Origin of the sequence: Rhizohabitans arisaemae (genome assembly GCF_025996515.1) — a bacterium.
Taxonomy (GTDB): Bacteria; Actinomycetota; Actinomycetes; order Streptosporangiales; family Streptosporangiaceae; genus Rhizohabitans; species Rhizohabitans arisaemae.
Map to the genome: position 1 here is coordinate 353295 of NZ_BLRH01000021.1, position 57671 is coordinate 410965.

The following is a 57671-nucleotide window of genomic DNA, read 5'->3' on the forward strand; positions in this document are numbered from 1 at the left end:
TGTGGCCGAGGACCACGACCGGCAGCCCGCCGAACGTGGCACCGCTGACGTTGAGCCGGCCGGGGATGGTGAGCTGGATCTGGTAGAACCGCAGGTCGTTGCGCCACGGCAGGTGCGGGTTCGCGAGCAGCATGCCGGTACCGGCGACCGTGGCGGCCCGGCCGATCGCCCAGGCGTTGCTGCCGGCCGCGGGCGGTTCCACCCGGCGTACCGGGGCGGCCCCGGGTCGGGCGGCGGTCGGCGCGGTACCCTTTGGGCGGGCGGCCGGCCCGGTACCGGGCGGGGCGGCCGTGGCGATCTCCGCCCGAAACGCGCCGACGCCGTTGAGCCCGGCGATCTGGTATGCCCGCCGCCACAGGTCCAGCTCGGTGATGGGCCGCACCCAACCCGCGCCGCGGCAGGTGGGGTCGGGCAGGTGCGCCACCCCCTGCCGGGCGAGGTAGGCGTTGGCACCGGCCGCATAGCCGCGCATCAGCTCCCGCGCCTGCGGCGACGGGCCCAGCGGTTGTGGCCGGGCCAGCAGCGACTCCACCGTCGCGGACTCGTTGACGGCCGTGTGGTGCACGTCGCTGTCCAGGTTGCCGACCCCGTCCGGCGCCGTCGCCTCGGGCCCGAACCACCGCGACCGCTCGCCGGAGACGGTCAGCACGGCATCGGCCAGTGCGCACAGGTTGTCCTGCGCGTAGGCGAAGCCGGCGCCGTAGCCCAGATCCCGGTATGTCGCCGCGAGCACGTGCGGGATGCCGTGCTCGGTCCGGCGCAGGACCACGGTGCCCGCTGTCGGGGCCGAGCCGGCGAAAGCGGGCGCCCCGGTGGTGTCGGCGGCGCCCGCGTCGATTCGGGGGCGGACGGTCGGCGCCGGCGGGTCGGTGCGCACGCCGGCGATTCCCATGGCGGGGCCGGCGGCCACGACTGCTGTTGTGGCGAGCGCAGCGGCGAGAGGTACCGCAGCGAAGGCCCGAATTGATCGTTTCATGGCGCAAGTGTCGCTATGCACGCATCGATGAGTAATCCGGTACATCCCCAAATCGCCCCTGAGCGCGCCCCCTGATTTCGGTCGGCGGTGTCAGGGGGCGCAGCTGTGGCGACGCGAGAAGGGGATCCAGAGATCCCGGCCGAGAATCCAACACGCATAGGTCTGACCTGCGGCTATCTGGATTCGAGACGGGAGTGGATCTTCGCCACTACGGTTTGTGCGGGTTTGGGGACGAGCGTGGGGGTTGGTGGATGTCAACCGAGTTGGTGGTGAACCGACGGCGGTGGTGGCCGGAAACGGTTCTCCGGGGGTTTGTCTTTCGATGGATATGGCAGTTCCGTCAGGAAGTCTGCTGGCATTTATCAGTATTTGTCGCGAGAACCAGGACAGAGCAGGAATCGCAACACCTTGTATCCATCCAGTGGCGATACGTAGTGTCCATGACGTCGTGGATAGATCGACGGCACGCGATCAAGACGTCTATCGCTGAGGAGAGGGCATGCCCGACAATCCGACGAGTCCTGTCGTCCGCAATGCCGCGCCGATTCAGACCTCCGTCATCTGGGGTTCCGACCGCTTCCTGGTCAGCACGCCGGATGTCTGGGTGAACCTTCCCAACGCCACCATCCCCCAGCAGGTGGGGGTGGGTGGGGGAAGTCCGAGCATCGGGGCGTTGTTCGTCGCGATCTTCTCGGCGGAGTCCCTCGTCAAGGTCCAGGGGGACAACGGCATCTGCTGGCTGGACATCACCTTCGGGGGGCAGGACCCCCACCCCGAGAGCGACAACCATCGTTTCGACTCCTCCATCAACCTGGGGACCGAGTGGCGCAGTGTCAGCACGACTCGGATCATGGAGATACCGCCGACCATTCCCCTCGTCAACGCGACCGCTCAGGTCCGGGTGAAGTACTCCGGTGGCACCCTGGTCGAGTGCGGGCTGCAGAACTGGTCGCTGACCCTCTTCCGCTACGCCTGAACCGAACCCTTTGGACTCGACCTGATTCGCAGGGTGGGCGGTCGGCGCCGCAGGTGGGTCTCCGGTCCCGCTTGAGGCGGCCGACGGTGCCGCAGATCCGCGAACCATGGGAGTCGCCGTAGGGTTTCGCCGAACCGGATCCGGCCGGTGCCCAGGATTCAGGGCGCCGGCCGTCCGGGTCCCGGGATCGGCTCGGCACCCGGTTCCCGGATCGGGTCGGCGCACGCCCCGGATCCCGATCGGCGAGACCGGTGGCGCGCCGGACCTGTTCGTCGTGATCTCGGGGAATCACGCCCAACCGAGCACGGTACGGACGACGTCGGTCGGCCGATTCCCGGTGACGGCGGGGTCGTCGCCGATTCGCCCGCCAGGAGGGCGGATTTCGCGGTCGGCGAGGTGCTTCCCCGGGAAATCCGTGCCGTACCGTTCATACGGTGAAGCGGACCTTTTCTAACGATGAATCATTTCCGTGGGTTTTGATTGTCCGAAAACTGCGTCCGAAACGCTGATGGCTCGTTATTGGGCTGGCTGTAACCGCCTTTCAGGGCGAGCCGTTATGTGGGCTTACCAACCAGAGTCATGTTCCGGAGAATGAGACGTGACACTGCCAGATGATCATGCAATACTCTCGCGCAGGGAATGAATAGGAAACTTTCCTATGCTTTTCCTCCCCGCGACTTTCGGTACTCCGGTCCCGAGGATGAGGCACGTCCAAATTCGATCACCTCTGATGATGGAGGTGCGACGGTGGTCGCCCCGCTGGCCATGTCCTCCTCACCGGAGGGCCTGAACGATGCCCCGGTCACCGGGCGCCGAGTGCCGCCGACGGTTCCGGCCGTGCTCGCGACGCGTGCGCGCGTCCAGCCGGATCGGACCGCCTTCAACGTCGGCGGGTCGCGGTCCGCCACGTACCTGGAATGGGACCAGCGGTCCAACGCCATGGCCCATGGCCTGCTGGAACGCGGAGTCCGTCCAGGTGATCGCGTGGCGACGCTGTTCGACGAGCACCACTGGATCGAGTACGCGGTCGCCTACGTCGCGATCCAGAAGGCGGGTGCCGTCGCGGTGCCGATCCCCGCCCGGGTCGCCCCCTCCGACATCGGCTGGATGCTGGATCACTGCGGCGCCCGAGGCGTCGTGCACGACGGCAGGAGCCAGGGGGTTTCGGACACGCCCGTCTGGACGGCGAACGACCTCGAATCGGATGTCACGGTCCCGCCGGACGTCGTCCTCAAGGCCGAGGATCTTGCGCAGATCCTCTACACGTCGGGCACGACGGGACGGCCCAAGGGGGTGGCGGCCAGCCACGGCAACCTCACCTTCGAGGCCGGCATCCGGCGCCGTGGGCGGGCCATGGCGCATTCGGAGTATTTCGCGCACGCCTTTCCCATCGGCACCAACGCCGGGCAGACGATGCTGCTCAACTCGCTTCACGCCCATCCGGCCGCGTTGATCCTGCCGAGGTTCACCCCGGACCGTTTCGCCCGGCTCGTCGCCGAGCACGCGGCGGGGACCGTCTTCGTGGTTCCGGCCATGGCGATGGAGCTCCTCAACGCGCGGGTCCGGGATCGCCATGATCTGTCGGGCGTCCTTCTGCTGGGATCCACGGCGGCGCCGCTTCCGCCCTCGGTGGGCACGGCGCTCGCCCAGGCGTTCCCGAACGCGATGATCGTCAACTACTACACCTCGACCGAGGCGGCCCCGGCCGGGACCACCATGGTTTTCGACCCGGAGCGGTCCGGTTCGCTGGGTCGTGCGTCGGGTGGCAACAGCATCATGATCGCGGACTCCGGCGGGCAGCCGCTGCCCGCGGGCCGGGCCGGGGAGGTCTGGCTGCGCTCCGGTGCCACCGCCCGCGCGTACTACAAGGACCGTCAGGCCACCGACGAGGTGTTCCGGCACGGGTGGATCCGCACCGGCGACCTCGGCTATCTCGATCCCGACGGCTACCTCTACCTGGTGGACCGGGAGAGCGACGTGATCAAGTCGGGCGCCTTCAAGGTGTCGACGATCCACGTCGAGGCGGCCGTTCACCGGCACCCGGACGTCACCGATGCGGCGTGCTTCGGAATCCCCCATCCCGTCCTCGGGAAGGCGGTGGCCGCGGCCGTCGTCACGCGGACGCCGATGTCCGCTGCGGACCTGCGGCGGTTCCTCGCGGATCAACTTGCCCCGCATGAGGTTCCGGCACGCGTGATCTTCCTCGACGCCCTGCCCAGGAACGATGCCGGAAAAGTCATGAAACGAGAACTTCGTCAGCGCGCGGAAGGGGTGTGAGCCTTGCCCCAGGCCTCACTCGCACAGCATGGCATCTGGATCACTGAGCGGGTCGGCGACGTCGGCCCCGCCTACCACATGGCGCTCACCGTTGAGCTCGAGGGGGCGCCCGCCGTATCCGCCTTGGCGGCCGCCTGCGAGGAGGTGATCTCCCGGCACCCGATTCTGAGCAGCGTCGTCGACGAGCGCGAGGGCGAGCCCGACCTCGTACCCGCGGCGACCCGGCCCGCCGTCCGCATCGAATCGGTGCCGGCGAGCCGCCTCGACGAGCGGATCCGCGAGGAGACCCGGCGGGGCTTCGACCTGAGCCGTGGGCCCCTGGCCAGGTTCCTGCTGCTCACACCGGATCCGGAACGGTGCATCCTGCTCTTCACCGGCCACCATCTGGTCTTCGACGGCATCTCCAAGGACATCCTGGTCCGCGATCTGGCCGCCTTCTACACGGCCGGGCTGCGCGGTGAGGACCCCGGCCTGCCACCGCTCGAGGTCTCCTACAGCGAGCACGCGGCCGATGAGCAGGCACACGTAGGCACCGCGCTGGCCGAGGCACGGGCGTTCTGGGCGGCGCGCCGGCACGAGCAGGAGGTCGTGCTGCCCGGTCTGAACCCCGGGCTGCCGTCCGGCGGAGCCCAGGTCGGGTCGGTCGTCGCCGACGACGAGTACAGGGGCCTGGCCGCGACGGCCAAGGAGCTCGGGCTCACCCACTTCGAGTTCCTGCTCGCCGCCCTGCACACGCTGCTGTTCCGGTACGGCACAGCCGAGCCGTTGACCGCCGTCGACCTGAGCACGCGAAGCCCCCGGACACGCGACCACATCGGGTTGTTCGTCAACGAGCTGCCGGTGATCACCCGCCCGGCTCCCGAGATGGGCTTCGCGGACTTCGCCCGGCTGGTCCGGCAGGAGCTCAGACAGCTGTACGGCGTGCGCGCCGTTCCGCTGGCGCACGCCGTACCGGGGCTGACGCCACGGACCGCGCACGCGCCCGTCTCCCTCAGCTATCGCAAACACGACGAGACCCCGGCCTTCCCCGGGTCGGCGGCGGTCGTCGATCGCACCCTGTGGTGCGGCGGCAGCCGCAACGCCCTCAACATCCAGGCGGTGGAAGGCCCGTCCGACCTGGCCCTGCACCTGCAGTACGCCCCGTCGCTCCTCAGCGGGGACGACGTCGAGCGGATCGGCGGCCATCTGCGGACGGTGCTCGCCGCCGTCGTCAAGGACCCGGGCACCCGCTTGGCGGATCTGGAGGTGCTGGGCGCGGAGGAACGCCAGAACCTGATCACCGAGTGGGGCGTGACCCGTGCACCCCACGTCGCCGTGGAGCCGGTGGTCAGCATGATCGACCGGCAGGTCCGGGCGCATCCCGAACGGACCGCCGTGGTCGACGGAGATCGTCGGATCGGCTACGCGGAGCTGGACGCCCTGGCCAACGGGATCGCCGACCGGCTGGGCGACGTGCGCGGGACGCTGTGCGCGGTGCACGCGGGCAATTCGATCGAGATGGTGGCCGCCTGGCTCGGTGTGCTCAAGGCCGGCGGCGACTACCTTCCGCTCGATCCGGCGCTGCCGGTCGGCCGGCTGGAGATGATCCTGGCGGACGCCGCCCCGTCCGTGATCCTGTCGACGGGGGCCGTCCCGGTGGCGTCCACCGCCAGGATGCTGCGGCTCGACGACGCAGGGCCGGCGGCCGCCGCCCCGGACGCTCCGGCGCCCCGGGACGGCGACCTGGCCTACACCATCTACACCTCGGGTTCGACGGGCCGGCCCAAGGGCGTTCAGGTGGAGCATCGCAATCTGGCCAACCTCCTGCTGGCGATGGCCGACCGGCTCGCATCCGGGCCCGGTGACGTGTGGCTGGGGCTGACCTCCCCCTCGTTCGACATCAGCGCCCTGGAGGTCTTCCTCCCGCTGACCACCGGGGGGCGGCTGGTCGTGGTCCCGCCGGGCACGGCGAGAGACGGTGCCGCGGTGCTCCGCCTGATCGGGGACGAGGGCGTCACCCACGTGCAGGCGACCCCGTCCGGGTGGGAGGTGCTGCTGGAGCACGACTTCGACGATCAGACGATCGTCGCGCTCAGCGGAGGGGAGGCCCTGCCGATCGGCCTCGCCCGGGAGCTGCGGGCCCGTACCCGCCGCCTGCTGAACGTCTACGGTCCGACGGAGACCACGATCTGGTCCACGGCCGACGAGGTTCCCCCCGAGCCGGACCGGGTCGGGATCGGCCGGCCGATCGCGAACACCACGGTCCGGGTCCTCGGCCGCGACCTCGACGTCCTGCCGATCGGGGTCCCCGGCGAGCTGTACATCGGTGGCTCCGGTGTGGCACGCGGATATCTGCGCCGACCTGGGCTGACGGCCGAACGGTTCGTGCCCGATCCCTTCGGGCTCCCCGGGTCACGCCTCTACCGCACCGGCGATCGGGTCCGCTGGCGGGCCGACGGGACGCTGGAGTTCCTCGGCCGGGCCGACAACCAGGTCAAGATCCGCGGACATCGGGTGGAGCTGGGCGAGATCGAGGCACGGCTCCTGGAACACCCCGGCGTTCGCCAGGCGGCGGTCGCCTTGCACGGCGAACGCCTGATCGCGTACACGGTTCCCCAGGGGCCGGTCCCGCCGGAGGCGGACCAGCTCAAACACCATCTGGCCCGCACGCTTCCCACCGTCATGGTGCCCGGTGCCTACGTCGTCGTCGAGCGACTCCCGCTGACGCCGAACGGCAAGCTCGACCGGGCCGCCCTCCCGTCGCCCGAGCCCGCGCCGGAGACCGTACCCGCCCGCGCGGAACAGTCCGGCGTGGAGCACCAGGTGAGCGAGATCTGCCGGGAGGCGCTGGGGATCGCGGACATCGGGCCCGACGACGACCTGTTCGCCCTCGGCGTGCACTCGCTCACCATCACCCGGATCATCGCCGCGATCCGGCGTACGACCGGCGTCGAAGTCCCGCTGGACACCGTGTTCGACTACCCGACCGTGGCCGGCATCGCCGACTTCGTGGTCCGGAAGGCCGGCTGATGGACGTCGTACAACGGATTCCGGTCACGTTCGCGGACGCGGGCTCCCGGTCGGGCCCGCTGACGTTCGCCCAGCGAAACGTGCTGCGGTCGATGCGCCATCAGGCCACCGACGGTCACAACTTCACCCTCTGGCAGATCGTCGACGTGCCGGCGGGCGGCGACCTCGACGCCGTCGCAGGCGCGGTGCACGACCTGATCGTCGCCTGCGAGTCGCTCAGAACCCGTTTCGAGGCGGACGAGGACCCCGTACAGCACGTCGTCGGGGAAGGCACGATTCCGCTGGAGGTCTACGAGGCGGGGGACGCCGCGGACGAGTGGGCGGCCGAGCTCGCGGTGCGATGGAGCCGGGACCGGTTCGATCCGGCCGAGGCGCGCCCCCTGCGCGTCGGCGTGATCACACAGGACGGGTCGCCGGTCAAGACGGTCTTCGTGTTCGCGCACCTGGTCGTCGACGCCGCGAGCGTCTGGGCCCTGCGGCACCGGTTCGAGCGCCAGTTGAGCCAGGGCGTCCGTGCCGTTCCTCCGGCCCGCCAGCCGATCGACAAAGCCGTGGAGGAACGTTCCGAAGCCGGGATGCGCCGCGCGGAGGCGGCGCTGAAGTTCTGGCGTGAGCGACTGCGGCGCGGGCCCCAGAGCATGTTCGCGGTGCCGCTCCACGAGCCCGGGCGCTCGGTCTACCGATCCGCCAGGCTGCGGTCCCGCAGCGTCGCGGCGAACGCCGCCCGGATCGCCGCGCGAACCCACACCAGCCCGTCGGCCGTCGTGCTGGCCACCGTCGCGGCGCTGATCGGGCTCCGGGTCGACCGGAGGACGTGTCTGATCACATCGGTGGCCTCGAACCGGTCGGCCGCCGGACTCGCCGACTACGTCGGGCCGCTCGCGCAGGACGCGCTGCTCCTGTTCGAGCTGGAGGTCCCCTCGTTCGACGCGCTCGTGCGCAAGACCTGGTCGACGGCGATCAGCGCCTACCGGAACAGCCAGTTCGACGCGATACGGCTGTGGCAGACCGTCGAGGACGTCGACCAGGTGCGGGGGACGCGCTACGCCCGCGACTGCGTTTTCAACGACCGGAGCGACTACTTGGCCGGCCGCCGGCCGCTCGGGCCGGCGCAGGACTCCCCGCCGAGCCGGGCGGCCGAGCCGGGCGGGACGGAGATCGCCTGGATCCCGGCCGCCTTCCTCCCCGCCCGCCTCGTCTTCTACGTCAACCGACTCGACGACGCGGTCGAGTTCGTCCTGTGGGCGGACACCCGAAGACTCCCCGGTCCGGACATCGAGGCCTTCCTCCGCGGGGTCGACCGGGTGCTGGCGGAAGCGGCGGACGCCGACTTCGACCTCGGCCGGCTGAGCGAGATCGCCGGGGTGGTCCCGGTGGTCCGCGACGATCGCTGGCGCCTGATCGATTCCTGCTGGGTCGACCTGGACGAGGTGCGCGAGCTGCTGCACGAAGCGGTCCAGCCCGAGGCCGGGGAGGTGTTCGCGGAGGGGGAGCGGCTCGTCGCCTACCTGGTCGTCAAGGGCGACCCGCCGACCCTCGCCGCGATCCACGCGGCCTGCCGGGCCGCACTCGAGGAACGGGAGTCGGCGATGACACCGCACCACTACGTGATCTGCGCGCAGGCGCCGACCGTACCGGGAGATCCCGCGGAGTGGGCACGTGCCGCCGTCCTCGCCGAAGGGAGCGGGAGGGAAGCGTGAGCGAGGTGTTCGGTGTGTGGCATGTCGTGAAGGAGGGGTCGTGACGCGTCCGGTCGTCATCGTCGGAGCCGGGCTGTCCGGGTCGCTCATGGCTTTGCTCCTCGCCCGGCGTGGCCACGACGTCGAGGTCTACGAGCGACGGCCGGACCCCCGGCTCGGGCCCGGCGACAGCGGCGGCCGTTCGTTCAACCTGGGCATGTCCGCCAGAGGGCTTCGCGCGCTCGAGCGGGCCGGCCTGTCCGGCGAGCTGAGCGGCAGGACCGTGCCGATGCGCGGCCGGATGATCCACAGGCCCGATCGCCCGCCCCTGTTCCAGCCGTACGGTGTCAACGAGCGGGAAATCCTGCACTCGGTACGGCGGAGCGACCTCAACCGCCTGCTCATCGAGCGCGCCGAGGCCTATCCGGGCGTGCGCTTTTTCTTCGGGGCGCAGTGCACGGCCCTGGACCGCGAGAGCGCCGCGCTCACGTTCAGCGACCAGGACCGGGAATGGCAGGTCAAGGCCGACTTCGTCATCGGCGCCGACGGCGCGTTCTCCAAGGTCCGCAGAGGCATGCAGGCCGGCCGGATGGCCGACTACCGCCAAGAGTTCCTGCCCTGGGGATACAAGGAGCTGACCATTCCCCCCGCGCCCGGCGGCGGCCCGCGTACCGAGCTCGAGGCATTGCACCTGTGGCCGGCGGAGGGAGCGCTCATCGTCGCGCATCCCAACTACGACAACTCTCTGACCTGCGCCCTTTTCCTGCCGCATGACGAATTCGACGGCCTCACCACCCCGGAGGCCATCACCGGGTTCTTCGGCACCCGCTTCCCGGACACCCTGGAGCTCATCCCCGACCTCGTCACCGAGTTCACCGCTCACCCCGTCGGCCAACTCGTGACGATCCGCACAGCACCCTGGCACCACGACGACACGTGCGTGCTCATCGGCGACGCGTGCCACGCCGTCTACCCCTTCTACGGGCAGGGGATGAACTCGGCGTTCGAAGACTGCCTCGTCCTGGACGAGAGCCTGCGCCGCCATGAGGGCGACCGGGCCGCCGCCTTCCGGGAGTACGAGCGTCTTCGCCGGCCGCACACCGACGTGCTCGCCGACCTGTCCGTCCAGAACTTCGTCGAACTGCGCGATCGGGTCCGCTCGCCGGTCCACCTCGCCCGCAGGCGGGCCGACCTGCTGCTCAACCGGCTCTTCCCGCGCAGCTGGGTGCCGCTGTACACCATGATCTCCCACACCACGACGCCGTACGCCGAGGCCTTGCGTCGCGCAAAGCAGCAGGACGACCTGCTGCGCCTTCTCGGCTGGGGCCTGGCTGCGGGAGCCGTCTTCGCAGCCGGTGCCGCTTTTCGTCGCATCTCCGGGGCAAGGAAACGCTGACCATTGATTACTCATACGATCGACCGCGACCTCCGCTTGCTGGAAGTCTCCGACATCGAGCCGTCGCATCAACGGGTTCCGCGTGAACTCCTGCAATGGGCCCGGGAATACCTCTGCCGGCCCCACGCGGACCTCGGCCGCCGAGGGTCCGTGTGCCCCTATACGCAGGCCTCCATCGACAAGGGGCTTTTCTACATCTCCGTCCGGAACGACGTGCCGGAGACGGCGGCCGAGATGGCCGCGTCGCTGGAGCCGTACCGCGACTGGTTCGAGCAGCTCGCCCCTCGGGAGGCTCCCCGTTCGCTCTTCACCACCATTCTCGTCGCCTTCCCCGGGCTGGCACGGGAGAACTTCGGCGTGATCGACGAGGCCCAGCGCATCCTCAAACAGTCCTACCTCTGGCGCGGCCTGATGATCGGCGAGTTCCACGACGGCCCGCCGGACACGCCGGGGTTGTGGAGCCCCGATTTCCGCCCGTTCCGCTGCCCGATACCGTTGCTGGGGATTCGGCACATGGTCAACACCGACCTGCCGTTCGTGCGCGACGACCCGGAGGCCGTCGCGGCGTATCTGCGGCTTTTCGCCGACTCCGTCCCCTCTCACCTCCGCGACATGCTGGCGGCGCAACAATGATCCCGCTGACTCCGGCTCAGCACCGGCTGTGGTTCCTGGAACAGGCCGGTGCAGGCGGAGCCGCCTACCTGCTGTGGGACACCTTCCGCCTCATCGGCCCACTGGACACCGCGGCCCTGAATCGGAGCCTCGCGACGGTCGTCGCCCGGCATGACGGCCTGCGGACCGGGGTGGCGGACAGAGAAGGCCATCCGGCGCAGATCGTGCACGACCCCGGTGAGCTGAGCGTCTCGCTGGAGGTCCACGACGCCGCCGGCGACCCGGAACGGGCACGCGAGATCGTGGGAGCGGCCGTGTCCGATCCGCTCCCGCTGGACCGGGCCCCACTCGCGAGATTCGTCCTCATCCGCCTCGACTCCGGTGACCACGTGCTCGTGGTCTGCGTCCACCACATCGTCTGCGACGGGGTTTCCCTGGCGGCGGTCGTCGAGGAGCTGTTCACCTGCTACGAGGCGTTGTCACAGGCACGGGAACCGGAGCTGCCCGCCCCCGGCCCGCCGTTCGCCGTGTACGCCGCCGGGCTGACCGCGGACACCGAGGACGACGACCGGGAGTACTGGCGGGAACATCTCGCCGGCGCGCCCGAGCTGGTGGGGCTCCCCGCCGACCGTCCCCGTTCCGCCAAGCCGGAGGCGCGCGGGGCGGACCTCAAGGTACGGCTGACGCCCGAACTGACGCAGGCCGTACACGCACTCGCCCGCAGGGAACGCTGCACCCTGTTCATGGTGCTCCTGACCGCGGTGAAGATTCTCCTGGCCCGGGAAAGCGGCCGGCAGGACGTCGTGGTCGGGTCGCCGGTGGCCGCCCGCCCCGACGGCTTCGAGCGCACGGTCGGCATGTTCGTCAACACCCTGGCCCTGCGCACCGACCTGACCGGCGATCCGACCGTTCGCGAGACGCTCCGGCGGGTCCGCCGTACCGTCATCGGAGGCCTCGGTCGCCGCATGTTCCCCTTCGACCAGGTCGTGGAGCTGGTGTCGCCGCAGCGCGGCCTGGGCGTCAACCCGGTGTTCCAGGTGATGGTGGTCGTGGAGTCGGGCGGGCGGGACCCGGGCGGACTCACCCCGGAGCTGACCGTGGAGCCGTTCGTCGCGGACCCGCAACCGGCCAGGTTCGATCTGACCGTGCTGGCCGTCGACGGACCCGAGCTCGGCATCCAGCTCCACTACGCCGCCGACCTGTTCGACGAGGCGAGCGTGGCCCGGTTCACCGATCACCTGACCCGGATCCTCACCGCCATGGCGGAGGACGCGGAAACCCGGCTGTGGGCCATCCCCTTGCTGAACGACGAGGAACGGCGGGCCGTCGTCGGACCGGTCGTCGCCGAACCGGGACCACTCGTGCACGAGCTGGTCGCCGCCGCAAGCGCCGGGAGTCCCACCGCCCCGGCGATCGTCACCGAATCCGGCACGCTGAGCTACGGCGAGCTCGACCGGCGTTCCAACCACCTCGCGCACCGGCTGCGCGCGCTGGACCTTCCGCCCGAGGCCCCGGTCGCCGTCCTGTTCCCGACCTCGGCGGACGCCGTGATCGCCCTGCTGGGCGTGCTCAAGGCCGGATGCGCCTACGTCCCCCTGGACCCGGCGCATCCGCCGGAGCGGCTGGCGATGATGCTGCGGGAGGCCGCGCCGCACGCCATGGTCACGTTCGAGGCGGCCGACCCCGGGGACTATCCGGGGCACGTCCTCACCCTGGGCGAGGAGGAGGCCCCGCACCCGCCCCACGTGGACGTCGCACCGGACCACCTGGCCTACATCGTCTTCACCTCCGGGTCGACGGGCCGGCCCAAGGGGGTCATGGTCCCCCACGCGGCGCTCGCCAAGCTGACCGCGGCCTTCCGCTCGGCGCACGGGTGCTTCGCGCCGGGTGAGCGGGTGTTCATGCTGCCGCCGCTGACCTTCGACGCCTCGGTGGGCGACGTCTTCCCCGCCCTGACCGGCGGGGCGGCGCTTGTCCTGCACCCGGAGCCGGCGTCGCTGACCGGGCCGTCGGCCGTCGCCTTCTGCGCCCGGTACGGCGTCACCGCCGTCGACGTGCCCGTCGCCCTGTGGCAGCACTGGACGGCCGGTCTCGCCGGTCGGGGCGTCCCCGCGGACTGGCCGGTGCGCGAGGTGATGGTCGGCGGGGAAAGCGTGCCGCTGACCGCCCTGCGTGACTGGGCCGAGGTCAGCGGCGGGCGGATCCCGCTGTACAACCATTACGGTCCGACGGAGGCGACCGTGTGCGCCACCGTCCAGCGCACGGTCGACGGCTCGGAGTTCGGCGACGGCCTCCACCTCCCGATCGGGCGTCCCCTCCGGCACGTACGGGCGTACGTGGTGGACGTTTGCGGCGAGCTCGCCCCGATCGGTGTTCCCGGCGAGCTGTACCTGGGCGGCGGTGGCGTGGCACGCGGCTACCTCCACGATCCCGCGCAGACCGCCGAACGCTTCCCGCCGGACCCCTTCGCCGGTGAACCGGGCGCGCGCATGTACCGCACCGGGGATCGGGCTCGCTATCGCGCGGACGGCACGCTGGAGTTCCTCGGCCGGACCGACCGGCAGGTGAAGATCAGAGGCCACCGGATCGAGCTCGGCGAGATCGAGGCGGCCGTCGCCCGGCATCCGGCGGCACACGAGGCCGCGGTCGTGGTCCAGGGAGATCGCCTGGTCTGCTACGTGGTCGCCCCGGACGGACTCCCCGACGACCTGCGTCCCTTCCTCCGGCGGCGGCTTCCCGAGCACATGATCCCCGCCGGATTCGCCGTCCTCGACCGGTTGCCGCTGACCGCCCACGGAAAGGTGGACCATCGCGCGCTCCCGGCCCTGGCGGACGACGGCCCACGGCCCTTCACCGCGCCGATCGGCGCCGTCGAGTCGGCGCTCGCCGAGATCTGGGCAGAGGCCCTTGACCTGAAGCGCGTCGGACGGCACGACAACTTCTTCGACCTGGGCGGACACTCACTCATCGCGGCACCCGTGCTGGCCCGGACGGCCCAGCGGCTCGGCGTGTCGCTGCCGGTGCGCACGCTCTTCGAGACCGCCGACCTGGCGGAGCTGGCGGCCTTGGCGACCTCCGGACGACCGGCGCCCGTGGCGGCGGACATCCGCGCGGACGCCGTTCTGCCCCCCGCGTTCGCGGTCTCCGGTGAGCATGAGCCGTGGAAGATCACGGATGCGTCCGTGCTGCTGACCGGGGCCACCGGGTTCCTGGGCGCACACCTGCTCGCCGAACTGCTGAACCTCGGCGCGGAGCGGGTCGCCTGCCTGATCCGCGCGTCCGACGCGGAAGCCGGGGAAAAGCGGCTGCGGGAGGGCCTTGAGCGGTACGGGCTCTGGAAGGAGGGGTTCGCCGGGAGGATCGTCGGGCTCCCCGGCGACCTGTCGGCCCCGCGATTCGGCTTGCCGTCCGACGGCTTCGACGCGCTGCGGCCCGACGTCATCTGCCACAACGGGGGGCTGGTCGACTTCCTCAAGCCCTACGACCGGCTGCGTCCCGTCAACGTGGGCGGCACCCTGGAGGTCCTCAAGCTGGCCGCCCGCGGGAGGCCGACCCCCGTGCACGTCGTCTCCACGCTCGGCGTCTACCTGGGCGCGGCCTATCCAGGCCGTACGGTCACGGAGGCCGACCCCCCTGACGACCCGGACGGCCTCGACGGTGGCTACGACCAGAGCAAATGGGTCGCGGACCGGCTGGCCCGGCTGGCGCGTGAGCGCGGCCTTCCCGTATCGATCCATCGTCCGGCGCGTATCAGCGGGGACAGCCGGACCGGCCGCGGCAACCCCGACGACTACTTCAGCCGGCTTCTGGTCACCTTCAGGCAGGTGGGCATGGTGCCCGACCTGCCATTCCAGGAGGATCTCTACCCGATCGACCACATCTCCACGGCGATCGGGCGGCTGGTTTCCGATCCAGGGGTCGTCGGCGGGGACTTCCACTACTTCAACAACGCCACGGTGTCCTACGCGCAGATCGCGGCCTCCATGTCGGCCCATGGCATGGACGTCGAGCTGGTTCCCTGGCCGAAATATCGGGCGGCCGTCCTGCGACGGTCGGCCGACGTGGCCATCGCCCCGTTCGTCGCGCAGCTTCCCGAAGAGACTCCGCAGTGGGTCCGGCCGCACTTCGACTGCGGCCTGACCGCCGGCACCCTCGCTGAGGCGGGTATCGGCCCGCCGCCGTCCGCTCAGGTTCTGCTCGACCGCTATCTGGAGCAGCTGACATGAAAGTCTCGCCGGATGTTTTGAGGTTCGGGGGGATCTGGCTCGGGGAACTCGTGTCCGGAGTCGGTTCCAGCCTGACCGGCTTCGTGCTCGGTATCTGGGTTTACCAGCTCACCGGCTCGGAGACCCAGTTCGCGCTGACGATGTTCAGCGCCCTCCTGCCCGGTCTGCTGGTCGCGCCGTTCGCCGGTGCGTTGGCCGACCGGCTCGACCGCCGGAAGATACTGATCGCCGCCGACTGCGCCGCCGCGGTCCCCACGGGCGTCCTCGCCCTGCTGATCTACACGGACGGTCTCCAGGTCTGGCATATCTACCTGGGCGCGGCAATCGGCTCCGCCGCCGGTTCGTTCCAGCTCATCGCCTTTCAGGCAATGACGCCGTTGCTCATTCCCAAGCGGCATCTGGGCAGGGCGAACGGACTCATGCAGGCGGCATGGGGAGCGCAGATCGCCGCTCCGCTCGCCGCCGGAGTGCTGCTGGAGACGATCGGGCTCGGTGGTGTCCTCGCCCTCGACCTGCTCTCCTTCGCCGTGGCCGTCACGGCCCTACTACTGATCAAACTGCCGGTCGAGGTGACCAGGCCCGGGGGGAAGGAGAAGGCCGGACGGGGCTCCTTCGCCGGCGACCTGTCCTTCGGTTTCCGGTACCTGCGCGGCCGGACGGGCCTCTTCGCGCTCGTCGCCGTGTTCGCCGTCTACAACCTGCTGTTCGCCATGGCCGGCAGCCTGGTCCAGCCGCTCGTTCTGTCCTTCTCCACACCCACCACGCTGGGGGTGCTGATGTTCCTGGGTGGAAGCGGCGTATTCGTCGGCAGCCTGGTCATGGGCGCCTGGGGTGGTCCCCAACAGAAGATCACCGGCGTATACCTCTTCATGCTGCTCGGCGGTGTGGCACTGATTCTGCACGGCCCGTGGCCCTCGGCCGTGGTGATCGGGGTGGCCGCGCCCGCCTTCCTGTTCACGCTTCCCGTGGTCAGCGGATGCGTCATGACGATCCTGCAGACGAAGATCGAACCCACGTCGCAGGGACGCGTGCTCGCCGCGGTGAGGCTGGTGGGTCAATCGGCCATGCCGCTGGCGTACCTGGCAGGCGGACCGCTCGCCGAGCACGTCGTCAACCCCCTGCTGCAGCCGGGCGGAGCACTCGCCGCGAGCGTCGGCGCCGTGATCGGAGTCGGCCCCGGCCGCGGCATCGCGCTGATCTTCCTGGTGGACGGCGCACTGCTTATCGGCCTGGCCCTGGTGGTGTACCTGCTGCCGCGTCTGCGCAAGCTGGAGACCGAGCTACCCGACGCCGTCCCGGATGAGACGAGGAGTACCCATGCCGATCAACCTGCCTCCTGACGAGGCCCGCTTTTACTTCTCGCCCGACAGAGCGGCGTCCCCGATTCTCGATGTGGTCGGCGCGATGGCCCTCCGCATCGCCGTCGCAGGGCTGCGTCTGGGGATCTTCGACGCCCTCGCCGCCGGCCCGCGAACCGCGAAGGATCTCGCCGCCGATCTCTCAGCCGACCCGAACGCCCTTGAGCTCCTCCTGGACGCGCTGGACGGCGTCGGCTACCTCGAGCGCACCGGTACGGCGTACGCCAACGGCCCGGCGGCCCAGTCGCTGCGCGGCGACTACGGCAAGATCCTGCTGTTCTGGGATGTGCTGATCGGCCGGCTGTGGGGCAACCTGGAGGAGTCGATCCGCACCGGCAGGCCCGGTGTCGACTTCTACGACTGGATGGCCGATCATCCGGACACCCTTGCCCGGTTCCAGGACTTGCAGCGGGCCAATGTGGACCAGCTGGCCCGCGACGCCGTCGACGCCGTGCCGCTGCCAGGCGACGCCACCCGGCTGCTCGACCTGGGCGGCGGGCACGGGGAGTTCAGTGTCGCCTACTGTCGCGCGTACGACCGGCTGTCGGCCACCATGGTGGACCGTCCCGAGACGCTCGCCCTCGCCGGCGAGAGCCTGGCCGCCGAAGGCATGTCGCATCGAATCACCCTGCACGCGGCGGATCTGTTCGACCGGATGGAGTTCCACGATCAGGACGTCGTGCTGCTCTTCCGCATACTGCACACCTTCCCGCCCGCGCAGGCTCAGGCCCTGATCCGCGCGGCGGTGAACACCCTGCGTCCCGGCGGGAAGCTGCTGGTGCTGGAGAACTACCCCGTCCCCGGCGCGGGGGTCGCCGACAACGCGTTCTTCCGCTCCTTCGCGCTCAACCTCCACCACACCCAGGGCGGGCGGCTCCACTCGCCCGATGAGTTGACCGCGTGGATCGTCGAGGCGGGATGCTCGCCGCCGGACAGAGTCGCCCTGAGCGGTTCCCCCTGCGATTTTCTTCTTGTCGCGTCCCGGCAGACCACGGACCACGGCCGGGACGGCACGGCCCGCTGAGGCACTACGTTTCAGGAGAGATGAGATGACCACCGACGACGACATCCGACGGCACGTCGTTGTGATCAACGATGAGGAGCAGTACTCCGTCTGGCCGGAGGGCAGGGAGATTCCGCCCGGCTGGTACCCGCGCGGCGAGTACGTCGGCAAGAAGGAGTGCCTGGACCTCATCGAGGAGGCGTGGACCGACATGCGGCCACGCGGTCTGCGCGAGGGGTCGCGTTGACGACGATCGAGTCCGACCTGCGGCGCAGGCTGGCCGAGCTGGTGTCGGCCGCCTCGGACGGGGAGGTCGCCGTCGACGAGATCCTGAACGCACCGGACTCGCTGGCCGCGCTCGGCGTCACGTCGCTGGCCCTGATCCGGTTCCTCGACGCCGTCGAAGCGGAGTTCGCGGTGTACGTGGACCTTGAGGAGAGTCCGGCGCTGATGGACAGCATCGACGGACTCGCCGCCTTCATCGCCGAGTCGAGTCCGCCTTCCGGTCACTGAGGTGGAACCCGGGATGTCGTCTCGCCGCTCAGGCTGCTCTGACGGCCGGCCCGGCCTCCGCCGGGCAGCCGCCTATGAGGCGGCCACACCCCCGGATGTGCCGTAGGCCGAGCCGGACGAGGTGTCCGGGGCGGCGAGGGCGACGCCGGAGAGTCGGCGGCGTCGCAGGAGGGATCAGATCCCTTCGACCGGATTGAGGTCGGGCGCGCAGGGCGTCCGCATTTCTTGCCCGTCCGGAACACGGTGGGTATACGGAAAATATACGCGACGGCCATAACCTCTGATTCGGTCGGTCGAATACATCGAGGCTGCAATAGGTCCGTTGTAGGGCTTTTGCCTATTGCCCAGAGAAAATCTTGATGTATAGCTTGGGTGGGATTCCCTGGTTGATCGGGATATCGAAACGATCGATCGATCAACTCGATTGGTCTGGTCTCTGCCGAACTGCACAGGCGTCATTCTCGGGAAATGTGAGATAGATGATTTTTCCGTCATGGAGCCGTAATCTCACCCGCTTGGGCGTCGTGTCGACCCTCGCGCTTTCCCTTGCCGCGGTGAGCGCGAGCCTTGCCTCGGCGGCGGATCTGCCACCCCAGGCCGGGCCCAAGCCCGCGCCCGAAGGGGACTCCGGCTACATCTCGAACATCGACCGGGTGCGGGCCGCCGCGCAGGCGCCGCTGGTCCGGGCCGCCGAGCAGATCCACGGGGTGGTCGAGGCCGGGAACGACGCCGGGTTCGCCGGGATCGAGCTCGGCCAGGATCGGGTCCTGGTCTGGTGGAAGGGGGTGCCCGCGAAAGCCGTACAGGACGCGGTCGGCAACGCCCGCCGGACCGCCGTGATCGAGGTCGGGGAGGCCGCCCACTCGCGTAAGGAGTTGGAGGCGGCCGCCGGCAGGCTCTGGGCGGCGGCCGGGGTGACCGCGGGCGGGCCGGTGCACGGGGTACGCATCCCCTTCGACGGCAGCGGCCTCGCCGCCGCCGTCGAGGAGGGGAACAAGGCCGCCGTGACCCAAGCCGAATCCAGGATCCCCGGCGACCTCGGCGTTCCGGTGAAGGTCTTCGGGCGCGACCCGCTCAAGCGCACCGGCCGCTGCGACGATCGGGCTCCCTGGTACGGCGGGGCCGCGATCCGCAACACCTCGTTCGGCTTCGCCAACCACTGCGGCGGGACGTGGAGCCGGGGATACACCTGCACCGCGGGCTTCGCCGTCCGGCTGCGCGGCCTCGACTACCTCCTCACCGCGGGACACTGCGGCCGTCCCCGCAGCGTGATCGGCGACTCCACCGGGGAGGCCATCGGGAACATGACGCACGAGCACGTGGGGCACGACCTGGCGCTCATCCGCGCCGACGGCGGGTCCGCGGGACGCATCTGGGACGGAAAGCCCGGGGTCGGCGACTTCACCAAGCCGGTGATCGGCTGGCTGAGGGCATCCGGCGGCCAGTGGCTGTGCATGTCGGGGAGCACCACCGGCGCCCAGTGCGGCTACCAGGTGGACGGCCGGTACTCCACCCTCTGCGACCGGGACGTCGACGGCACCTATGAGTGCTACTACGGCCTGCTTTCGGCGCGGAGCCACTACGGTGTCCCCTCCCGAAACGGAGACAGCGGGGGTCCCGTGTTCCAGCTGGACGTCAACGCCGACCAGGTCTTCGCCGTCGGAACAGTGGTCGGCTACGGCGGCGACCGGCTGGTCTTCCAGGATTTCGCCACCGCTCGTTACGACTGGCCGGGTCTCACCCTCCGGGCCCCGTAGGAGGCCAGGTGGCAGGGGTACGGGCTGCGCCGGGACCCGGTCCCGGCGCAGCCCGTACCGGCCGATCTTCGAGGATCAGGACAAGGGGTCTATCGCTTGTAACCCCATTGGGGTTATGGTTATATGTGTAACCCCTTGGTAACCCCAATCTAGAGGTGATCTCGTGCCGAAGATCAATGTCTATCTGCCCGATGAACTGGCGGAGGCGGTCAAGAAGGCCGGTGTGCCGGTGTCGGCGGTCTGCCAGCGGGCGCTGGAGCAGGCGGTGCGCCGGGTGACCGCGATCCGGCAGACCGCGCTCGGCGAACTCGGCGACGACGACCTGAGTGAGCGGCTGCCGCTGTTCACCCCGCGGGCCCGTGCCGTGATCAAGCTCGCCATAGACCTGGCGGGGGCGGACGGGGCACCGGTCGTCGGCACCGGGCACCTGCTCGCCGGAATGGTGGACGAGGGCACCAACCTGGCCTTGCACGTCCTGCGCGCGGTGGACATCGACCCCGCCCGGGTCCGGAGCGAGCTGGCCCGGCTCGCGGAGCCTGAGCCGGGCGGTGGCGAGGACTCCGCACGGCACTTCAGCGTGCCCGCGGCCGGGGCGCTCGAACTGGCGGTGACCGAGGCGACCTCGCTCGGCCACAACTACGTGGGCTGCGAACACCTGCTCCTGGGCCTGGTCACCGAACCCGACGGGATCGCCGGGCGCGTGCTGCAGGCGCTGGGCGGCGAACCCCGGCTGATGCGGCGGGCCGTGACGGCGGCTCTCGCCGGATACGTCCACCTCCGGGCCCAGACCTCCGCCGCGAAGGCGCCCGACCCGGCGAGCATCCTCGCCGCCGCGCTGGACCAGCGGCTCCAGCCGCTCCTCCAGCGGATCGACCGGCTGGAGCGGCACCTCGGCCCCGGCAGCCGGTGACCGGCACGGGCGACGACGCGCGCCCGGTCGCCGGGCGGAGCGTCCGCCGGAGCGGGCTCATCGTGGTCCGGGCCGCGGTCGTGGCGGTCTTCTGGCTGCTGCTTCTGCTCCCGCTGCTGTTCGAGACGGGATAGCACGCCGGGGTCGGCCTACCCGGGAGCCCGGCACGATTCCCTGTGCTCGGGCCACGGCAGGTGCCGCATCGTCAGGTTCGCGGCCCGATGCCCCGCAGCACGGTGGCGACAAGGTCGTCGACGAAGCCGTCGGGCACCGTGATCCGGCCGGGGCCGGCCCCGGTGTAGAGGTGGGGCAGGACCAGCTCGTGGCAGGCGCCGATGAGCATGGTGGCCGGGCTGTCCGTGTCGGCCTCCGCCGCGATCCGGCCAAGCCGCCGCTCGGCGCGGAGGTAATCGGCGAGCCGATCCCGGAGCCCGAGGCCTCCGGCGGGGGTACCGGGCTGATCGAAGAACCGGGCGAGCACCTTCGGCTCGCCGAGCAGGCCCGCGAAGACCGGGAGGATCGCCACGTGCAGGGCGATGGCCTGCGTCATGAAGCCGGTGAGGTTCTCCTCGACCGTGCGCTCACCCGGCCGGGCCGGTGAGTCTCCGAGCGAGGCCATGACCGAGCGCACGTAGGAGCGTAAGGCCAGGGCGAGGAGCTCCTCCCGGTCGGCGAAGTGGTTGTAGAGGACGCCGGCCGCCACCCCCGCCTCCTTGGCGATCCCCCGGACGGTCAGTCCGCCGGCGCCGCGCCGGGCGATCACCTGGGCGGTCGATTCGATCAGGTGGTCGCGGAGGCTCGTTCCGGTGCCGGAGAGCACGGCCGGCCTTCTCGGCGTCATCAGGTCCGGACCGCGGTGACCAGCCAGGCCGCGCCGCGCAGCCGTACCGCGTCCCCGTCCTGGTGGCGCCCCAGCGCCGCCGCGAGGGATTCCATCGCCCGGGAACGGGTGTCCTGATCGGCGCCGGTGAGGAGGAAACGGATCGGCCCCCAACCGCCCACGAACTCGGCGGCGTCGGCGGCGTCCCGCCCCATGACCTGCGGCGCGTCGACCGGGGTCGTCGTGATGCGGGTGAACCCCGCCTTGCCGAGCACGGTACGGACGACGTCGGGATCGGCCAGCGATTCCGGTCCCCGCCTGTCGGCGGGTGCGGGGTCCGGCGCGGGCAGGTACGGCGCCATCGCGGCGAGCACCGCGCCGAGGTCGTGCTCGGCGAGGCTCCGCATGCTGAGGAAGGCGAGCCGGCCCCCGGGACGCAGCGCCCGGCCGATGTTCCCGAACGCCGTGACCGGGCCGGCGAAGAACATGATGCCGAACCGGCTCATCGCGACGTCGAATCCGGCGTCCGGGAACGGGTGCACCTGGGCGTCGCCCTGCTCGAACGACACGTTGCCGAGCCCTTCCCCGGCCGTGAGGGCTCTCGCCCGGTCCAGCATCGGCGCGGACAGGTCGAGGCCGGTCACCGGGCCGCCGGCCGCCCGCAGCGCGGCGAGCCGGGTGGTCTGCCCGGTCCCGCAGCCGATGTCGAGCACCCGATCACCGGCCCGGATCGCCGCGGCTTCCAGCAGCGGTTCGTTGAATCCGCTGTTGACCGCGTTGTAGCGCTCGTAGTGGTCGGCCCAGTGTGTCCCCTCGTACCCGTTCCATGCCTCGGCCTGCTCGACGTTGACCACCTGACCCATAGCCCCTCCTGAGTGAACACACGTTCATGAACGCATGTTCACGATGGCACGCCTCTCCTTGTCGCGTCAAATCCGCATCCCGCTCCATGCCACGGACAGGGAGGAGGGCTGATAGTGATACTTCGTGAAATGGCGCGTCGGCACTATCCGGAAGGTGGCAGAATCCCCCGGTCTACGGATCTTGTTGACCAGCGGCACGCTCATCGGCTCGAAGGAGTGCATCGTGCGAGGCGCAATCCGGATCGTCATCGGCCTCGCCCTGGCCGCCACCGTGACGCACTACGTGGCCGGTGTAGCCGGCGGTGGAACCCCCTCCTTACCCGGAGTCCTCTTCACCGTGATCACCCTCGCCGCAGGCGGATGGCTGGCCACGGCGGCGGAGACGCGGCGGATCGGGCTGGTCTTCGTCGGCAGCGGAGTGCTGGGCTCGATCGAGCCGGTGCTCCGGCTCTGGACGAAGATCGGGTTCTCGATCCCCGACCTCGGCAACGACATCAGGTTCGACACCTGGCTGACTCACTGGCTACGGGTGCCCCAAGCCCTGCTGGTGGTGCTGATCGCCCTGGCCCTGTACCCGGATGGCCGGGTACGCCTGCGGGTCGCCCTCTGGTTTTCGGTGGCCGCGACGGGCGCGACGTCGGTGGCCGTGGCGACGCACAACTGGCCGCGCGGCGACGGCGGTGCGGGCGCGAATCCGCTGGCGCTGCCCTGGGACGTCGCCTGGCTCGTCCAGCTCGGCGCGTACGTGCTCGCGGCCGTCGCCTTGCTGATCGTGCTCACCTCGGTCGGCCTTCGCCGGCGAACGGAGGACCGGAGCACCAGGTGGGTTCTGCTCATCCCGTTCGCCGCGTCGGTCGTGGTGCTTGTCTGGCTGCTGTCGCACGACGCTCTGCCGTACGAAGCCCGTGATTCCGAGTGGATCCTCATCGCGCTGGTCTGTGCGTGGACCGTCGGCCTGACGGCAATCCGGCGGAGGGTGGCGAGGGGGCGGAGTCCGGCAGCGACCGTTTCGGCTGACGGTGAGTGACAAAGGTCCGTGTCTGGACACGGAGGAAACCGGTGTGCCGGGTTTGACACACCGGCCGGTACGGGCGAAGCGCGGCCGGTCGGCTAAGCCGTACCAGATCGGCGGAACGGTTCAGGGGGTGGGCGTCGTGCGCGGGGTGACGCCCTCCAGGAGGGCGGGGGCGAGCTCGGCCCAGGTGGTCCGCGGGATCTCGGTCCAGTCCGCGGTGACGACCTGAATGCACACGTGGTCGGCTCCGGCGTCGATGTGCTCCTGGGCCCGGGCCACGATCGCGTCGACGTCACCCCAGGCCACCAGCCTGTCGAGGAGCCGGTCACTGCCGCCGTCGGCGAAATCCCCCTCGGTGAACCCGCTGCGGAGCAGGTTGCGCGTGTAGTTGGGCAGCCCCAGATACACCGCCAGGTGCGGACCGGCCGTCGCGCGGACCCGGGCCCGGTCGGTGTCGAGGACGACCTTCAGCTCGGGGGCGAGGAGGGGGTCGGGCCCAAGGACCTGGCGGGCGGTGTGGGTATGGGTGGAGTCGACCAGATAGGGGTGGACTCCGGCTGAGCGTTCCCCGGCGAGTGCCAAGGCCTTCGGGCCGAGCGCGGCCAGGACCCGGTGTTCCGCCGGGACCGGCGAGGGGGCGGCGTCCAGCGCGTCGAGGTATTCGCGGAGCGCGGTCAGCGGCTTGTCGTATGTCCGGCCGACGGCCTCGATCCTGGAGGCGTGGCTGCTGCCGAGGCCCAGCAGGAGCCGGCCGGGATGCCGGGCGTTCGCATCGGCGTACCAGGCCGCCGTCTCCGCGGCGTCGTGCATCCAGATGTTGAGCACCCCGGTGGCGATCACCGCCCGGGAACTCGCCGCCAGCATGGCGTCCACGTCGCCGAAGAGATCGCCGCCGGTGCCGCCGGGCGTCCACAGGGTGCCGTAGCCGAGTTCGTCGAGGAATGCGGTGACGTCGCGGATCCGGTCGCGGTCCGGGCCGCGCAGGAGGGCGGACCACACGCCGATCGTGCCGAGGTCGGGTTTCTGGGCCAAGGTGAATCCTTCCGGGGATCACGCTGTTTCGGGCAGTTTAGGTGCTTTGGGTGGCGCTGCCACCCCATTCTCAGCGCGCGATCGGGCCGGTCTCCGCCTCGTTCGACCAGGTCCACTCCGTTCAGGTTCGCGGCGTGGGTGACGGTCGACGATCAAGGGACGTAAGAACTTCAACAGGGCGATTTCCCGTGCGGGTGGGATTTCTGCGATACACCAATGTGTATGGCGTTGCCCCCATCGGTGAGAGCCGCGGTCGACGGCTGGGAACCCGTGAACGACATGGTTGAGGCCCTGCCTCGTCGGCTCGGCTCCGGGTAGCCGGGGATGGCGGTGGACACGCGGCGGATCGTGGATGTCGCCGGGCGTACCCGCGACGGCGGGACGTCCTTCGGGTCCGGGTGCCTGATCGGCTCGGGGCTGGTGCTGACCGCCCGGCATGTGGTCGCCGACCGGCAAGGCCGTCCGCTTGACGGGCTGACGGTCCGCATGCCGGAGGACGGCAGGCCATGGCCGTGTGAGGTGGCGTGGACCGGCCCGGCGGATACGGACGTGGCGGTGCTCCGCGTCACCGAGCCCGGGTCGCCGTCCTGGGAGCCGGTGCGGTGGGGTGAGCTGGTGGCCGTCGGGACCGGGGTCGCCTGCGAAGCGGTGGGATTCCCCCTCGCGATGCGGCAGGCCGGCGGGCTGCGGGACACCGAGCATCTGAGCGGGACGATCAACACCGGGACCGGGCTGCTCGGCGGGCGGATCCACGTGACCGCCGATTCAGCGCCCCCGCGGGACGGGGAGTGGGCGGGGATGTCGGGGGCGGCGCTGTTCTGCGGTCCGCTCCTGATCGGCGTGATCGTGGAGGATCCGCCGTCGTACGGGTCCCGGCGCCTGGTCGCCGAGCCGGTGGCACGGTTGTGGACCATGCCCGGTTTCCCCGAGGTGGCGGGCCAAGGCCGGACCTTGGAGGCGGTCGGCCTGACCGGCCGGCGCCCCCCGGCAGGGGCTCCGTCCCCGGCGTACCTGCTGCGGGCCGACGCCCAGGTGGTGCGGTTCCGTTCCCGGGGCGAGGAGCTGGCCAGGCTGGCGACCTGGTGCGCGGGCCTGGGTTTCGGTATCCGGCTGATCACAGGCCCCGGCGGGCAGGGCAAGACCCGCCTGGCCTGCGAGCTGGGGAACCGGCTGCGGAGCACACCGGGCTCGCCCTGGCTGGTGACCTGGTGGGAATCGGGCGACCCGGTCCCGGCACTCGACGGGCTCACCCGGCCGACACTGGTCGTGGTCGACTACGCGGAGACCCGCCCGGTCACCGCGCTGCTTGACCTGGTACGGGCTGCGACGGCCCAGGCGCCCCGCGCCCCGGCCCGGCTGCTCCTGCTGGCCCGCGGCGCCGGAGACTGGTGGCAGCGCCTGATCGACGAGGACGCCCGGGTGGAGGCGGTGTTGCGCGGCGCGGCGACGGAGGAGCTGGCCGCGCTGGAGGAGGACCTGGCTGGACGCGAGGCGGCGTACACCGAGGCGTTGACCGATCTGGCGGACGGGCTCACCGCGATGGGATGGCCGCACACCCCGGCCGAGCAGGTCCCGGTGCCGGATCTGACAAAGGCGCGCTTCACCCGGGGCGGGGCGGCCCTCACCCAGCATATGACCGCGCTCGCCGGGCTGCTGGGTGACCGGAGCGGCACCGAACGGCCGGTGGAGGAGGTCATCCTCACCCACGAACGACGCTACTGGCGGAAGACCGCCGAGGAACACCGGGTGGGTCTCTCCGATCAGAGCCTGCGACGGGCGGTCGCCGCCGCCGCGCTCTGCGGAGCGGGATCGGAACCCGAGGCTCTGGCTCTCCTTACCCGGGTGCCGGGGCTACGGGATCCCGACGAGGACCGGCGGATCCGGGTGTACCGGTGGCTGCGTGATCTCTACCCGCCCCCTGCGGACGGGTCTCGTCGTACCGGCGCGGCGGCCCCGGGCGGGGTCTGGGGGACACTGCAACCCGACCGCCTGGCCGAACACCTCATCGCATCAGTGATCGATGAGCTGCCGTCCTTTCCCGGCGAGCTCCTGGTGGGCGCCTCGGCGGGGCAGCACCATCAGGCGCTGACGGTGCTGTCCCGGGTTGCGGCGGCCGACCACTCGATCGCAGGGCTGCTTCTCAGCCTGCTGACCGAGGAGCCCGCGCTGGCGGTGCCTGCGGTCCGGGCGGCGGTCCAGAGTGAGAATCCGGTCCCGCTGGTGACCGCGCTTCTCGGTCTTGCCGACTCCGGTGGGCTCTCCTTCGACCAGCTCGCCGAGGTAGCCGAGGCGATTCCGGTGCGGACGCAGGCCCTGGCCTGGTTCGCCGCCACGATCCAGTATCGGCTGACCGAGCTGTGCGGTGCGATGGCGAGAGAAGACCCCGATGTCGGTCTTCCGGAGTTCGCCGGTTCGCTGAACCGTCTGTCAGGCCGCCTTCAGGGGCTGGGGCGTTACGGGGAGGCGCTGCAGGCCGTCGAGCGATCCGTCGACATCTGGGAACGCCTGGCCGCGAGGAATTCCGCAGCGTATCTTCCGAATCTCGCGGATGCGGTAATCAATCGCTCGACCCTGCTCTGGGAGGAGCGGCGCTGGGACGAAAGCCTGGAGGCGGTCCGGCGAGCGGCCGGGATGTATGCGCGGCTGGTGGTGGGAGGCGATTCCGCTGCATATCGCTGGCGTCTGGCCACGGCTTTGAACAATATGGCGAACCTGCTGGGGGAGTTGCGGAGGAACGACGAGGCGCTGGAACTCGCCGGACAAGCCGTTGACATGTATGAGCAGCTGGCTCTAGGCGACGCAGCCGTCTATTCGGGGGAACTCGCCATGGCGTTGAACAATCAGGCGATACTGCTGGGGGCGTGCCGGCGTACGGAGGAGGGCTTGGCGACGGCCGGGCGGGCGGTGGGGATCTATGAGTGGCTGGCCGAAACCGACCCTGATGCCTATCGTCCTGAACTGGCGATGTCCCTGCACAACCTGGCCAATGGATTGGCGGAGGCGAGGCGTTGGGACGAGGGTTTGAATGCTGTCGTTCGCGCGGTGGAGATCCGTGAGCGGCTGGCCGAGGCCAATCCCGACGTCTACCTTCCGGACTTGGCGTCGTCGTGGAACACCATGGCGAACCTGCTGGGAAGGGTGGAGCGGAAACAGGACGGCTTGGCGACGGCCAGGCGGGCGGTGGGGGCGTATGAGCGGTTGGCCGAGGTCAGCCCCGACGTCTACCGTCCTGATCTGGCGATGTCCCTCAACAATCTCGCCACTCGGCTGGCGAAGCTAGAGCGTTGGGAAGAGGCATTGAGCGTCGCGAGGAGAGCGGTGGAGATTCGTGAGCGGCTGGCTGAGGCCGATCCCGCGGTACATCGTCCGCCCCTCGCCGACTCCCTTTTCAACCTGGCGAAGCTGTTCGAAGACATGGGGCGGTCGGAGGATTGGCTGGGGGCGACGACTCGCCTTATCGCCGTACAGGAGCGATTGGCAGTGGATGATCCAGGCGCTTATCTGCCGGAGCTGGCCGATTCCCTGTACGACTATTCGATAAAGCTCGGTGAATTGGGGCGTGCGAAGGAAGCTCTCCCGGCGGCCCGACGCGCCGTTGAGATACGTGAACGGCTGGTCGAAACAGCCCCTGATATCGATGTGTCCGATCTGGTACGGAGCTGTCTGCTCAACGCCAGACTGCTGATCGCGTCGGAGATGCCGGACGAGGCCGTCGCGCTGATACTCCGCGGAAACGGCCTCGCCTGGATGAGACGGCTCAACGAGCTCGTTCATTTCGGAACGTCGCTCCTCCACGAGGCGTATCGGCGATGGCCCTCGCAGACCTTGGCCGCCTGGCGGCGGGCCACTCCCCAGGAGCCTCCGGCCTGGATGACGCCTTGACCCTCGGCTCCGCGGGTATCACAGCGTTCCACGGCGCGGTCAGGCACCTGGTTACGGCGACCCGTAGGGCGACCTGAAGAAAACCGTAAGGGCCGTTCGGCAGGCTGATGGTCGTCAGGGAGGCGGCACGGTGCCGCCGGGACACAGCACAGGGAGTGCACACCATGCGCAAGCTCATCGAGTCGACCTTCGTATCGCTGGACGGCGTCATCGACGACACCCGGCCGTCCACGGCCTCCCGGGCGCAGCCGCACTACTGGGGCCGTCCGTACTGGGACGAGCAGCACAACGGCTACGCCGCGAAACTCTTGACTTCGGCGGACGCCCTGCTCCTGGGCCGGGTGACCTACGAGGGGATGGCACCGGCGTGGTCGTCGCGGACCGGGGACCCGGGTTCGGACATGATCAACGCCATGCCCAAGTACGTGGCCTCGCGGACCCTGACCGAGCTCGACGCCGGCTGGAACGCCACCCTTATCCGGGGCGACGTGGCCGAGGAGGTCGCCAAGCTGAAGGAGCGGCCGGGCGGGGACATCGTGAAGTGGGGCACCGGCGAGCTGGACCGCACGCTGGTGGAGCACGGACTGGTGGACGAGTTCCACTTCTGGTACTTCCCGGTCATCGTCGGGGCGGGGAAGCACCTGTTCGAGGGCGCCGGGTTCGACACCACCCACCTGAAGCTGGCCGACGTGGACCGCTTCGACTCCGGGATCGTCGTCCACGTCTACGTGCCCAAGTAGGCCGCGGGGGCATCAGGCCCGGTCCTCGTCCAGCAGGGACCGGGCCTGCTCGGGAGTGAGCCCCGCACCGCGGGCGAACAGGACGGCGAACTCGGGTTCGGTCGCTTGGACCTCTGCCGTGATCCGTACGAGCTCGTCACGATCCGAATCGGACAGCGCCTGTTCACCCTGGCTGCGTGCGGTCTCGGCCGCGCCGAGCAGCTGTGCGGCCACGCCGGACCGCCCGGCCGGCACCAGAGCGGCGGCCATCCCGGTCAACGCCCACGCCATGCCCGGCCCCGAGCGCTGGTCCCGGAAGACGTCGAAGCCCTCCCGGTGCCAGGCCAGCGCCGCAGCCGGATCACACTGCTGTCCGGCCAGCAGCCCCAGCTCGACCAGGACCATCGACAGGTACGGCGGGTGGCCGCCCCCGGCTTCGGCCTGCTGGTCCCGGGCGGCGGAGACCAGCCACGTCAGGTGCTCCTCGGCCACGTCGAGTTTGCCCGCCCGGCGGGCGGCGAACGCCAGGCCGATGGTGGCGAACACCTCCCGGACCCGCTGTCCCTGCTCGGCGGTGAGCCTCTTGGCCTGCTCCGCGTACTCGTAGGCGCGTGGGTAGTCCCCGACCTCGACCGAGATCCAGGCCAGCCAGGCCAACCGGGCGGCCACGTCCGACCACAGCCCCAGCTCCTCGGCGGTTCGCAGGTCGGCCTGGCTCAGCCGGGCCGCCTCCGCCTGGTCGCCGGTGAGGTCGGCCAGGCCGATCAGCCAGTCGGTGGCCTGGAGCACCCCCCAGTCGTCGCCCAGTTCGCCGAAGAGTTTGGCGCTGCGCCGGGCGTCGTGCTCCAGTGCGGCCGGGTCGGCCCGGAGGTGCGCGAGCATGGCCCGGGTGCTCAGCACCAGCGCCTCGCCCCACCGGTCCCCGGCCGCCTGGAACCTGTGCAACGCGCGGTCCAGTATCTCCCCGGTGGTCGTCTCGTCCCCGAACTCGATGACGGCCGTGGCCAGAAACCACTCGGCCCGGGCCAGCCCGACGGGGTCCGCCGCCTTCTCGTACTCCCTTAGCACCTCCGCCACCCGCTCAGGACCGGCCTGCCCCTGCCGGATCGCCAGGCCGGTGTACCAGGCCTCGGCCTCCGCGCGGAGCCCCGACGGCGCCTCGCCCGGCACGGCCAGCGCCGCCGCCAGCGACCGGCCCGCTTCGGTGAGGCGGCCGCGCAGGAGCCGGTACCACACCAGTGCCCCCGCCAGCCGGAGCGCCGGTTCGGCCGCCCCCTCACGCCGGAAGGTGTCCAGGGCCGCCCGGAGGTTGGCGGCCTCGGCGTCCAGCCGGCGCAGCCATTCCCGCTGACCGGACCCGCGCAGCCGCGACTCGGCCTGCTCGGCGAGGGCCAGGTAGTGGTCGGCGTGCCGCCGCCGGAGCGCAGGCTCCTCACCGGCCTCGCCCAGCCGGTCCAGGCAGTAGGCGGAGACCGACTCCAGCAATCGGAACCGGGGCCCGTCGGCCCGCGTCACCAGCGAGCGATCCACCAGGCCTGCCAGCAGGTCCAGGACCTCGCCGCCGGAAACCCCGTCCCCGGCGCAGACCGCCTCGGCCGCGGCCAGCGTGCATCCACCCGGGTGAACGGCGAGCCTGCGCAGCACCGCCCGCTCCGGTTCGGTCAGCAGCCGCCAGCTCCAGTCGATCACCGCGGCCAGGGTGCGCTGCCGGGCCGGGGCGTCACGGGGTCCGGTGCCCAGCAGCCCGAATCGATCCCGGGTCACGCTCAGCCGGGCGGCCAGCTCGGGGACGCCCAGCGCGGGCACCCGGGTGGCGGCCAGCTCCAGCGCCAGGGGGATGCCGTCCAGGCGCCGGCACACCTCCGCGACGTCCGCGGTGGTCTCCGGCGCCGGGGTCAACCCGGCACGGGCGAGGAACAGCCGTACGGCGGAAGACCGGGCCAGCCGGTCCGGGTCGTCGGTGTCGGGCACCTCCAGCGGCGGCAGGTCCCAGCGCGTCTCTCCGCGCAGGCGCAGCGGTTCCCGGCTGGTGGCCAGCACGCGCAGGCCGGACGCGACCGCCAGCAGGGTTCCGACCAGTTCGGCGACCGGCTCCACGACGTGCTCGCAGTTGTCCAGCACCAGCAGTGTCCGCCGGTCCCGCAGGGTCGCCGCCAGCCGCTCGCCCGGCGACCCGGCGCCGCCGGGCGAATCCGGGATGGACAACGCGGTCAGGAGCGGCTCCGCCGCGTCACCCTGCCCGTCCCACGTGGTGAGGTCGATCAGCCAGACCCCCTCCGGATACATTCCGGCCACGGCCCGGGCCACCGCGACGGCCAGACTGGTCTTGCCCACCCCGCCCGGGCCGGTGAGCGTGACCAGGCGACCGGTCGTCAGCAGCTCCCGTACCCGCTGCAGCGCGTGGTCCCGGCCGATCAACTCGGTCACCGGCGCCGGCAGGTTCGAGGTGGGCTTGACCGGGCGTGGAGCAGGATCCGGCGCGTCCTCGGACGGGTCGCCGGTCAGGACGGCCTGGTGCAGCGCGGTCAGCTCGGGGCCCGGGTCCAGGCCCAGCTCTTCGGCGAGCCGGTGCCGGAACTCGGCGAAGCCGGTCAGGGCCTCGCCCGTCCGCCCGGCCCGGTGCAGGGCACGCAGGTGAGCCGCCCGGAGACGTTCCCGGTACGGGTGCCCGGCCACCTGCTCGCCGAGCTCGCCGATCAGCACGTGGTGCTCGCCCAGCTCCAGCCGGGCCTCGGCCCAGGCTTCGACGGCGGCCAGCCGCTGCTCCTCCCACCGGGCCACGGCCGCCCGGGCGAACTCCTCGTCGGCGAAGTCGGCCAAAGCCGGACCCCGCCACAGACCCAGCGCCTCGGTCAGCAGCCCGGCGCGGATCCGCGGATCGCCCGCCTCCCGCGCCTGCTCGATCAAGGTCGTGAACCGCGCCGCGTCCACCGCCCCGGGCTCGGCCCGCAGCGCGTATCCGGGAGCCTGGGAGGCCACCAGCTCCCGGCCACCCGGCTCGGCACCGGCCAGGGCCCGGCGCAACTGCGAGACCCGGACGTGCAGCGCGGCCGTCGGGTCGGCCGGGGCCGCCTCGTCCCACAGGTCCTCGACCAGCCGGTCCACCGACGCCGGGTGACCCTGACGAACCAGAAGGTCGGCCAGGAGCGCCCGCACCTTGCGCCCGGGGATCACGACCGGCTCGCCGTGGTCGGTCCACACGGCGAGCGGGCCCAGCACTCCGAATCGCATCGTCCCAGCCTATGGAAGCCGACCGACACTTCGTACAGCCAGGCGCACCGCCGTCTCCTGCCCCGCTGCGACCCCGTCCACCTGGACTCTCTCCCCCCGAGAGCGCCGGCAACCCGCGACGAGCATGATGAAACAGGCCGTAACGGGGCCGGGGAATCCGTCATGCCGACCGGAGGGTGACGGTGCAGAGCCGTTTGGTGGCCCGGGTGAGGGCGACGTACAGGTCGCGTTCGCCGCAGGGGCGGGCTGCGACGATCTCCGGCGGGTCGATGAGGACCACGGCGTCGAATTCCAGGCCGCGAACCTGGGAGACAGGCACGACACGGGCCCACCGGTCGATCCCGGCGGCCGCCAGTTCGGCTGCTCTGGAGTCCGCGCAGATCACCGCGAGAAGATCGCCCGGGTGTGCCGTGGCCTGGGCTCGGAGTTCCGGTGCCAGGACGGTGACGACCGCATCCCGGTGGGTGGTGAGCTCGCGGGGGATCGGGCCGTGGCGGAGCGCGGGGGTCGGCGCTTGGTCGGGAGCGATCCTGGCGAGCAGGTCACGGGTGGCGGACAGGATCTCGTGGGTGCTGCGGTAGCTGACGGTCAAGGTGTGCAGGGCGTATCGGGTGCTCAGGTGTGGTTCCAACGCTTCGGCCCAGCTGCGTGCCGTCGCCGTGGGGCCGGCTTGGGCGAAGTCCCCGACCAGGGTCATCGACCGGGAAGGGCAGCGGCGCAGCACCATGCGCCACTGCATGGCGGTCAGTTCCTGAGCCTCGTCGACCACGACATGTCCGAAGGTGCGTTCGGGAAGGCCCTCGACCAAGGCCGTGGCCTCGTCCAGCAGCACCGCGTCGGCATCCGTCCAGCCGGCGTCCGGAGCGCGCAGCAGCCGCGTCCGTTCCCCGTCGGTCAGCGAGGGCAGGTGGAGGGCCATCGCTTCGGCGTCCGCCAGGACGGCGTGGACGACGGTATCGGGGGTCAGCCGCGGCCACAGGGTTTCCACGGCGTGGTCGAACCGGGGATCGTCGAGCAGGGCGCCGCGCACGGCGTCCGCGTCGAACTCCGCCTCCGGTGCCGCGGTCGGTGCGCCGTCGAGGCCGAGGGCGCGCAGGTCGGCCTCCACGGCCTGGTCGAGGTCGAGGCCGGTGCTCTCCAGGGCCTCGGTGTCGATGGCTTCCAGGGTGGTGATCACGGCCAGTTCCAGGGCGTCGACGACCAGGTCGGCGAGGTACCGCTTGAACAGTGCCCGGGCCGGATTGTGCGCCAAGCCGCTTGTGGTGGCGGCTTTCCCCGCCCTGGCCACATCTTCGCCGGGAAGGCGGATCAGATCCCGTCCCACCTGCACGGCGAAGCGGTGGTGTGCGACTTGGCGGGAGCGGACCAGGGCCGCGAGGGCGTCGGCCAGCTCGGCCCGGCCCTTGAGTCGGGCCGTCGCGGCGGGCTCGGCGCCGGAAGGCGTCACCGGTGCGAGGCCGGCGCACGTCGCCAGGACCGCGCCGTTCTCCCCGAGGGAGGGAAGGACCTGGGAGATGTAGTCGAGGAAGCGCGTGTTCGGGCCGAGGATCAGCACGCCCTGCTCGGCGACCCGTGGGAACGCATACAGCACGTAGGCGGCCCGGTGCAGCGCGACCACCGTCTTGCCCGTACCGGGGCCGCCCTGCACCACCGTGACCCCGCGGTGTGCGGAGCGCACGATCGCGTCCTGCTCGGTCTGCAGCGTCGCCACCGCGGCCCGCATCCGCCCCGTCCGTCCGGCCTCCAGCACCTGGGTCAGCGGGCCGTCGCCCACGACATCGCCGCAGGCCGGCGGCGAGCCGTCCAGGAGCTCGTCACTCACCGCACACACCCGGCGGCTTTCGACGCGCAGGTGACGCCGCCGCCGCAACCCCAGCGGACGCAATGACGTCGCCTCGTAGAACGGTCGCGCCGCCTCCGCCCGCCAGTCCACCACCAACGGCGTCTCGTGTTCGTCCGTCCGCAGGCCGATGCGCCCAAGGTGCAGCACCGTCCCGTCCACCGCGTCGATCCGGCCGAAGACCAGCCCCTCCTCCGCCCCCTCCAGTTGCCGTACCCGGCCGGCCAGATGCCCGGCGGCGGCCTCCCGCGCGTACACCTCGCCCGGACCGGCCGCCCCCGTCCGCAGTGTGTCCGCCAGCCGCGCCCGCACGTCCGCGAGCCGCTCATCCAGGAGGCGGTACGCGGCGGTCACGTGAAGTTGCTCCGCCTCCGCCTCCGCCTCCGCCTCCGCCTGGCGCACAGCGCCATCGTCGTCGAACCGCACCGGTGGTCAACCTCTCCCTCGTCAAGGCCCTCCACTATGCGACCAAGTTCCCCTAAAAGTAAGGCTTGACTTACCTATGCACGGCAGCCGCCCGACCACTCTTTCACTGCGGACCCGGCCCCGGCCGACATCTGTCCGTACAACGGCCGCCCCCTGCGGGCGGTGAACCGCGTCGCCTGGAATCCGTGCGGAGCGCCGAGAACGGCTGGGTTCAGGCGTGCGACGTGTGGTCGAGGATGATCTCGCCGATCCGGCGGGGCAGCCCGGGGGAGAGGAAGCTGTGCCCCATGCCGGGTACGGCCGTCAGCCGTGCGTGCGGGATCTGCGCGGCGAGGGCCTCGCCGTGCGGCAGCGGACGCAGCGGATCCTCGGTGCCGTGGACGACCAGCGTGGGTGCGGCGATCGAGGAGAGCGGGACGAGCCGGTCGTCGGTCATCGTCCTTCCGGCCGGATCGTGGTTGGCGGCGGCGGCGTGATCGCTCGCCAGGTCGTACGCGGTCTCGGCGAGCCGTCGTGCGGCCGGCTCGTCGAAGGGCAGGACATCGCCGTTGAGCACGCGCCAGGTTTCCACGTTGCGCGCGATGTGTCCCGCGCGACCGGCCGGGGCCACGGTCGCCGACCCCGCGAGGTGCCGCAGGAACCGCGGCGTGGGCGGCGGAAGGTCGTGGGGATCCGGTTCCAGCCCGGCCAGGGCCCGGGCGAAGGCGGGTCCCGCGCTGTGGCCCATCGGGCCGGTCATGATCGCGGTAAGGCTGAGCACGCGTTCGGGCCGATGCACCGCGAGCCACTGCCCGATCGCGCCGCCGAGGGACGCCCCGGCGATGTGCGCGGCGACGATCCCGTACCCGTCCAGCACGGCGATCGCGTCGGCGGCCATGTCCGCCATCGTGTACGGGGTCGCGGTGAAGTCGACGCAGTCGGACCTTCCGGTGTCCCGGTGGTCGAAGCGGATCACCTGTCGCCCGCCGGCGGCGAGTGCCTCCACCAGTTCGTCCGGCCAGCCCGCCCCCGGAGTGGAGGTACCCATGACGAGCAGGATCGGCGGGTCCGCCGGATCGCCGCACTGCTCCGTCCATAGCCGAAGATTTCCAGCTATTACGAACTTGCCGTGAATTGCGTTCATTGGCGGAAATCTAGCAAGTATTCGGACTGGATTCCAATGTGTCATCAAATATGATATTTGGCGAATTCATGATATAATCAAGCCAATTGGGGCGAGATTATGGGATTTCCTGGTATCGGCGATCCGCCGCAAGGGCCGGGGAGATGTGGGCGTTCGTCGGTGTCTTTCTCTCCGATCCGCTGTGGAAAGGACTCGGAGAACGCCTGCGAAAGTCGGCGAATCCTGCTCCGGTCTCCGCCACGGACGCCGTCGGCGGGTCTTCCCGCTCGCCTTTCCTCACGGTGGCCGATGGGTCCGTACGGCCGATATGGCGGGGCCGTGCGTCGTGAGCCTCATCGAGGCACCGAGGGGAACGGCCGGACGGTCGGCCACGGCGGCAGGGGGAGTGCCGCATCCCCTTCAGCTCTCCGAACGCTTCAGGTGCGCGGCGACGCAGGTGCCGTCGTCGCTCAGCCAGCCCTTGCGCCGGGCGTAGCCGAGCATCGCGTCGAACCGCTCGTCCCAGTCGTCGGACCGGGCGCCCGTGCGGGCCCGCTCGCGGAGCGCCCGCACGTCCAGCCACATCCGGCCGGCTCCGGCCGGTCGGCCCATCCCGTCGGTGCGAAGCGCTTCGCCGACGGTCTCGTCGTCCAAGCCGTCCGCGTGGATGTGCAGGCGGCTGCAGTCGTCGGCGTCCTCCACTTCGAGCCGGGGCGTCTCTCCGGTTGCGGTGATCGTCACATGCATCGTCGGTCCTCCGCCGTCATCGGGGGTGGATGCCTGCCTCGCCGCCGCGGCCGGTACTCGGCCTCGGTCGCGAGGGGCCGTGGCATGGAGCCCGCCCGCCTCCTCGGGCACCGCGTCGATGGTCGCACGGATGCGGATCAGGGGCATGGGGGAGACGTGCTCACTTTCCGGAGCGGGGCCGCAAGCGGTGGACACGGTGACGGCACTGCGGTGCGGACCTTGGTTCCCCCTCCTGCCGAGAGGGCAACACCGCACAAATGGCTCGGTGTTTTCTGTAGAGCTTTTGTCTTTCCGCTCGTCCGGTCAATATCAATTAGGTTTCGTTTCCATTGGGTGTTCGCCGATGAAGATCAGAGGATCTCTGGACATCGGCGTCGACGGGCTAGGTGATCGATATGAGTTTTGATCCAGCGGTGAATGTGTAAAAGTCAACATTCCGGCATGATGTCAATTTTCACCTGTCGTGTAATGCTGGGGACGCACCTTGGCAGGACGAAAGGCGAAAGATCATGTCAGTGGTTGACGACGGCAGAAACGTCGTCGTTGTTCAGGTCGGTGACTCGAAACCCGAGATCCACCGCGACCTGGGTTTGAATGACTGTCGGAACCTGATCGGCAGATTCGATGAGAAGCTCACCGCGAGCCTGAAAAGGACGGAAGACCGGATCGACGCCATCCGGCGAGAGGTCGTCACCGATCCTGATCTGGCGGTCGAATACTATCTGCTGCAGCGGGCGCAGAGCCGGGCCGACGACCTGCTCAGCTGCGATCTCGACGACTTCAGCGCCGAAGAGCACGAGAAGAGGGTCGACCTGTATCACAAGCTCAGCACGGTCGGCTCCGTGCTCCTCTACGAAGACGCCAACTTCAAAGGCAAGCAGAAGTTCTTCACCGCCACCTGGCCCAACTTCAAGTGGTGGCCCTACAAGTTCAACGACAAGGCGTCGTCCGCGAAGGCCTGGGGAGGAAACATTCTCTTCGAGCACACCTGGTACGGCGGCCGGCGGCTTTATCTGGTCGGGCTCCCCTACGTGGCGTTCCCCGACCTCAGCGTGTTCGGCTTCAACGACCTCGCCAGTTCGTATGCGGGAATCCCGTAACCATAGCGCGGAAACCCATTCACGGCGGTGACCCCGCGCGATTCACCACCCCGAATGAGAAGCCGGTGCCCGGATACCTCGGGCACCGGCTTTTCGGGTTGCTTTCGAGTGGAATTCCGAGAGCCGCGGAGCACCCCCGGGGTCACCGGCCTCGCGGATCCGGTACGGGGCGGAGCCCGCGACCTACCCCGACGGGACTGCTCTGCGGCCAGGTGAAGGTGACCGAGTCACCGGGGCCCAGGTCACGCCAGATCGGTGCGATCTCATCGACCCTCGCCAGTATCCGTTCCGCCTGGCGCTCCTGGTCGGCGGTGAGGTCGAGGGGCGGGATCCACGGGGGTCTCTCCTGCGGGGGTGAGTTCCGCTTCCGCCACAGCACAAAACAGACACCGGCGAAGAACTCCGAGGTGGCCATGTCCGACCTGTCCGCTCGGCCCAGCCGCGCCTCGGAGCGGGCCTGCCTGCGCCTGGCCCGGTGGTGGCCGCGGCGGTCCCGGACGGTTTCCCCGAAGGGCATGAAGGTTCCGCCTCCGGCTGCGGCGCGGCCGTAGACCCCGGAGGTCAGGCCCAGCTCGGCCTCCACCAGGTAGTGCAGGAGATCGTGGGGGATGTGGTCGTCGTAGCCGGGCGCCGGATTCATCCCTTGCGGTTCCCGGCCCGGTGACTCGACGACGGTGGAGTAACGGCGACGGCCGGTCCGGGTGAACGTGACGTCCATGCCGTCACGGTAGACGCGGCCACCGGGTTTCGCATCCGGTTTACCTCCGGCGCGGCGGCGTACGGCCTGCTCGCCGGAACGGCCGGGCGGCAGGTCAGGGCGTCGGCCGGGACGGCACCGCGTTCACCCGGCTCAACGAGGCGCTCCGGCGGAGGATACGGCTGTAGCCGGATAATTCGCCGGGATCACTTCGGCGGCAGGCGGTGCGAATCCGGCACCACGCTCTCCCGGTCCCGGTGGTTCCCCGATGCCGCCGGTGTATCCGGAACCGATGTTCCCTCTGCGGATCAGTCCGGGACGGGTGCGCAGGCGTTTTCCGGAGGCCGGCCCGCCTCGACGGCGGTGACGGGAGCTCCGGCCAGCTGCCGGAGCGTCTCCCGGAGCGTGGTCTTCGCCGGGGAGCCGAGGTCGGCGAGGAGGCGGTCCTCGATCGCCTCGACGTCGGCGCGGGCGGCTTGCAGGGTGTCGCTTCCCTTCGGGGTGACCTCGATGATGCGCGCCCTGCGGTCCGCCGGGTCCGGTCGGCGTCCCACGAGTCCGGCCTCCTCCAGTTCGTCGAGGATGAGCACGAGCTTGCTCTTGTCGACCGATACGGCCTGCGCCAGGGCGAGCTGCGTGCGGGCGGGGGCGTCGGCGACGGCCATCAGCACGGTGTATCCCCAGAGCGTCATGCCGTGCTCCCGGACCACGGCGGTCTCCGCAGTGGCGAGCCCTTGCTTGAGCCGGGCGAAGAGCCAGTGCAGGTCCTCGTGGAGCCGGTCGCCGGACGGGCTTTGCGTGGCGGCCATGGCAGCATGGTAGCAAGTCAAAACCTTCTTGTTTTTCAACTATCTTGCTCTATATTGATTGTGAATTCAGACGATCTGAAGTCGGTGGTACTTTATGGTCAACCTGCTCCACCTGGACGCCTCCGCTCGACGTGGCTCGTTCTCCCGGAGGCTCGGCGCGGTCTTCGTCGCCGAGTGGCGGGCCGCCAACCCGGACGGGTTCTACGCCTACCGCGATCTGGTGGCCGACCCGGTGCCGCCCCTCGACGAAGCGCGGGTCGAGATCGCCATCCGCTCCGGCGTGAACGGGGTACGCGGCCTGGCGGAGATGGACGAGGTCCTCGCCGCCGTGCCCGCCTTGTCCGAGAGCTGGGCCGTCACCCGGCCGCTGGTGACGCAACTCCTCGAAGCGGACGTGCTCCTGCTCGGCACCCCGATGTACAACTTCTCCGTCCCGGCCTCGCTCAAGGCCTGGATCGACCGGGTGACCCTGCCCTGGCTGCCGCTCCACGGCAAGTCGGCCGTGGTGGTGAGCGCGCGGGGCGGAGCCTACGGGCCGGGCGCACCCCGGGAGCACCACGACTTTCAGGAGCCCTACCTGCGCGCCTACTTCGCGGCGCTCGGGCTGGAGGATGTCGCGTTCGTCCACGCCGAGCTCACCCACGCGACGGTCATGCCGTTCCTGGCCGGTCTCCGCCGGACACACGAGGCGTCGCACTCCGCCGCGCTCGACGCGGTCCGCACCCTGGCTTCCCGGCTTCCCGCCGGGGCGCCGTCCCGCGACTGAGCGTGGGCCGCAGGCCGTACCCAACCGGCGGGAAGGCACTGAACAGAGAGGACAGACCGCTTCATGGACACCGAACTGCACGACCGCGTGGTCCTGGTCACCGGCGGGTCGACCGGGATCGGGGCCGCGACCGCGCGGGCTTTCGCCCGGGAGGGAACCCGCGTCGCGATCACCTATCACAGCAACCCGGACAAAGCCGCGAAGACGGCAACGGACATCGAGGCGGTCGGCGGTCAGGCGCACGTCGTCCGGCTTGACCTGCGTGACCTGCCGAGCGTCGACCGGGCCGTCGCGAGCGTCGCCGAGCGGTGGGGCGGGGTCGACGTGCTCGTCGCCAACGCCGTCCACTGGGGCGGAGACGGACCACCCGACCCGGACGTGCGGTTCGAGGACGTCGGACCGGCGGAGTGGGCGACGATGATCGACGCGAACCTGGTCGGGACCGCGGCGACGGTCCGCGCGGTCCTCCCCGGGATGCGTGCCCGGGGCTGGGGCCGGATCGTGCTGATCTCCTCCAGCGTGGCCGAGGAGGGCCTGCCCGGGCCGGGCCCGTACGGAACCGCCAAGTCGGGACTGTACGGGCTGGCGCGGAGCCTGGCCTGGGATGCGGGCCGGGACGGGGTCCTGGTCAACGTGGTCGCCCCCGGATTCACGCTGACCGACGGGCGTCCGGGTATCCCCAAGCCGGTCCTCGACGCGTTCGCCGCGGCCGTGCCCACCCGCAGGATCTCCACCGCCGAGGACGTCGCCGGGATCGTCGTGTTCCTGGGGTCGGGAGCCAACGGCAACCTCACCGGCGAGGTGATCAGAGACGGTACGGCCGCCGCCCGCGCTCCCTATTTCGGGAGATAGCGGGCTTGTCCAGATCGGATGGTCGGGGCCATGGGGGTGATTCCCACAGCAAGACGGTGATCTTAGGTCGCCATCGGTAATGTGACGTCATGAGCGGGCAACCTGCTTGCGAGGAAGACCCGCAGGATCCCCTGGTCATCTTGCATGACCTGCCGAAACGGGAACGTCCGGAGTTCCTCCGGCAGTACCGGACGGCAGTCGATGCCGCGCTGTTCCTCACCACCGAGGTGGTCATCGCCGAGAAGCCGGATAAGCACAAGACCCGGCTGGCGGCATGGAGTTCTGAACGATACCGCCTGGCCATCGCGGTCATCGGCATGAAAGATCTCATCACCGGGCCCAGGGAGCGGGACCCTCGCTCGACTGTCACTGTGCGATTCCGGCGATCGGCATAGCGGTGACGACTTCGAGGACGGCTGAGGAGCGGATGTTCTCTTCCTGGCCAGATCAGCCGGAGCTGCCGGAGGGAGGACGCCGCCCAGGTGGCTGGACTTGGGCGGCGTCCTCGATCAAGGCCGGTAAACGAGAGGCCCGTCCACGCGGAGCCGGCTTCTAGCCGCAGGTGTTGGCGAACTCATCCCCCGCCGCGCGGTAGACGTTGTACGCGTGGCCGTCACAGTAGTAGACGACCGTGCCATGGCCACTGGCCACGGTGGTCCACACCCCGGGTGAGACGTACCGTTGAATGGACGCGAGCATCGGCGTGATATCGCCGTTCTCACAGGCGAGATAGTTGTGGACGAGGATGTTCTGGTTGGCGTCGATCTCGTAGTAAAGGGACCAGCCGCATCCCGGGGGGATGGCGTGGGCGGGGGCCTGAACCGTGACGGCGCCGCTCAGCGCGGCGACGGCCACGGCGAAGACGACGGCGAGACGACGTCGGAGGGGGTGGTGCCTGCGCATCTCAATCCTCCTGATGGGACAGATGATTTCTTTCCCTGGAGCAATCCACTTCCAATAAGTGCATTTATCGAGACATGCGGGGCTAAGCCGCCCCCAGAGTGTGCTCCGCCTTCGCACCCATGGCAATATCACCTCACCGATGAGTTCGAGCGATCCCACCAGACGGCCAGGCATCCCCGTACCCGGCTGAAGTACGGCGCCGAGCTGGTCAAGGAGGTCGCCAAGAAGACCGGCGACGTCGCGGGGGACGAGACCACCACCACCGTCGAGAAGGGCGTCGTCCCCTGGGGCGGGGCCGCGCTGCCGAAGGCCGGGGTCACGGTGTTCGAGAAGATCGACCTGGTCGGTGACGAGGCCACCGGCGCACTGCTGGTCAAGCGTGTTCCGGAGGAATCCCTGAAGCAGATCGCGGTCAACGCGGGTCTGGAAGGCGGCGTCGTGGTCGAGCGGGTGCGCGGGCTGGACCCCGGCCACGGGCTCGACGCCGCGACCGGGGAGTACGTCGACATGTTCGACGCGGGAATCATCGATCCGGCCAAGGTGACCCGCTCGGCGCTGCGGAACGCCGCCTCGATCCCGGCGCTGTTCCTCACCACCGAGGTGGTCATCGCCGAGAAGCCGGAGAAGGACAAGGCCCCATCGGTGATCCGTCCGGCGGCATGGACTTCTGACCTGTACGACCAAGTGACGGCGGACCCGGTCGGCCTGCCTATGCAAGTTCGCCGTATGGCCGCTCATATCGACGCGCAGCTCGCCTGGTTCGATGTGCCCAGGAACGCCCGGCAGCCGACCGTATTCCTACCCGGCTGAGGTTTGACACCTTTCCGGACCGGTCGGTGCAGGTGATCGGGATCTCCGGCCGAGGTCGACACCATTAGTCCGTGGTGTTTTGTGCATGTTTGTACGGCTGCCGCGGGATGCGCGGTAGCCTTCGGGACCTCAGGAAGGCCGATGGGTCGCCACCGAGACGACGCATCCGCATGAGGGTCGTCGTTTTGTCGGTGGAGATCGCCATTCTGATTCGCACATCGGGTGTTCGCCCGAAAACGATCGACCGCCTTGCGTCTCCCTCGGCCTGCCCGCCGTCGGTTTCGCATGGTCAGACTGGAGGTGGACACACGTGAACGCGGACAGAACCGCGTGGGATCGGCGCAGTGTGGTGCCGGTGATCCCCCCGATCCAGCGGCGCAAACTGGCGAAGGTGCCCTTCGTCGAGCTGGCCGACGGGCGGCTGCAAGGCGTCGTGTCCAGCGGTTCGGACATCGCCCGGGTCTACGTCTCCTCCATCGCCGCGAAGACCCACGGCTTCAACTGCTCCACGAACAACAACCGGCCCTGCGGCGGGCTGGGGTCGAGGCCGTGCAAGCACTTGGTGGCGCTCGCCACCGAGGCGGTCCTGCAGTACGGCTTCGAGCGCGTCGCCCGGTACCTGGGGGTCGAGGCGGGGGACGGCGACTCCACAGGTGGCGACTTGATCCGGGTGCTGAAGGGCGGACCGGAGTCCATCCCGGCCGCCACGGTGTTCAGCCGCTTCCTGCGCCACCTCGCCTACCTGGAGGTGCCTGCGACCACGGAGCCCATCGCGGACCTGCAGTGGTTCCCGGCCACGGGGGCGGTCCGCTGATGCTGGGAATACAGCTTTCCGAACTTCTGGGCGAGGTTCCGCCGGGGGTCGAGGAGGCCCTCGACCTGGTCGCCGGCCTCGACGACGCCCTCGTGCACGGGCTGGGCCGGCTGGGGGAGGAACGGGCCACGGCCTTTGCCGCCCTGGCCGGGGCGATGGCGGGCACGCCGCTTGGCGACCGGCTGGGCGAGGCCGTCGAGAAGATCGCGAACGGTTCCGTGGCCGACGAGTACCTGACGGCGCTGGCCGGTGGCCGGACCGCGCTGTTCGGCGCGGTTCACGACGCGCTGCTGGACCGGCTCGACTCCGCTCTGGGGCGGACTCGCGCCGAGTGGGCAGGGCTGTCCGCGCCGGCGTCGGCGCCGGACAACCTGCTCGCCGGGAGCCGGTCGTGGCTGCGCGAGCTCGCCATCACCGGATGGCGGGGGGTCGACCACGACCTGGTCTCCGCCTCCTCCCAGACGGTCGAGGCCCTGCTCGCCGAGCCCGGGCTGCGCGGCCTGGCCGTGCTGCTCGACGGATTCGCCGCCGAGCTGCGGGCGTCGTCTCCGATCGCGACGATGGACGTGCCACCGGCTCGGCGGTGGGCCGACCTGTGGGCGCGGGCCGTCCTGCTGTCACACCCCGAAGGACGTACCGGAGTCCAGGAGGCGGCAGGGGTCACCGGGCGTCTGCTGATCCTCGGCGTGGACGTGCACGAGCACGGCACCGCGGTCCAGGTGCAGGTCCACGGCCTGCTGGAAGTCTCCGGGGAGTCCCGGCCGCGGTTGGTACGGACGAGTGTCGCCGCCGCCAAGGTGGACACCATCGTGGGAACGGCGGTGTGGGGGCTGCTCGCGGGATACCCGGTGCTGATGGGCGCGCTGGCGGAACGCCGCAGCCTGCAGGTCGCCGATATGCCGCTGACAGCGGGCGGCGATCTGGTGTGGCAGGAGGAGCGGGCGCGTCCGGGCGAGGCAGCCGACCCGTTCGCCGTCGCCCGGGTCCAGCTCGCCGGTGCGCTCGCCCCGGCGGTGCCGCCGCTGGACCGCCATCCGGTGCGGATCGCCGAACCCGTGCTGGTGGAAGGCTTCACCGCGTTCGTCGAGCAGGACGGAAGCGTCGAATTCCGATTGAACGACACCTCGATCCCGGTCGCGGTCGACCGCCTGCCGGCCTGCGGTCCGCTCACCCCCGAGCTGGTGGCCGCGGCCTCGGCGGTGCTGGGATTGATGCGGTGGGACGCCGGCCGCTGGTCGCTGCAGCCGTTCGCGGTGCAGACGACGGTGAAGCGCAAGCCGGCCGAGGCGCACACCGGAGACTGGGCGATGGGACCCACCGATCCCAAGGTCGTGAAGGCCGAGGCGAAGGCCGGGGACGCGGTGGCGGTGCTCCGGGAGCGGGCGGGACGGTTGCTGCGGCGATGAGTGACTCCATGATCGACGCCGCCGCGAACCGGCGTCAGGTGCTCTGCTGGCGGCTGCTGTCCAGGCTGTTCTCCCCGGAGGAGCAGCCCGCGCTGGAGTCGGCGTCCATGGCCGTGGTACGGGACCTCGGCCTGCCCGCCGCGCTGCTGGACCCCTCGGTCTCGGTCGACAACCTGGTCCAGCGCTTCCCGGATCTCGGCGCCGAACTGAAGGGTGTGATGGCGCCGGGGGAGGACGAGGACCCGGCGATCGACGTCCGCAGGACCGCGCTCGCGTCGAAGCTGCTGCTCAATGTGTTCGCCACCGGGTCCGGCAGCGTCACGGCCACTCAGCTCGCCGACTGGCAGCGGGACGCGGGCTGGCTGGAGGAGGCGCTCGGCGCGGAGCGGGGCGGGCTGAAGGCCCAGCCCGGATGCGAGGGGCTCGCGGGCACCCTGGCCGGTTTGGAGGGCGACCTCGTCCGCCGGATGCGTCTGCGGGAGGTGCTGGCCGATCCGAAGCTGGCGGCTCAGCTGACCCCGAGCATGTCCCTGATCGAGCAGCTGCTCCGGGACAAGTCCAACCTGTCGGGGGTCGCCCTGGCCAACGCCAAGGCGTTGATCCGCAGGTTCGTGGACGAGGTGGCCGAGGTCCTCCGTACCCAGGTGCAGCAGAGCAGCGCGGGGACGATCGACCGGTCGGTGCCGCCGAAGCGGGTGTTCCGCAACCTCGACCTCGACCGCACGATCTGGAAGAACCTCACCAACTGGAACCCGGAGGACCAGCGGCTCTACGTCGACCGCCTGTTCTACCGGCAGACCGCGAAGCGGACCACCCCGGCGCGGATGATCGTGGTGGTGGACCAGTCGGGGTCGATGGTCGACTCGATGGTGAACTGCACCATCCTGGCGTCCATCTTCGCCGGGCTGCCCAAGGTGGACGTGCATCTGATCGCCTTCGACACCCGGGCGATCGACCTCACCCCGTGGATCCACGATCCGTTCGAGGTGCTGCTGCGGACCAACCTCGGCGGCGGCAACGACGGGCCGGTCGCGATGGCCATGGCCCGGCCGAAGATCGCCGAGCCGAAGAACACCGTGATGGTGTGGATCTCCGACTTCTACGAGTTCAACCGGTCCCAGCCGCTCTACACCGAGATCGAGGCGGTGCATCGGTCCGGCGTGCGGTTCATCCCGGTCGGCTCGGTGAACAGCTCCGGTCACCAGAGCGTGGATCCCTGGTTCCGCCAGAAGTTCAAGGATCTGGGCACCCCGGTGATCTCAGGTCACATCCGCAAGCTCGTCACCGAACTCAAAAACTTCCTCGCTTAGGAGATATTTCCGAAATGTCAGACATGTTGCGTGCACCGGCCGAGATGAAGTTCGCGGAGGAGCTCGACTGGCTGGAGTCGGTCGACGACGGGCCCAAGCCGTTCTCCTGGCGGCTCAGCCCCCGGATGATCCGGATTTTCATCCTCGGGTCGGAGCGTTCCGACGGGCTCGACCGGGAGATCCCGCAGAAGTGGTTCGGCGACCGGAGTTTCGTGGAACGGAGCATCGTCACCCTCGCCTCGGACCGGGGGCTGCTGCTGATCGGGGATCCGGGCACCGGCAAGAGCTGGCTGGCCGAACTGCTCGCCGCCGCGATCTGCCGTAACTCCACCCTGGTCGTCCAGGGCACCGCCGGGACCACCGAGGACCACATCAAGTACTCGTGGAACGTCTCCATGGTGATCGCCAAGGGGCAGTCCCGCCAGTCGATGATCCCCTCGCCGATCATGACCGCGATGGAGCAGGGCGTGATCGGGCGCTTCGAGGAGCTGACCCGGTCGACCAGTGACGTGCAGGACGCGCTGATCTCCATTCTCTCCGAGAAGTACGTGTCGATCCCCGAACTCGACGACGACAACATCGTCTTCGCCAAGCCGGGATTCTCGATCATCGCCACGGCCAACAGCCGGGACCGGGGGGTGAACGACCTGTCCTCGGCGCTGAAGCGCCGGTTCAACTTCGTCCGGATCCCGGTGGTGACGAACAAGCGGAGCGAGGCCGAGATCGTGCGGTTCCGCACGGTCGAACTGCTGAAGCGGCACCGGATCGAGCTGGAGCTGCCGCCGACCCTCCTGGACATCCTGCTGCAGAGCTTCGCCGACCTGCGTACCGCGGCGGCCTCGGCGGGCAGCGACGATGAGAAACTGGAGTCGGCGCTGTCCACGGCCGAGCAGATCGGCGTGCTGGAGGACGCCATCCTGCACAGCCACTTCTTCGGCGACCGCACCCTGCGGGCCGGGACGCTCGCCTCCTCGCTGGTGGGCTCGCTGGCGCGCCGCAGCCCGGAGGACCTGGCCATCCTCAACAAGTACTGGCACGGTGTGGTCGAGCCGCGGAGCAAGAAGGACGGCGGGGAGTGGCCGGAGTTCCTCGAGGGCGGCCGCCAGGCCATCGCCACGCTCTCATGAGCCCGAGCCCCTTCGGCGCCCTCCGCGAACAGCTCCTCGACGCCGCGGCGGCCTTCGCCGACGACCCCGGCGCGCTCACCGGCATCCTGTCGGGCATGGTCGACGACGTCGACCGGGCGCTCGCCGAAAAGCTGGAGATCTTCCCGGTCTGCCACCATTCCCCGGCGTCGGGGCTGGCGATGGTACGGCGCCTGCGCGAGAAGCAGCCGAAAGTCGTCTACCTGGAGCTGTGCGAGGATCTTCAGCCGCTCCTGACCGAGCTCCGGCGGTGCCGTCTCCCGGTGGCGCTGCAGGCGTTCGCCTCCGAGCTCGACGGATTCCCGAACGAGTCGGGGCCGCTCAGCGTGGTGGCACCCGTCACCGAGGCCTCGGCCGAGTATCAGGCGATCGCCTACGCCCTGGACACCCCGGGGGTGGAGCTGGTGCTGGTGGACCGCTCGGTGGACCACGTCTTCCAGTGGCTGCCCGCCGAACCCGACAAATCGGATAAGTCCGAGAAGCCGGGTGAGGAGGCGCTGCACGGCGACGCGGTCGGCGTCGAGATCGGCGACCTGCGGCCCCGGTTCGCCGAGCTGGAGGCGTACCTGCTCCACCACGGCAAGGTCCGGCACTGGTCCGAATGGTGGGACCAGTACGTCGAACAGCCGCTGGTGGACGCGGACTACGACACCTATCGCCAGGTCATGGTGATGATCGGCAGTCTGTTCCGCCGGTTGCGCCCGAACCACGACGACCGGGGCGATCGGGACGAGGCCCGCGAACGGTACATGTGGACGCGGATGCGCGAGCATCTCACCGCCTCCGGAACCGACCCCGGGGATTGCCTGTACGTCTGCGGGGCCTTCCACGCGGCGAGCCGGGTCGAGGAGTTCGGCCTCTCCGGCGCGGACACCTTCGAGATCGCCCCGCGGACCGCGACGCGGTGGCTGTACGGACTCATCCCCTCCAGCCACTCCGCCATCGAAGCCCAGTTCGGCCTGGCCTCCGGCTCGGTGTCGATCGCCGCGGCCACCTGGGCCAAGGCGGTGCAGCGACACCGTGTGTCGCCGTACGTGCTCGAAGGCCAGCAAGGCGCCAAGAAGCCGCGCAAGGGGACCAAGGCGGCGGCCCCGGTCTCCCGGGAGCCGGTCGTCGATCGGCTCTCCGGCTTCCTGGCCCGGCCGCCGGTCCTGGACGAACTGGACGAAGCCGAGCTGCTCGGCTGGTGCGTGGAGATCGTCCGGCTGGCGCGCCGCAACGGCTACCTGGCGAGCACGGCGGACGCCATCGCCGTGTTCGAGACGTCGATCCTGCTCGCCGGGCTGCGGGGCAGAGGCCGTCCCACGCCGTACGACTTCGCCGACGCCGCGGTCACCTGCATCGAGAAGGACACGGTGCCCGGCCGGCGGGACGTCCGCCGCCTCTGCGAGATCCTGCTCGGCGGCGACCGGATCGGCCAGGTCGGGTACGAGGCGATGCCGCCGCTGGCCAAGGACGTGTACGACCGGCTCAAGCCGCTCGGCCTCGAACTCGGTACGCGGAAGGTCCACCGGGCGCTGCTGGACCTCACCGCCAACCCGGAGCTGGTGCCCTGCTCGGACCTGCTCTGGATCCTGCGCCGGCTGATGCCCGAACGCGCCGTACGCCCGATCATGGGCACGCGGCGGCTCGGCGAACGGCCGATCCAGGAGAGCTGGGACCTGGCGATCGGCGAGTACCAGCGCTCCCTCATCGAGCTCGGCTACGAGGGCGTCACCATCGAGCAGGTGCTGCGGGGCCGCCTCCGGCAGAGCGTCCACGACCCCAAGGCCACGGCGGCGGTCGCCCTCCAAGCGGTGGAGGACTCCATCCTCTACCTCGGCGGCGGCCGGTTCACCGACGAGCTCGGCGAACGGGCCGTGGAGCTGCTCGCCGCGGAGCGCACCGTGGACGACGCCCCCGAGGTGCTGCGTCGCATCCGCGGGCTGCTCGCCCACTATCGTGCGACCCGGCCGGAGCTGCCCGAATGGTGTGCGTCGTTCGTCACCACCGGATACGCGCACTACTGCACGCTGCTGCCCACCGCCTTCACCGACGAGGAGACCGGTGTCCGGCAGATCGCCGCGATGCTCGGCTTCCTCTTCACCATGGAGGGCCTGGCGCTCGCCCTCGGCTGCGATCGGGCCCAGCTCGAACTCGCCGTACGGCAGTCACATCCCGAAGCCCCCGCGAAGACGGCGCTGGTGTGGGCGGCCAGGAACCGGCTCGGGCTGCTGCCCCTCGCCGAGCTGCGGTCACGCTGCGACGAGCTGCTGGCGAACCCGCTGGTGGTGCCGACGTTCCCGCTCTATCTGAGCGGGTTCGTACAGGCGCTGGAGCCGGTTCCCGGGCTGGCGCCGTTCACCGTCGAGATGATCTCGAAGGCGTTCGGCGCCCTCCCCGACGCGGTGTTGCTGCCGTGGCTGCCCAAACTGATCACGACGTTGCGGGAGCACGGGCAGGAGCATGTGCCCACGCTCATCCGGGAAGCCGGCCGGACCTTCCCGGCCGACCTGGCCTCCGTCGACACCTGGGTTCCCCCGTGGGCGGTACGGGCCGAGCCGGGCACGGCCAAGGCGTCGCTCACGGCGGTGCCGCCCTCGGCCGCCGAGACGGCCGGGCTGCTCGCCGCTCACCCGGCCGCGTGCGACGCCGTCGCCGAGCTGCTCGGCTGCGAGCCGGGCTGGCGGCCGACCACCCCGTCGGGTGGGGCCGAGCACGGTGAGGTCATGGCCTTGCAGGCCAGGTATCCCGGCGCCGCCGTGGCCGTGGCCGAACTGCTCGGCGCGCGCTGATCGACGCGATGCCCCCGCCCGGTGGTCCCCTACCGGGCGGGGTACGGGCGTCGCCGAGTCCGACCGTCGATGGCGGGCCGCACGGAACCTCACACCGCCCATAGGGGGCGGGGCCGCCCTACTCCCCGATCAACGATGGCGGTCAGCCATGGTGGTTGTGGTGATGATGATCATGGTGGTGGTTGTGGTGATGGTGATGGTGATGATGGTGGTGATGGTGACGGTTGCGGTGATGATGACCGCGGTGACGATGAGGGTCGTCGTGCTTGTCCTTCTTCCAGCCCTGCCACGTGGAGTCCAGGGTGGTGGCGGTGGTCGTCGTGCCCTGTGTGAGGGCGGGTGCCGTCGTCGTCGAGGTGGTCGTGGTGGAGGCCTGGGATACTCCCGGAGTCCCGAGGACCAGCCCGGCGACCATGGCCGGGCCCAGCAGCACAAGGCGTGACAGCCTCTGCATAGGATTCCCCCTTTCGGTTCAGGAGCCGCCGGCGATGTACGCCCGGCGGTTCCGGCCCGATAGAGAACAGCCGATGGAAACGTGGGAGACGAATACCGGCGACCGGCGCGGCGCCCGCTCCGTCGCCCGGCGGTTTCCCTGCCGGGTGGGATGCGGGCGCCGCCTGTCCGGTCCTACGGCACCTGTTCAGACCGTGCCGTCACCGCCGGTGGTGCCTGTTCTCATCAATCCCAATCGCTGTGCTTCTTCTTCTTCCAGCACTTCCAGTGGTCGTGCTCCCAGCAGCACCACCACTTGCCCTTCCACTTGCAGTCCAGGGTGGTGGCGGTGGTCGTCGTGCCCTGTGTGAGGGCGGGTGCCGTCGTCGTCGAGGTGGTCGTGGTGGAGGCCTGGGATACTCCCGGAGTCCCGAGGACCAGCCCGGCGACCATGGCCGGGCCCAGCAGCACAAGGCGTGACAGCCTCTGCATAGGATTCCCCCTTTCGGTTCAGAAGCCGCCGGCGATGTACGCACGGCGGTTCCGGGCCGATAGAGAACAACGATAGAAGATAAATTCTCCGATTCGATTGGCCTTTGTAATGGTTGTCGGTTCATTGAAGAAATCGGAGGGCTATTAGAGTGGTTTTCTGGTTTTGGTGGTGACTTGTTGGGGCAGGTTTCTTTGCCGGGATTTGGCATGGTGAGGCCGAGAGCTTTGGGTGCCATGGGGACGGGTGGCTTCAGAGCTCCGGTGATCGCCCCGCCGCCGACTCGGCGGGCCCGCCCGTCCTGGTCCGCCGCCACGACGACGTTCGTTCCGGGCGGGCTCGTGGAGCACCGCGGGACCGTGTGCTCTTGACCGGTGGTGTCAGGTCTGGTGTCTTGAGGCGGTGGCGATCAAGGTGCTCATATGCGACCCCGTGCCCGTCGTACGCGACGGATTGGTGAGCTTGCTGGCCGGTGAGGCCGACATCGAGGTGGTGGCGACGACGGGGGACGGCTGGGAGGCGCTTTCACTGGCCCGCCGACATTCGCCGGAGATCATCATCACCGATGTGGAGTTGTCGGGTATCTCGGGGCTGGACCTGGCCGCCCGGGTGACCGGTTCGGTTTCCCCACCGCCTCCGGAGATCCTGGTGTTCAGCGCGCAGCTCGACGACGCGTCGATCATGCGGGCTCTGGAGGTGGGGGCGTACGGCTATCTGGCCAAGCATTCGGCGCCGCACGAGATGAAGCGGGCGATCCGGGCACTCGCCTCGGGGGAGGCGGCCACCTCGGGGGAGGTGACCAGGCGTCTGATCGACTGGCTGTTCTGGCGGAAGGCCCAGCCCATCGCCCCCGCTCGGCAGGCGCTCGCCTCGCTCACCCCCCGGGAGGCCGACGTCATGCGGATGGTGGCCCGGGGCATGTCCAACCAGGAGATCGCGAAACAGATGTCGGTTCAGGTGACCACGGTCCGCTCCCACATCTACCACCTGCGGCAGAAACTGGCGCTGCGGGACCGGGCCCAGCTCGTCTCCTTCGCCTACCAGTCCGGGTTCAGCGTTCCGACGGTTCCGATGAGCCGGGATCAGCCCGGACGCGGATGAGGGTCAGGATCCGTCCGGTCGTCGGCGGGCGGCGGCCAGGAACAGCCCGAGCCCGAGCACGGTGACCACGGTGACCAGCCAGATCCCGGCGAGCCACCCCACCTGGGTGACGGCCAGGCCGAAGGCCGGCGGGCCGAGCACGGTGCCGACGCTCCCGGCCTGCACCAGCAGCCCGTAGCCCTGGCGCAGTCGGCCGGGGCTGTCGGCGAGCAGGGGCACCGTCGCGTACATCACCGCCAGCACCAGCCCGTTCGCCACCAGCAGCACGGCCGCACCGGTGGTGACGGCCCACCAGGCGTTCGCGGAGAAGACGGCGAGCGCGGCCACCGGCATGACCAGGGCGGTCATCGCCAGGGATCGGGGACGTCCGCCTTTCGCCATCAGCCCCCCGGCCAGCAGTCCGCCGGGCACGCTCGCCAGCGACACCACGGCCGTGACGGTGCCGCCGGCGGCCGGGCCGACCCCCTGGTCGGCACCCAGCCCGGGGAGCAGGGCGAGAACCGAGACGCTGAGCAGCGCGATGAGGGAGAAACCCAGCGACAGCAGGGTGAGCGGGCCGGAACCGCCGGTAGGCGCCGCCTGGTCCTGCGATGTCTCGACGGTGCCCCGGAGCCGCGGCCAGGTCGCGCCGAACGCCAGCGCGCACGGAAGGAGGGTCAGGCCGGCGGCGGCGCGCCAGCCGTACCCGTTCCCGGCGGCTCCGGCCACCGCGGCGAGCGCGATCCCCACCGGGATGAAGGTGCTCCAGACGGCGAGTCCCACCCGCTCGGTCTCCGGGTCGCAGCATGCGGCCAGGACCAGCGGCCCGGTGACCACCACGAGGAGGTAGCCCAGGCCCTCCAGCGCGCGGGCGCCGTACAGGACTGCCAAACTCGAACCGACGGCCTGGATCGTTCCGGCGACGAGCATGACGGCCAGCCCGGCCGCGAGTACGGCACCGAGATCGCCGCGGGCGAGCCGGACCCCGACCGGCATGGCGAGCAGCGCGGCCGCCACGGTGATCATGGACACCAGCCAGCCGAACTCCACGGGGGAGAGGCCGAAGTCGGCCCTGAGACCCGCTTCCAGCGGGATGAAGCGGCCCAAGGCGACCCCGGCCGACAATCCGGCCAGGTAGACGGGCGCGATGACGTGGCGTCCGGTATGCGGCTGCCCCTTCCCCGGCGGCGCGCCGCTCATCCCGCGACGGCGTTGTGGAATCGGGAGAGGCCGCTGAACAGGTCCCCGGCGTCCATCGCGCCGAGGTCGGGAACCACCACGTCGCCGGCGAGCTCCTCGTCGAGGCTGATCCCCAGGACGTCGACGCCTTCCCCGAGCAGCGTCCGGGTCGCCTGCGCGGAGGAGCAGACCACCGCGGCGAGGAATGCGGCGGCGGTCACCTGGGATTTCGCCAGCATGTCCCGGGCGGTCAGCAGGGTGCGCCCGGTAGCCGCGACACAGTCGATGAGTACGGCGGCCGCATAGGTGTCCCGGTGCGGGGTCGTCATGTAGTCGCAGGCCACCACGCCGTCGTCGCGGCGGCGCATCCCGAGAAGGGAGAAGTCGGCCTCGGCGAAGGCCTGCCCGAACCCGGGGTAGAGCAGCAGACCCCCGCGCAGGACGACCACGCACAGCACGGCCGCCTCCTCGCCCGCGGCCGCCCGGACGCGGTCGCGCGCCGCCGCACCCAGCAGGTGACTCAGGTGGAAGACGTCACGTCGGGCCTGGTCCGAGGGGACCGAGGTGGTTCTGAGCGTCCGATACACCCCACCCGGGTCGGCGACCCTATGCCGCCGTGCCATGGCGTCTCCCCTCCCGGATCGCGGTCGCGCACCGGGCCGCGAGGTCGTCCGTGCCTTCGGCGATCTCCTGGATCCACAGATCGCCGGGGAAGGACACGCGTCCGCGGGCGACGGCCCAGCGGGCCGCGAGCAAGGTCACGGCGAGCCGGACGTCCTCGGGGGCGAGCAGGTCTTCAACCAGGGCCGCGACGTCGTTCTTGCCGAGGGCGGCGGCGTGGGTGGCGGGATCCAGGATGTCGACCAGATCGGCCAGATACCACAGCCCCTCCTCCACCAGCAGATGCGTGATCGGATCGGCGAAGAAGTGCGTCATGGCGGCGGTGAACGACTGGCCGTTGAACGTCAGCCGCCGATCGGGGGCGGTACCGCCGAAGATCCAGAAAGTCCCGTCGGAGTCCATCGTCACCGCCACACCGGTGCTCGCCGCGTAGGTGCCCCGGATGGCGTCGTTGACCTTTGTCGCCAAGGTGAGGCGATTGGACCCCGACTCGTACGGGGCGTAATACTCCTTGATGGTCTGGGATTCGGCCGACAGGTCGTCGCGGAGTGCGGCGGCCTTGCCGCTGAGCCGGAACACGTTGAACGTGATGGGCAGCACCCGCCCGTCGTCCATGACCACAGAGCGGTTCCACTCGTTGACCGGCTCGATCGTCGCCCCGAGCTCGGCGGCGAGTGCTTTGTCGACCACGTCCATATCCGGCTGGATACTCCGGAACCCCAGCCCGAATCCCGGCGACAGCCGCCGCCAGACCCGGGTGATGGTGCCGTAGTGCTCGATCCGGACCGGCCGCGGTGCGTCGATGTGGTAGCGGTCGATGCTCAGGCGCAGCATCGCCACCGGCCGGTAGGGGTTCCGGAGCAGGGCCTCGTCCATACGACGGAGCAGCCGCTCGGTTCTCTTCTCACTCGTGCCCCAGTAACCGGCGGTGACGATTTCGATCCGGGGTACGTTGACCCGCTCCAGAAGCCGCAGAACACTTCGAAACTTGAGGAAGGGTTCACCGCCACCGGTGATGTTGAGCTTTTCGGAGCGGGATTCGTCGATGAAACCGATGGCCGCGTCGAGTTCGTCCGGGGACAGGGAGTCCTTCGTCGACTTCCGGTTCAGATCCGACGAGTACATGCAATGCTCGCAGGCGACCGGGCACAGCTCGCTGAGGTGGATGAAGAAGCTGGATCCGCGGTCCGGCAACGGGAACAGGCGATGGCGCATCGCCGTGATGATCCGCTCCCGGCTCTCTCGCGGTCTGTCGAACAGGGCACCGAGTGCTGTGGTCACGCGACCTCCCGAGGTTCCGGCGCCACCCTACGTAAGCCGTACGGCGTGCGCCTGAGCTCACGTGCTCGATTTCCTCCTGCTGAAATGAGGAGATAAATCAGGATTTCTCATCAGAATGCGGAAGATCACGGTGCTCTCTCGTGGACGGAGACCACCGGACGAACCGGCGGCTCGACCGGCGGCGCATCGTCGCCATCGCCCGTGCCAGCCGCGACTACCTCGGCCGGTGGTACGACAGCCCCGACGATCTCATTGCGCTGATCCACGACCCCTGGGTCGGCGGCCGGCCCATGTCGCCCGACGGGCTGCCCGTCCTCGACAGGCTGCCCGGCCTGTCCAACGCCTACACGGCCACCGGGCACGGCATGCTCGGCATCACCCTGGCCCCGGTGACCGGCGCGGCGATGGCCGAGTACATCACCTCAGGGCACAGGCCATCCGAACTCACCCCATTCCGCGCCGACCGCTTCCGCGCCCTTGCCGTACGGGCGAGCGAGAAATCCGGTCGACCACGGTAGGCGGGAGTTTCTGAGTCGAGCACAAGCCGGTCACGAATGTTCGGTGGCGCCGACGGGACCGTCGTCATGCGGCTGCGCGCTCGAACCGGTTCGATGCTCCAATGCCGACTTGGGTACTTTCGCAACCATGCTCCCCATCTCCGCGGTTCAAGCGCATAATCGGGTGGATCACCCTGCACATGGACGAATCGCTCGGCTGCCTGACCTCTGCTCGTCCGTTCTCATTGTCACGGTTGACCGAGCCCGCGAGCCACTGGAGGTCAGGTCATGAGTCTCGATCGGCGGAGCTTCGTCAAGACGGGGGCGGCTGTAACGGGCGGTGCGTTGCTCGGCGGCCCCCTCCAAGCCCTGGGTGCCTGCTCGGCGGGAGCCGCTCCGCTGGTCAAGCTCGCGCACAGCGTGGACTACGGCCCGCTGTACCCGGTCAAGGATCAGGCCACCGGCCTGGAGCTGCTTAAACTGCCCAGGGGATTTGAGTACATCAGCCACGGCTGGACCGGTGACATGATGACCGACGGCCGTCCCACCCCGGGCGCGCACGACGGCATGGCGGCCTTCCGCCCGAGTCGCCGGCTCAAGAGCCGGATCAAAGGCAAGGCCAGGGACCACTGGACCGCGCTGGTGCGCAACCACGAACAGGGTGGCCTGTCCGGCGCCTTCACCGAGGCGGCCTACGATCCCATGGCGAACGGCGGCACGACCAACCTGATCTTCGATATGCGGGCGGGCGAGTTCCTGGACACCTGGGCGAGCCTGTCCGGCACGCTCCGCAACTGCGCAGGCGGTCCTACCCCGTGGGGCACCTGGCTCTCCTGCGAGGAGACCACCTGGGTCAACGGCGAGGTACGCCACGGCTACATCTTCGAAGTGCCGCACGACGGGGTCAGCCGCGCCAGACCGTACAAGGCGATGGGCCGCTTCACCCACGAGGCGGTCGCCGTCGACCCCGTCACGGGCCACGTCTACGAGACCGAAGACGACGACCCGGCGGGAGTGTACCGGTTCCGCCCCCGCAAGCCCGGTACGCTCGCCGCGGGCGGGGTGCTGGAGATGATGCGGATCGGCGACTCCTCCTACGACACAAGACACGACGGCACCGGTACGGTCTACCCCGAGATCGACTGGGTGCGCATCGCCGTTCCCGACCCGGCCCCGGGCGGGACGAGCACCGTACGGCAGGGCATCGCCCGGGGTGGTGCCGTGTTCTCCCGGCTGGAGGGGGCCTGGCACCATGCGGGCAAGGTCTACCTCGTCAGCACCAGCGGTGGCCCGAGCGGGCTTGGACAGCTGTTCGAGTACGACCTGCGGACCGGCACCATGAAGGTGCTCTTCACCTCACCCGACGCCTCGGTGCTGAACAACCCGGACAACATCTGCGTCAGCCCGCGAGGTGGCATCGTCCTGTGCGAAGACGGCTGGGTCGCGCCGCAACACCTCCACGGGCTCACCGCGGCAGGAGAGATCTTTCCGTTCGCCGCCAACAACGTCGTCATCCCCGCAGAGGGGGTACCCGGCAAGTCGGTGTACCCCGGCGACTACACCGGCTCGGAATGGTGTGGCGCCACCTTCGACACCAGGCGCGGCGACTGGCTCTTCGTGAACATTCAAACGCCCGGCATCACCTTCGCCATCACCGGCCCCTGGCGGAACGGCTCGCTGTAACCCGCGTGGTACGGACCGCCGATCAGAAAGACTGGGACACCGCCGTACCCGAACCGGCTCTGCGCCAGAAGCGGTTCGGGTACGCGAAGCCGTGATCACAGGCACCTGTGGCGTGGCGCATGGTCGTCTCTACTCCTCGCCGCCCTTCTCGTCCGGTGCCGGATCCACCCCGTCAATCGCGACGGCTCGGCCGCGGGATACCGGTCGGGGATGAACGCGCGGCCGTTCTCACGCTCGCGGCCGATGGCGTAGGCGTCACGCCCGGTCCGTCGGGCGAGGATCCGGTTTGCCGTAAACCCCAGGGCACAGACCCACCCGAGACATTCACCGCAACAGAGTGAATCGGCTGACGTTTCCGGGCCTGTCGAATAATCGGATGAGATGTGTGATCACAATCGCTAGCCTCGTGCCGTGACCAAGCTCAATCAGATCCTCGCCGTGGAAAAGGGTGTCAAGTCCGACGTTCAGCGCAAGGCGACCGAGGCACAGCACACCGTCCAGAAGGCGCCGCTGCTCTCCGGTATCTCGCGGACCTATCAGCCGATCGACGACGAGGGCGAGCGGCTTCCGTCCGAGTCGACCAGGGTGCAGGTCCAGGTGGAGAGCGTACTCAAGGACGTCGCCGCCGGCCTGACCCGGCTGTTCGACGTCAC

General features: G+C 70.0%; 46 protein-coding genes and 1 pseudogene (2 of these 47 cut by a window edge). 32 read left to right on the forward strand and 15 right to left on the reverse strand.

The genetic code is table 11. The annotated features are described in order from the left end of the window. Positions 1–976, reverse strand: partial view of a penicillin acylase family protein gene (locus RUR_RS09955; protein ID WP_283134660.1) — the 5' end (the start) only. It extends 1520 nt beyond the left edge of the window; 976 of the gene's 2496 nt are visible here — the first part of the coding sequence; its start codon is at positions 974–976; the stop codon falls past the left edge of the window. A 499-nt stretch (positions 977–1475) separates the two neighbouring features. Here RUR_RS09955 and RUR_RS09960 point away from each other — a divergent pair, with 499 nt between their 5' ends. The 14 genes from RUR_RS09960 (at position 1476) to RUR_RS10025 (ending at position 20826) form a co-directional block, all read left to right on the forward strand. Further along, a complete protein-coding gene (locus RUR_RS09960; RefSeq protein ID WP_283134661.1) occupies positions 1476–1952 on the forward strand; it encodes a hypothetical protein in 477 nt (158 codons plus the stop codon). 747 nt (positions 1953–2699) lie between these two features. After that, positions 2700–4229 carry a class I adenylate-forming enzyme family protein gene (locus RUR_RS09965; RefSeq protein WP_283134662.1) on the forward strand — a complete coding sequence of 510 codons (1530 nt, stop codon included), beginning with the start codon at positions 2700–2702 and terminating at the stop codon, positions 4227–4229. 3 nt (positions 4230–4232) lie between these two features. Continuing rightward, positions 4233–7238: a non-ribosomal peptide synthetase gene (locus RUR_RS09970; RefSeq protein WP_283134663.1), complete on the forward strand. Its 3006-nt coding sequence runs from the start codon at positions 4233–4235 to the stop codon at positions 7236–7238. Beyond that, positions 7238–8938, forward strand: a complete 1701-nt coding sequence (locus RUR_RS09975; protein ID WP_283134664.1) for a condensation domain-containing protein — start codon at positions 7238–7240, stop codon at positions 8936–8938. Before RUR_RS09970 ends, RUR_RS09975 begins: the two co-directional genes overlap by 1 nt. Before the next feature lie 40 nt (positions 8939–8978). After that, positions 8979–10313, forward strand: coding sequence for an FAD-dependent oxidoreductase (locus tag RUR_RS09980; RefSeq protein ID WP_283134665.1), 1335 nt, complete (start codon positions 8979–8981; stop codon positions 10311–10313). Positions 10314–10316: 3 nt separating this feature from the next. Continuing rightward, positions 10317–10946 carry a DUF6875 domain-containing protein gene (locus RUR_RS09985; RefSeq protein ID WP_283134666.1) on the forward strand — a complete coding sequence of 210 codons (630 nt, stop codon included), beginning with the start codon at positions 10317–10319 and terminating at the stop codon, positions 10944–10946. Then, the gene (locus RUR_RS09990; RefSeq protein ID WP_283134667.1) at positions 10943–15151 is read left to right on the forward strand and encodes a non-ribosomal peptide synthetase; all 4209 of its coding nucleotides are present in this window, start codon (positions 10943–10945) and stop codon (positions 15149–15151) included. The genes RUR_RS09985 and RUR_RS09990 overlap by 4 nt, the downstream gene beginning before the upstream one ends. Next, positions 15148–16491, forward strand: coding sequence for an MFS transporter (locus RUR_RS09995; protein WP_283134668.1), 1344 nt, complete (start codon positions 15148–15150; stop codon positions 16489–16491). The genes RUR_RS09990 and RUR_RS09995 overlap by 4 nt, the downstream gene beginning before the upstream one ends. Further along, entirely contained in the window at positions 16469–17533 is a 1065-nt protein-coding gene (locus tag RUR_RS10000; protein WP_283134669.1) for a methyltransferase, read from the forward strand. Before RUR_RS09995 ends, RUR_RS10000 begins: the two co-directional genes overlap by 23 nt. Before the next feature lie 25 nt (positions 17534–17558). After that, complete coding sequence (locus tag RUR_RS10005) at positions 17559–17759, forward strand: MbtH family protein (RefSeq protein ID WP_283134670.1); 201 nt, start codon at positions 17559–17561, stop codon at positions 17757–17759. Further along, a complete protein-coding gene (locus tag RUR_RS10010) occupies positions 17756–18025 on the forward strand; it encodes a phosphopantetheine-binding protein (RefSeq protein WP_283134671.1) in 270 nt (89 codons plus the stop codon). Before RUR_RS10005 ends, RUR_RS10010 begins: the two co-directional genes overlap by 4 nt. 515 nt (positions 18026–18540) lie before the next feature. Beyond that, positions 18541–19782 (forward strand): chymotrypsin family serine protease, encoded by a 1242-nt coding sequence (locus RUR_RS10015; RefSeq protein WP_283134672.1) that lies wholly within the window; start codon positions 18541–18543, stop codon positions 19780–19782. Between the two features lie 163 nt (positions 19783–19945). Then, the gene (locus RUR_RS10020) at positions 19946–20692 is read left to right on the forward strand and encodes a Clp protease N-terminal domain-containing protein (protein WP_283134673.1); all 747 of its coding nucleotides are present in this window, start codon (positions 19946–19948) and stop codon (positions 20690–20692) included. Further along, positions 20689–20826, forward strand: coding sequence for a hypothetical protein (locus RUR_RS10025; protein ID WP_283134674.1), 138 nt, complete (start codon positions 20689–20691; stop codon positions 20824–20826). The genes RUR_RS10020 and RUR_RS10025 overlap by 4 nt, the downstream gene beginning before the upstream one ends. A gap of 71 nt (positions 20827–20897) precedes the next feature. Here the strand turns inward: RUR_RS10025 and RUR_RS10030 are convergent, their stop codons facing one another. Both RUR_RS10030 and RUR_RS10035 read right to left on the reverse strand, forming a co-directional pair. Continuing rightward, the gene (locus RUR_RS10030) at positions 20898–21512 is read right to left on the reverse strand and encodes a TetR/AcrR family transcriptional regulator (RefSeq protein ID WP_283134675.1); all 615 of its coding nucleotides are present in this window, start codon (positions 21510–21512) and stop codon (positions 20898–20900) included. Between the two features lie 20 nt (positions 21513–21532). Next, entirely contained in the window at positions 21533–22375 is an 843-nt protein-coding gene (locus tag RUR_RS10035; protein ID WP_283134676.1) for a class I SAM-dependent methyltransferase, read from the reverse strand. A gap of 223 nt (positions 22376–22598) precedes the next feature. On the opposite strand from RUR_RS10035, the gene RUR_RS10040 reads away from it, so the two are divergent. Beyond that, on the forward strand, positions 22599–23402 hold the full coding sequence (locus tag RUR_RS10040; RefSeq protein ID WP_283134677.1) for a hypothetical protein: 804 nt from the start codon (positions 22599–22601) through the stop codon (positions 23400–23402). Positions 23403–23513: 111 nt separating this feature from the next. On the opposite strand, the gene RUR_RS10045 is transcribed toward RUR_RS10040, so the two are convergent. Further along, positions 23514–24422: an LLM class F420-dependent oxidoreductase gene (locus tag RUR_RS10045; RefSeq protein ID WP_283134678.1), complete on the reverse strand. Its 909-nt coding sequence runs from the start codon at positions 24420–24422 to the stop codon at positions 23514–23516. A 324-nt stretch (positions 24423–24746) separates the two neighbouring features. Here RUR_RS10045 and RUR_RS10050 point away from each other — a divergent pair, with 324 nt between their 5' ends. Next, a complete protein-coding gene (locus RUR_RS10050) occupies positions 24747–28304 on the forward strand; it encodes a tetratricopeptide repeat protein (protein ID WP_283134679.1) in 3558 nt (1185 codons plus the stop codon). A 164-nt stretch (positions 28305–28468) separates the two neighbouring features. Beyond that, positions 28469–29044, forward strand: a complete 576-nt coding sequence (locus tag RUR_RS10055) for a dihydrofolate reductase family protein (protein ID WP_283134680.1) — start codon at positions 28469–28471, stop codon at positions 29042–29044. A gap of 12 nt (positions 29045–29056) precedes the next feature. Here the strand turns inward: RUR_RS10055 and RUR_RS10060 are convergent, their stop codons facing one another. The 4 genes from RUR_RS10060 to RUR_RS10075 form a co-directional block, all read right to left on the reverse strand. Beyond that, positions 29057–32254 carry an AfsR/SARP family transcriptional regulator gene (locus RUR_RS10060; RefSeq protein WP_283134681.1) on the reverse strand — a complete coding sequence of 1066 codons (3198 nt, stop codon included), beginning with the start codon at positions 32252–32254 and terminating at the stop codon, positions 29057–29059. A gap of 160 nt (positions 32255–32414) precedes the next feature. Then, a complete protein-coding gene (locus RUR_RS10065; protein WP_283134682.1) occupies positions 32415–34496 on the reverse strand; it encodes a HelD family protein in 2082 nt (693 codons plus the stop codon). A 235-nt stretch (positions 34497–34731) separates the two neighbouring features. Then, positions 34732–35688: an alpha/beta fold hydrolase gene (locus RUR_RS10070; RefSeq protein WP_346349028.1), complete on the reverse strand. Its 957-nt coding sequence runs from the start codon at positions 35686–35688 to the stop codon at positions 34732–34734. A 354-nt stretch (positions 35689–36042) separates the two neighbouring features. Further along, a complete protein-coding gene (locus RUR_RS10075; protein WP_283134684.1) occupies positions 36043–36369 on the reverse strand; it encodes a hypothetical protein in 327 nt (108 codons plus the stop codon). Between the two features lie 509 nt (positions 36370–36878). Between RUR_RS10075 and RUR_RS10080 the strand changes: the two genes are divergently transcribed. Continuing rightward, positions 36879–37469 (forward strand): beta/gamma crystallin family protein, encoded by a 591-nt coding sequence (locus tag RUR_RS10080; protein WP_283134685.1) that lies wholly within the window; start codon positions 36879–36881, stop codon positions 37467–37469. 142 nt (positions 37470–37611) lie between these two features. Here the strand turns inward: RUR_RS10080 and RUR_RS10085 are convergent, their stop codons facing one another. Beyond that, positions 37612–38187, reverse strand: a complete 576-nt coding sequence (locus tag RUR_RS10085; RefSeq protein WP_283134686.1) for a hypothetical protein — start codon at positions 38185–38187, stop codon at positions 37612–37614. A 287-nt stretch (positions 38188–38474) separates the two neighbouring features. Continuing rightward, complete coding sequence (locus RUR_RS10090; protein ID WP_283134687.1) at positions 38475–38975, reverse strand: MarR family winged helix-turn-helix transcriptional regulator; 501 nt, start codon at positions 38973–38975, stop codon at positions 38475–38477. A 94-nt stretch (positions 38976–39069) separates the two neighbouring features. Between RUR_RS10090 and RUR_RS10095 the strand changes: the two genes are divergently transcribed. The 3 genes from RUR_RS10095 to RUR_RS10105 all read left to right on the forward strand — a co-directional run bounded on the left by RUR_RS10095 (position 39070) and on the right by RUR_RS10105 (position 40988). Then, positions 39070–39741 (forward strand): FMN-dependent NADH-azoreductase, encoded by a 672-nt coding sequence (locus RUR_RS10095; protein ID WP_283134688.1) that lies wholly within the window; start codon positions 39070–39072, stop codon positions 39739–39741. Positions 39742–39804: 63 nt separating this feature from the next. Next, the gene (locus RUR_RS10100) at positions 39805–40593 is read left to right on the forward strand and encodes an SDR family NAD(P)-dependent oxidoreductase (RefSeq protein ID WP_283134689.1); all 789 of its coding nucleotides are present in this window, start codon (positions 39805–39807) and stop codon (positions 40591–40593) included. Positions 40594–40682: 89 nt separating this feature from the next. Then, complete coding sequence (locus RUR_RS10105) at positions 40683–40988, forward strand: hypothetical protein (protein ID WP_283134690.1); 306 nt, start codon at positions 40683–40685, stop codon at positions 40986–40988. Between the two features lie 157 nt (positions 40989–41145). Here RUR_RS10105 and RUR_RS10110 read toward each other — a convergent pair whose 3' ends face one another. Then, positions 41146–41496 carry a hypothetical protein gene (locus RUR_RS10110; RefSeq protein WP_283134691.1) on the reverse strand — a complete coding sequence of 117 codons (351 nt, stop codon included), beginning with the start codon at positions 41494–41496 and terminating at the stop codon, positions 41146–41148. Positions 41497–41760: 264 nt separating this feature from the next. Between RUR_RS10110 and RUR_RS10115 the strand changes: the two are divergent. The 7 genes and pseudogenes from RUR_RS10115 to RUR_RS10145 form a co-directional block, all read left to right on the forward strand. After that, positions 41761–42167, forward strand: a pseudogene (locus tag RUR_RS10115) (TCP-1/cpn60 chaperonin family protein); the annotation flags it as partial. Positions 42168–42616: 449 nt separating this feature from the next. Then, the gene (locus RUR_RS10120; protein ID WP_283134692.1) at positions 42617–43120 is read left to right on the forward strand and encodes a hypothetical protein; all 504 of its coding nucleotides are present in this window, start codon (positions 42617–42619) and stop codon (positions 43118–43120) included. Beyond that, the gene (locus tag RUR_RS10125; RefSeq protein ID WP_283134693.1) at positions 43120–44526 is read left to right on the forward strand and encodes a hypothetical protein; all 1407 of its coding nucleotides are present in this window, start codon (positions 43120–43122) and stop codon (positions 44524–44526) included. The genes RUR_RS10120 and RUR_RS10125 overlap by 1 nt, the downstream gene beginning before the upstream one ends. Continuing rightward, complete coding sequence (locus tag RUR_RS10130) at positions 44523–45836, forward strand: VWA domain-containing protein (RefSeq protein WP_283134694.1); 1314 nt, start codon at positions 44523–44525, stop codon at positions 45834–45836. Before RUR_RS10125 ends, RUR_RS10130 begins: the two co-directional genes overlap by 4 nt. A 14-nt stretch (positions 45837–45850) precedes the next feature. Then, positions 45851–46963, forward strand: a complete 1113-nt coding sequence (locus RUR_RS10135) for an ATP-binding protein (RefSeq protein WP_283134695.1) — start codon at positions 45851–45853, stop codon at positions 46961–46963. Continuing rightward, on the forward strand, positions 46960–49755 hold the full coding sequence (locus tag RUR_RS10140) for a DUF5682 family protein (RefSeq protein ID WP_283134696.1): 2796 nt from the start codon (positions 46960–46962) through the stop codon (positions 49753–49755). The genes RUR_RS10135 and RUR_RS10140 overlap by 4 nt, the downstream gene beginning before the upstream one ends. Before the next feature lie 148 nt (positions 49756–49903). Next, positions 49904–50197: a hypothetical protein gene (locus RUR_RS10145; protein WP_283134697.1), complete on the forward strand. Its 294-nt coding sequence runs from the start codon at positions 49904–49906 to the stop codon at positions 50195–50197. A gap of 236 nt (positions 50198–50433) precedes the next feature. Here the strand turns inward: RUR_RS10145 and RUR_RS10150 are convergent, their stop codons facing one another. After that, the gene (locus RUR_RS10150) at positions 50434–50679 is read right to left on the reverse strand and encodes a hypothetical protein (protein WP_283134698.1); all 246 of its coding nucleotides are present in this window, start codon (positions 50677–50679) and stop codon (positions 50434–50436) included. A 400-nt stretch (positions 50680–51079) separates the two neighbouring features. Between RUR_RS10150 and RUR_RS10155 the strand changes: the two genes are divergently transcribed. Next, positions 51080–51778, forward strand: coding sequence for a response regulator (locus RUR_RS10155; protein WP_283134699.1), 699 nt, complete (start codon positions 51080–51082; stop codon positions 51776–51778). 3 nt (positions 51779–51781) lie between these two features. Here RUR_RS10155 and RUR_RS10160 read toward each other — a convergent pair whose 3' ends face one another. From RUR_RS10160 to RUR_RS10170, 3 genes are read right to left on the reverse strand one after another with little or no spacing between them, the layout of a single operon-like run. Then, complete coding sequence (locus tag RUR_RS10160; protein WP_283134700.1) at positions 51782–52957, reverse strand: MFS transporter; 1176 nt, start codon at positions 52955–52957, stop codon at positions 51782–51784. Next, complete coding sequence (locus RUR_RS10165; protein WP_283134701.1) at positions 52954–53559, reverse strand: uracil phosphoribosyltransferase; 606 nt, start codon at positions 53557–53559, stop codon at positions 52954–52956. Before RUR_RS10165 ends, RUR_RS10160 begins: the two co-directional genes overlap by 4 nt. Then, positions 53543–54838, reverse strand: a complete 1296-nt coding sequence (locus RUR_RS10170; RefSeq protein ID WP_283134702.1) for a radical SAM family protein — start codon at positions 54836–54838, stop codon at positions 53543–53545. The genes RUR_RS10165 and RUR_RS10170 overlap by 17 nt, the downstream gene beginning before the upstream one ends. Before the next feature lie 140 nt (positions 54839–54978). Between RUR_RS10170 and RUR_RS10175 the strand changes: the two genes are divergently transcribed. The 3 genes from RUR_RS10175 to RUR_RS10185 all read left to right on the forward strand — a co-directional run. Then, on the forward strand, positions 54979–55356 hold the full coding sequence (locus RUR_RS10175) for an NAD(P)/FAD-dependent oxidoreductase (protein WP_283134703.1): 378 nt from the start codon (positions 54979–54981) through the stop codon (positions 55354–55356). A 267-nt stretch (positions 55357–55623) separates the two neighbouring features. Beyond that, complete coding sequence (locus RUR_RS10180; RefSeq protein ID WP_283134704.1) at positions 55624–57018, forward strand: PhoX family protein; 1395 nt, start codon at positions 55624–55626, stop codon at positions 57016–57018. A gap of 411 nt (positions 57019–57429) precedes the next feature. Beyond that, positions 57430–57671 carry the 5' end (the start) of a DUF7873 family protein gene (locus RUR_RS10185; RefSeq protein WP_283134705.1) on the forward strand. 490 nt of this gene lie beyond the right edge of the window, so only the first 242 of its 732 coding nucleotides appear in the window; it begins with the start codon at positions 57430–57432; its stop codon lies off the right edge, out of view.

Coding starts and splice junctions, on each gene's coding strand:
- RUR_RS09960 (WP_283134661.1), top strand. CDS start 1,476: ATGCCCGACAATCCGACGAGTCCTGTCGTCCGCAATGCCGCGCCGATT.
- RUR_RS09975 (WP_283134664.1), top strand. CDS start 7,238: ATGGACGTCGTACAACGGATTCCGGTCACGTTCGCGGACGCGGGCTCC.
- RUR_RS09990 (WP_283134667.1), top strand. CDS start 10,943: ATGATCCCGCTGACTCCGGCTCAGCACCGGCTGTGGTTCCTGGAACAG.
- RUR_RS09995 (WP_283134668.1), top strand. CDS start 15,148: ATGAAAGTCTCGCCGGATGTTTTGAGGTTCGGGGGGATCTGGCTCGGG.
- RUR_RS10000 (WP_283134669.1), top strand. CDS start 16,469: ATGCCGATCAACCTGCCTCCTGACGAGGCCCGCTTTTACTTCTCGCCC.
- RUR_RS10005 (WP_283134670.1), top strand. CDS start 17,559: ATGACCACCGACGACGACATCCGACGGCACGTCGTTGTGATCAACGAT.
- RUR_RS10035 (WP_283134676.1), bottom strand. CDS start 22,375: ATGGGTCAGGTGGTCAACGTCGAGCAGGCCGAGGCATGGAACGGGTAC.
- RUR_RS10050 (WP_283134679.1), top strand. CDS start 24,747: ATGGCGGTGGACACGCGGCGGATCGTGGATGTCGCCGGGCGTACCCGC.
- RUR_RS10055 (WP_283134680.1), top strand. CDS start 28,469: ATGCGCAAGCTCATCGAGTCGACCTTCGTATCGCTGGACGGCGTCATC.
- RUR_RS10060 (WP_283134681.1), bottom strand. CDS start 32,254: ATGCGATTCGGAGTGCTGGGCCCGCTCGCCGTGTGGACCGACCACGGC.
- RUR_RS10070 (WP_346349028.1), bottom strand. CDS start 35,688: ATGACACATTGGAATCCAGTCCGAATACTTGCTAGATTTCCGCCAATG.
- RUR_RS10075 (WP_283134684.1), bottom strand. CDS start 36,369: ATGCATGTGACGATCACCGCAACCGGAGAGACGCCCCGGCTCGAAGTG.
- RUR_RS10080 (WP_283134685.1), top strand. CDS start 36,879: ATGTCAGTGGTTGACGACGGCAGAAACGTCGTCGTTGTTCAGGTCGGT.
- RUR_RS10085 (WP_283134686.1), bottom strand. CDS start 38,187: ATGGACGTCACGTTCACCCGGACCGGCCGTCGCCGTTACTCCACCGTC.
- RUR_RS10090 (WP_283134687.1), bottom strand. CDS start 38,975: ATGGCCGCCACGCAAAGCCCGTCCGGCGACCGGCTCCACGAGGACCTG.
- RUR_RS10095 (WP_283134688.1), top strand. CDS start 39,070: ATGGTCAACCTGCTCCACCTGGACGCCTCCGCTCGACGTGGCTCGTTC.
- RUR_RS10100 (WP_283134689.1), top strand. CDS start 39,805: ATGGACACCGAACTGCACGACCGCGTGGTCCTGGTCACCGGCGGGTCG.
- RUR_RS10105 (WP_283134690.1), top strand. CDS start 40,683: ATGAGCGGGCAACCTGCTTGCGAGGAAGACCCGCAGGATCCCCTGGTC.
- RUR_RS10110 (WP_283134691.1), bottom strand. CDS start 41,496: ATGCGCAGGCACCACCCCCTCCGACGTCGTCTCGCCGTCGTCTTCGCC.
- RUR_RS10125 (WP_283134693.1), top strand. CDS start 43,120: ATGCTGGGAATACAGCTTTCCGAACTTCTGGGCGAGGTTCCGCCGGGG.
- RUR_RS10130 (WP_283134694.1), top strand. CDS start 44,523: ATGAGTGACTCCATGATCGACGCCGCCGCGAACCGGCGTCAGGTGCTC.
- RUR_RS10135 (WP_283134695.1), top strand. CDS start 45,851: ATGTCAGACATGTTGCGTGCACCGGCCGAGATGAAGTTCGCGGAGGAG.
- RUR_RS10140 (WP_283134696.1), top strand. CDS start 46,960: ATGAGCCCGAGCCCCTTCGGCGCCCTCCGCGAACAGCTCCTCGACGCC.
- RUR_RS10145 (WP_283134697.1), top strand. CDS start 49,904: ATGGTGGTTGTGGTGATGATGATCATGGTGGTGGTTGTGGTGATGGTG.
- RUR_RS10150 (WP_283134698.1), bottom strand. CDS start 50,679: ATGCAGAGGCTGTCACGCCTTGTGCTGCTGGGCCCGGCCATGGTCGCC.
- RUR_RS10160 (WP_283134700.1), bottom strand. CDS start 52,957: ATGAGCGGCGCGCCGCCGGGGAAGGGGCAGCCGCATACCGGACGCCAC.
- RUR_RS10165 (WP_283134701.1), bottom strand. CDS start 53,559: ATGGCACGGCGGCATAGGGTCGCCGACCCGGGTGGGGTGTATCGGACG.
- RUR_RS10180 (WP_283134704.1), top strand. CDS start 55,624: ATGAGTCTCGATCGGCGGAGCTTCGTCAAGACGGGGGCGGCTGTAACG.